General features: G+C 42.2%; 54 protein-coding genes, 1 pseudogene and 1 riboswitch (1 of these 56 running past the window's edge). Of the genes and pseudogenes, 44 read left to right on the forward strand and 11 right to left on the reverse strand.

Features of this window, described 5'->3' with window-relative positions; genetic code table 11:
- Positions 1–46: 46 nt before the first annotated feature.
- The 3 genes from V7D18_RS02605 to V7D18_RS02615 all read right to left on the reverse strand — a co-directional run bounded on the left by V7D18_RS02605 (position 47) and on the right by V7D18_RS02615 (position 3,167).
- A complete protein-coding gene (locus V7D18_RS02605) occupies positions 47–865 on the reverse strand; it encodes a DUF1189 domain-containing protein (RefSeq protein ID WP_426151173.1) in 819 nt (272 codons plus the stop codon).
- A gap of 10 nt (positions 866–875) precedes the next feature.
- Positions 876–1,349 (reverse strand): hypothetical protein, encoded by a 474-nt coding sequence (locus V7D18_RS02610; protein WP_426151175.1) that lies wholly within the window; start codon positions 1,347–1,349, stop codon positions 876–878.
- A 78-nt stretch (positions 1,350–1,427) separates the two neighbouring features.
- Positions 1,428–3,167 carry a GGDEF domain-containing protein gene (locus V7D18_RS02615; protein ID WP_426151177.1) on the reverse strand — a complete coding sequence of 580 codons (1,740 nt, stop codon included), beginning with the start codon at positions 3,165–3,167 and terminating at the stop codon, positions 1,428–1,430.
- A gap of 671 nt (positions 3,168–3,838) precedes the next feature.
- Here V7D18_RS02615 and V7D18_RS02620 point away from each other — a divergent pair.
- From V7D18_RS02620 to V7D18_RS02660, 9 genes are all read left to right on the forward strand, one after another.
- A complete protein-coding gene (locus tag V7D18_RS02620) occupies positions 3,839–4,534 on the forward strand; it encodes a F0F1 ATP synthase subunit A (RefSeq protein WP_426151179.1) in 696 nt (231 codons plus the stop codon).
- Positions 4,535–4,562: 28 nt separating this feature from the next.
- Positions 4,563–4,781, forward strand: coding sequence for an ATP synthase F0 subunit C (gene atpE, locus V7D18_RS02625; protein ID WP_097005478.1), 219 nt, complete (start codon positions 4,563–4,565; stop codon positions 4,779–4,781).
- Between the two features lie 54 nt (positions 4,782–4,835).
- Positions 4,836–5,336 carry a F0F1 ATP synthase subunit B gene (gene atpF, locus V7D18_RS02630; protein WP_288828282.1) on the forward strand — a complete coding sequence of 167 codons (501 nt, stop codon included), beginning with the start codon at positions 4,836–4,838 and terminating at the stop codon, positions 5,334–5,336.
- On the forward strand, positions 5,317–5,817 hold the full coding sequence (gene atpH, locus V7D18_RS02635; RefSeq protein ID WP_426151181.1) for an ATP synthase F1 subunit delta: 501 nt from the start codon (positions 5,317–5,319) through the stop codon (positions 5,815–5,817). Before atpF ends, atpH begins: the two co-directional genes overlap by 20 nt.
- 5 nt (positions 5,818–5,822) lie before the next feature.
- A complete protein-coding gene (gene atpA, locus V7D18_RS02640; RefSeq protein WP_426151183.1) occupies positions 5,823–7,331 on the forward strand; it encodes a F0F1 ATP synthase subunit alpha in 1,509 nt (502 codons plus the stop codon).
- A 3-nt stretch (positions 7,332–7,334) separates the two neighbouring features.
- Positions 7,335–8,231 carry an ATP synthase F1 subunit gamma gene (gene atpG / locus V7D18_RS02645; RefSeq protein ID WP_426151185.1) on the forward strand — a complete coding sequence of 299 codons (897 nt, stop codon included), beginning with the start codon at positions 7,335–7,337 and terminating at the stop codon, positions 8,229–8,231.
- A 62-nt stretch (positions 8,232–8,293) separates the two neighbouring features.
- Positions 8,294–9,688, forward strand: coding sequence for a F0F1 ATP synthase subunit beta (gene atpD / locus V7D18_RS02650; RefSeq protein WP_426151187.1), 1,395 nt, complete (start codon positions 8,294–8,296; stop codon positions 9,686–9,688).
- 16 nt (positions 9,689–9,704) lie between these two features.
- A complete protein-coding gene (atpC, locus tag V7D18_RS02655; RefSeq protein ID WP_426151189.1) occupies positions 9,705–10,121 on the forward strand; it encodes an ATP synthase F1 subunit epsilon in 417 nt (138 codons plus the stop codon).
- 196 nt (positions 10,122–10,317) lie between these two features.
- Complete coding sequence (locus V7D18_RS02660) at positions 10,318–12,045, forward strand: methyl-accepting chemotaxis protein (protein WP_426151191.1); 1,728 nt, start codon at positions 10,318–10,320, stop codon at positions 12,043–12,045.
- 52 nt (positions 12,046–12,097) lie between these two features.
- Here the strand turns inward: V7D18_RS02660 and V7D18_RS02665 are convergent, their stop codons facing one another.
- A complete protein-coding gene (locus tag V7D18_RS02665) occupies positions 12,098–12,904 on the reverse strand; it encodes a ZIP family metal transporter (RefSeq protein WP_426151193.1) in 807 nt (268 codons plus the stop codon).
- A 165-nt stretch (positions 12,905–13,069) separates the two neighbouring features.
- On the opposite strand from V7D18_RS02665, the gene V7D18_RS02670 reads away from it, so the two are divergent.
- Together V7D18_RS02670 and V7D18_RS02675 are read left to right on the forward strand one after the other, a co-directional pair.
- Entirely contained in the window at positions 13,070–14,599 is a 1,530-nt protein-coding gene (locus tag V7D18_RS02670; RefSeq protein WP_426151195.1) for a peptidoglycan-binding protein, read from the forward strand.
- Between the two features lie 15 nt (positions 14,600–14,614).
- Positions 14,615–15,976, forward strand: a complete 1,362-nt coding sequence (locus V7D18_RS02675) for an MATE family efflux transporter (protein ID WP_426151196.1) — start codon at positions 14,615–14,617, stop codon at positions 15,974–15,976.
- On the opposite strand, the gene V7D18_RS02680 is transcribed toward V7D18_RS02675, so the two are convergent.
- Positions 15,966–18,236 (reverse strand): histidine kinase dimerization/phospho-acceptor domain-containing protein, encoded by a 2,271-nt coding sequence (locus V7D18_RS02680; RefSeq protein ID WP_426151198.1) that lies wholly within the window; start codon positions 18,234–18,236, stop codon positions 15,966–15,968. The two genes, V7D18_RS02675 and V7D18_RS02680, sit on opposite strands and share 11 nt — an antisense overlap.
- An 8-nt stretch (positions 18,237–18,244) precedes the next feature.
- Complete coding sequence (locus tag V7D18_RS02685) at positions 18,245–18,940, reverse strand: response regulator transcription factor (RefSeq protein ID WP_117415983.1); 696 nt, start codon at positions 18,938–18,940, stop codon at positions 18,245–18,247.
- Positions 18,941–19,088: 148 nt separating this feature from the next.
- Between V7D18_RS02685 and V7D18_RS02690 the strand changes: the two genes are divergently transcribed.
- From V7D18_RS02690 to V7D18_RS02700, 3 genes are all read left to right on the forward strand, one after another.
- Positions 19,089–20,234 (forward strand): glycosyl hydrolase family 18 protein, encoded by a 1,146-nt coding sequence (locus V7D18_RS02690; RefSeq protein ID WP_426151200.1) that lies wholly within the window; start codon positions 19,089–19,091, stop codon positions 20,232–20,234.
- Positions 20,235–20,985: 751 nt separating this feature from the next.
- Complete coding sequence (locus tag V7D18_RS02695; RefSeq protein WP_426151202.1) at positions 20,986–22,257, forward strand: hypothetical protein; 1,272 nt, start codon at positions 20,986–20,988, stop codon at positions 22,255–22,257.
- A 517-nt stretch (positions 22,258–22,774) separates the two neighbouring features.
- A complete protein-coding gene (locus V7D18_RS02700) occupies positions 22,775–23,164 on the forward strand; it encodes a VOC family protein (protein ID WP_426151204.1) in 390 nt (129 codons plus the stop codon).
- Positions 23,165–23,251: 87 nt separating this feature from the next.
- Here the strand turns inward: V7D18_RS02700 and V7D18_RS02705 are convergent, their stop codons facing one another.
- Complete coding sequence (locus tag V7D18_RS02705; protein WP_426151206.1) at positions 23,252–23,860, reverse strand: DUF1847 domain-containing protein; 609 nt, start codon at positions 23,858–23,860, stop codon at positions 23,252–23,254.
- A gap of 546 nt (positions 23,861–24,406) precedes the next feature.
- On the opposite strand from V7D18_RS02705, the gene larE reads away from it, so the two are divergent.
- The 10 genes and pseudogenes from larE to V7D18_RS02755 all read left to right on the forward strand — a co-directional run bounded on the left by larE (position 24,407) and on the right by V7D18_RS02755 (position 34,467).
- Entirely contained in the window at positions 24,407–25,216 is an 810-nt protein-coding gene (gene larE / locus V7D18_RS02710; RefSeq protein ID WP_426151208.1) for an ATP-dependent sacrificial sulfur transferase LarE, read from the forward strand.
- Between the two features lie 154 nt (positions 25,217–25,370).
- On the forward strand, positions 25,371–26,342 hold the full coding sequence (locus V7D18_RS02715) for a leucine-rich repeat protein (RefSeq protein WP_426151210.1): 972 nt from the start codon (positions 25,371–25,373) through the stop codon (positions 26,340–26,342).
- Between the two features lie 353 nt (positions 26,343–26,695).
- Positions 26,696–28,015: a VWA-like domain-containing protein gene (locus tag V7D18_RS02720; RefSeq protein ID WP_426151212.1), complete on the forward strand. Its 1,320-nt coding sequence runs from the start codon at positions 26,696–26,698 to the stop codon at positions 28,013–28,015.
- Positions 28,016–28,032: 17 nt separating this feature from the next.
- Positions 28,033–29,547 carry an AAA family ATPase gene (locus tag V7D18_RS02725; RefSeq protein ID WP_426151214.1) on the forward strand — a complete coding sequence of 505 codons (1,515 nt, stop codon included), beginning with the start codon at positions 28,033–28,035 and terminating at the stop codon, positions 29,545–29,547.
- A 53-nt stretch (positions 29,548–29,600) separates the two neighbouring features.
- Positions 29,601–29,813, forward strand: a complete 213-nt coding sequence (locus V7D18_RS02730; protein ID WP_117418205.1) for a DUF378 domain-containing protein — start codon at positions 29,601–29,603, stop codon at positions 29,811–29,813.
- A 252-nt stretch (positions 29,814–30,065) separates the two neighbouring features.
- Positions 30,066–30,875: a tyrosine-type recombinase/integrase gene (locus tag V7D18_RS02735; RefSeq protein ID WP_426151216.1), complete on the forward strand. Its 810-nt coding sequence runs from the start codon at positions 30,066–30,068 to the stop codon at positions 30,873–30,875.
- Positions 30,876–31,232: 357 nt separating this feature from the next.
- Entirely contained in the window at positions 31,233–31,436 is a 204-nt protein-coding gene (locus V7D18_RS02740) for a carbon storage regulator (protein WP_426151218.1), read from the forward strand.
- 114 nt (positions 31,437–31,550) lie between these two features.
- A pseudogene (locus V7D18_RS02745) lies at positions 31,551–31,980 on the forward strand (flagellin); the annotation flags it as partial.
- A gap of 1,601 nt (positions 31,981–33,581) precedes the next feature.
- A complete protein-coding gene (locus V7D18_RS02750) occupies positions 33,582–33,911 on the forward strand; it encodes a flagellin (protein WP_426151373.1) in 330 nt (109 codons plus the stop codon).
- 175 nt (positions 33,912–34,086) lie between these two features.
- Entirely contained in the window at positions 34,087–34,467 is a 381-nt protein-coding gene (locus V7D18_RS02755) for a zinc ribbon domain-containing protein (protein ID WP_426151220.1), read from the forward strand.
- A 55-nt stretch (positions 34,468–34,522) separates the two neighbouring features.
- Here V7D18_RS02755 and V7D18_RS02760 read toward each other — a convergent pair whose 3' ends face one another.
- Complete coding sequence (locus V7D18_RS02760; RefSeq protein WP_426151222.1) at positions 34,523–35,092, reverse strand: nitroreductase family protein; 570 nt, start codon at positions 35,090–35,092, stop codon at positions 34,523–34,525.
- Between the two features lie 412 nt (positions 35,093–35,504).
- Between V7D18_RS02760 and V7D18_RS02765 the strand changes: the two genes are divergently transcribed.
- From V7D18_RS02765 to V7D18_RS02820, 12 genes are all read left to right on the forward strand, one after another.
- Positions 35,505–35,795: a hypothetical protein gene (locus V7D18_RS02765; protein ID WP_426151224.1), complete on the forward strand. Its 291-nt coding sequence runs from the start codon at positions 35,505–35,507 to the stop codon at positions 35,793–35,795.
- 146 nt (positions 35,796–35,941) lie between these two features.
- A complete protein-coding gene (locus tag V7D18_RS02770) occupies positions 35,942–36,682 on the forward strand; it encodes an MBL fold metallo-hydrolase (RefSeq protein ID WP_426151226.1) in 741 nt (246 codons plus the stop codon).
- Complete coding sequence (locus V7D18_RS02775) at positions 36,675–37,463, forward strand: threonine/serine ThrE exporter family protein (protein ID WP_426151228.1); 789 nt, start codon at positions 36,675–36,677, stop codon at positions 37,461–37,463. Before V7D18_RS02770 ends, V7D18_RS02775 begins: the two co-directional genes overlap by 8 nt.
- A 14-nt stretch (positions 37,464–37,477) precedes the next feature.
- Positions 37,478–37,933 (forward strand): threonine/serine exporter family protein, encoded by a 456-nt coding sequence (locus V7D18_RS02780; protein WP_426151375.1) that lies wholly within the window; start codon positions 37,478–37,480, stop codon positions 37,931–37,933.
- On the forward strand, positions 37,930–39,219 hold the full coding sequence (locus V7D18_RS02785; RefSeq protein ID WP_426151230.1) for a dihydroorotase: 1,290 nt from the start codon (positions 37,930–37,932) through the stop codon (positions 39,217–39,219). The genes V7D18_RS02780 and V7D18_RS02785 overlap by 4 nt, the downstream gene beginning before the upstream one ends.
- Positions 39,220–39,247: 28 nt before the next feature.
- Positions 39,248–40,855, forward strand: coding sequence for a hypothetical protein (locus V7D18_RS02790; protein ID WP_426151232.1), 1,608 nt, complete (start codon positions 39,248–39,250; stop codon positions 40,853–40,855).
- An 87-nt stretch (positions 40,856–40,942) separates the two neighbouring features.
- Positions 40,943–41,803, forward strand: coding sequence for an amino acid ABC transporter substrate-binding protein (locus V7D18_RS02795; protein ID WP_426151234.1), 861 nt, complete (start codon positions 40,943–40,945; stop codon positions 41,801–41,803).
- Between the two features lie 23 nt (positions 41,804–41,826).
- Entirely contained in the window at positions 41,827–42,477 is a 651-nt protein-coding gene (locus tag V7D18_RS02800; RefSeq protein ID WP_314460806.1) for an amino acid ABC transporter permease, read from the forward strand.
- 11 nt (positions 42,478–42,488) lie between these two features.
- The gene (locus V7D18_RS02805) at positions 42,489–43,253 is read left to right on the forward strand and encodes an amino acid ABC transporter ATP-binding protein (RefSeq protein WP_426151236.1); all 765 of its coding nucleotides are present in this window, start codon (positions 42,489–42,491) and stop codon (positions 43,251–43,253) included.
- 336 nt (positions 43,254–43,589) lie between these two features.
- On the forward strand, positions 43,590–43,949 hold the full coding sequence (locus V7D18_RS02810; protein ID WP_426151377.1) for a type II toxin-antitoxin system HicB family antitoxin: 360 nt from the start codon (positions 43,590–43,592) through the stop codon (positions 43,947–43,949).
- 105 nt (positions 43,950–44,054) lie between these two features.
- Positions 44,055–44,711, forward strand: a complete 657-nt coding sequence (locus V7D18_RS02815) for a hypothetical protein (protein WP_426151238.1) — start codon at positions 44,055–44,057, stop codon at positions 44,709–44,711.
- 198 nt (positions 44,712–44,909) lie between these two features.
- Positions 44,910–46,550 (forward strand): ABC-F family ATP-binding cassette domain-containing protein, encoded by a 1,641-nt coding sequence (locus tag V7D18_RS02820; protein WP_426151240.1) that lies wholly within the window; start codon positions 44,910–44,912, stop codon positions 46,548–46,550.
- Between the two features lie 66 nt (positions 46,551–46,616).
- On the opposite strand, the gene V7D18_RS02825 is transcribed toward V7D18_RS02820, so the two are convergent.
- On the reverse strand, positions 46,617–48,077 hold the full coding sequence (locus V7D18_RS02825; protein WP_426151242.1) for a glycosyl hydrolase family 18 protein: 1,461 nt from the start codon (positions 48,075–48,077) through the stop codon (positions 46,617–46,619).
- Between the two features lie 176 nt (positions 48,078–48,253).
- Here V7D18_RS02825 and cbiQ point away from each other — a divergent pair, with 176 nt between their 5' ends.
- The 4 genes from cbiQ to V7D18_RS02845 all read left to right on the forward strand — a co-directional run bounded on the left by cbiQ (position 48,254) and on the right by V7D18_RS02845 (position 51,308).
- A complete protein-coding gene (gene cbiQ, locus V7D18_RS02830) occupies positions 48,254–49,024 on the forward strand; it encodes a cobalt ECF transporter T component CbiQ (protein WP_426151244.1) in 771 nt (256 codons plus the stop codon).
- 13 nt (positions 49,025–49,037) lie between these two features.
- Entirely contained in the window at positions 49,038–49,877 is an 840-nt protein-coding gene (locus V7D18_RS02835) for an energy-coupling factor ABC transporter ATP-binding protein (protein WP_426151379.1), read from the forward strand.
- A 49-nt stretch (positions 49,878–49,926) separates the two neighbouring features.
- Positions 49,927–50,113: riboswitch (cobalamin riboswitch) on the forward strand.
- Positions 50,114–50,239: 126 nt separating this feature from the next.
- Positions 50,240–50,989 carry an energy-coupling factor ABC transporter permease gene (locus tag V7D18_RS02840; protein ID WP_426151246.1) on the forward strand — a complete coding sequence of 250 codons (750 nt, stop codon included), beginning with the start codon at positions 50,240–50,242 and terminating at the stop codon, positions 50,987–50,989.
- 1 nt (position 50,990) lies between these two features.
- Positions 50,991–51,308 carry an energy-coupling factor ABC transporter substrate-binding protein gene (locus tag V7D18_RS02845; RefSeq protein ID WP_426151248.1) on the forward strand — a complete coding sequence of 106 codons (318 nt, stop codon included), beginning with the start codon at positions 50,991–50,993 and terminating at the stop codon, positions 51,306–51,308.
- 100 nt (positions 51,309–51,408) lie between these two features.
- Here V7D18_RS02845 and yeiL read toward each other — a convergent pair whose 3' ends face one another.
- Positions 51,409–52,071 (reverse strand): transcriptional regulator YeiL, encoded by a 663-nt coding sequence (gene yeiL / locus V7D18_RS02850; RefSeq protein WP_426151250.1) that lies wholly within the window; start codon positions 52,069–52,071, stop codon positions 51,409–51,411.
- A 182-nt stretch (positions 52,072–52,253) separates the two neighbouring features.
- Here yeiL and V7D18_RS02855 point away from each other — a divergent pair, with 182 nt between their 5' ends.
- The 4 genes from V7D18_RS02855 (at position 52,254) to V7D18_RS02870 (ending at position 57,649) form a co-directional block, all read left to right on the forward strand.
- Positions 52,254–52,889 carry an HAD family hydrolase gene (locus V7D18_RS02855; protein ID WP_426151252.1) on the forward strand — a complete coding sequence of 212 codons (636 nt, stop codon included), beginning with the start codon at positions 52,254–52,256 and terminating at the stop codon, positions 52,887–52,889.
- Positions 52,890–53,162: 273 nt separating this feature from the next.
- Positions 53,163–53,918 carry an exodeoxyribonuclease III gene (locus V7D18_RS02860; RefSeq protein ID WP_426151254.1) on the forward strand — a complete coding sequence of 252 codons (756 nt, stop codon included), beginning with the start codon at positions 53,163–53,165 and terminating at the stop codon, positions 53,916–53,918.
- 42 nt (positions 53,919–53,960) lie between these two features.
- A complete protein-coding gene (locus V7D18_RS02865) occupies positions 53,961–55,775 on the forward strand; it encodes an ABC-F family ATP-binding cassette domain-containing protein (protein WP_426151256.1) in 1,815 nt (604 codons plus the stop codon).
- Positions 55,776–55,801: 26 nt separating this feature from the next.
- Positions 55,802–57,649: an alpha-amylase gene (locus V7D18_RS02870; RefSeq protein WP_426151258.1), complete on the forward strand. Its 1,848-nt coding sequence runs from the start codon at positions 55,802–55,804 to the stop codon at positions 57,647–57,649.
- Here the strand turns inward: V7D18_RS02870 and V7D18_RS02875 are convergent.
- Positions 57,627–57,671 carry the end of a hydroxyacid dehydrogenase gene (locus tag V7D18_RS02875; protein ID WP_426151260.1) on the reverse strand. Its footprint extends 918 nt past the window's final position, so 45 of the gene's 963 nt are visible here — the last part of the coding sequence; its start codon lies off the right edge, out of view; the stop codon is at positions 57,627–57,629. The genes V7D18_RS02870 and V7D18_RS02875 overlap by 23 nt on opposite strands.

Genomic DNA, 57,671 nt, shown 5'->3' on the forward strand with positions numbered 1-57,671 from the left:
TATCTACTTTTTCAGTGCCCTTATCTCAATACTTTCGCACCTGCTTTTATCTGAAATAATCACTCTGCTCTGAAACAAATTCTATAGGCTTTTCCAGATTAGATTCCTTCATCTTCTGTATGGCAAGTACAATATACAGAACTGAGATTCCAAAATTAATGATACCAAACATCGGTATGGAGAATGGTAGAAAGGATACGATTGCTTTAAGTAATAAAGGCAGCGTTCTGGCATAGACTCCCATCTGATATAGCTGTCCAAAGGTAAGGCGGTACTTCATACAGGAGGCGGCTATCATTCCGATAAGTGCAACAACCAGTACTCCAAAGAAAAACAGCGCCGTCATGAATAGAAACGCCAGAATCATGAAAGCTGTTACAATCAGATAGGCACTGGGTACCCATTGCTGAAGTTCATCCCTGCTGAAATCCATGTCAAAATCGGAAAAGTATCTTTCTGTAATTTCGCCTTTATTCTTTACAATAACCTTTTCCGAATCCATCAGAACTACCTGATAATAATCTGTAAGATATTCCCCGATCTCATCCGCATCATAAAAAGAGGTATCCGGGGAGGTATTTATATAAATATACGTACCGTCTTTTTCGTATTCGACTGGTTTCTCAACCCAAAGCGTCCCGCTGCTCAACTTAAAATCAGGAACATAATCCTCTATGATTTTTACAAATCCCCCCGTTTTAAACTGAAATTTTAGAAATGGAACAATCATGGTCAGCGAAAAATATAGGACCATAAGAACAACACCTGCTAAAAAAACTTTCCTGCGTTTATTTTTTATAAATTCTTTATAGCTTTTAAAATCATAAAGAGATAATATAAGTTCCTTAAATACATTCATTTTCATCTTTCCTCCTTTATAACTGTGCTATTGAAAGTCCAATTCCAAAAACTAAAGCATAAACCAAAATCAGCACTACAAAATCCAGGGCCACTCTTGCGGCTATATGCATTTTTTTGTTGGAAGAAATTGAAACGGTAGCAGAACAGCCAATTAAACCAATCGCCGCTCCCAAAAGACCATTTATAAGATTTATCATGTGTAATGCCATGAAAACATATGCCCATTTTGGAATATTAACCGGAACATATGTTTCTCCCGTTGCACAATCTTTCTCGTCAATCACCAGCTTAGTTCCCCCGATCAGGGAACTTACAATTAACAAAGCCTTTTTAGTTCCGATATTAAGGGCATAAGCAGCTTGAAACCACTCCCGTTTAACCAGGAAGTCTTTCAGTTTGTTTACTTCATTATTCACAAGAACCTTATTCCCCTTCAGCCTGATCTCATACTCCTTTTCATCAACCTTTACTTTCCATACTTTACCCATACTCATGTATCCTTTCTCTTAAGTGTTTTTATACATGATTATCTTATCATATGGTGAATGAAAGGAGAAGTCTTTCATTTATACTATTTCGTAATAGCTTCCAGTCTGTCTTTTACATTTCTTTTTAAGCTCAGCAATATCTGCTGAGAAGGAGTCTATATTTTTATAGGTCCTCGTCCGGTTTGAAATCCCTGCCACAGACAGGCTTGCAATTGGGAACTCTTCCGTAAGTCCCCGCCTGTTTTTGGAGATAATATACCCTCTGTCAATGTCGTCTTTGTGGTACAGGGAAGGAACGCGTTGGGAAAAGTGATCAATGACCTTCTCACAGTACATCTCCGCCTCGTGGTAATCACAGATAACGATAAAATCATCCCCACCGATATGGCCGATAAATTCACTTTTGACAGCTGCTTTATTCAAGGTATCGGCAAGAAGCATAAGCATCATATCTCCGGACTGAAAGCTATATGCATCATTATAGGATTTGAAGTTATCAATATCAAAATATATGATGCAATAGGGAGCATCACCGAGAACCCGGTATAAAATTTCCTGGTCGATCAAAAGGTTACCGGGCAGACCAGTCAGCGGATTGGAGTGCATGGCAGTATCCACTTCCACCTTTGTACAGGCTTCCAGCAGATCTTTAATCGTGACAATACCCCAGTAGTTTCCTTCCTTTTCCACAACAATGGGATTGTAAAGCTGTTCATATTGCCGCTGCATGGCCAGCTTGGAAACCTGATTGACGGGCATATCGTAATTCACGCTGAGAAAGTTTTTGCTGGTCAGCTGCTGTATGCTTTTCTTTGAGTTAAGACTAAAACCGTATCTGCCGCCGAATTTTTCGATCAGGGAAGTTCTTGTCATAAAACCAATGGCGGCTCCCTTTTCTGTTACTGTAAATTCAGTAATGGTGGGGTCATTCTGGAGTGTCTCGTATATTTTCAGAGCTTTTTCACAGGGGGAAAAGGTGTGGCCTGAACGTGATAAATATCCGGCCATGGGATAGATGGAGGTCTTGCTCTTTCTGATATAACTTTTTGCCTGACAACTTTTGATTAAATCTGCTTTTTCTTTAGAAATATCCTTGAAATCCTGGTCTGGAAAGCCCAGATAAAAGCCCTGGCCATAGCCAACGCCCAGACCGATTAATGTATCCAGCTCCGCTTCTGTTTCAATTCCTTCCGCAATTACAATAATTCCTGAATTTTTGCCGAATTCGGACAATGCTTTAATCAGCATCTGCTTCGTCTCATCTTTATGTACATCTCTGATCATGTTCATGTCAAGCTTTATTAAATCTGGTTTGGCATTGGCGATAATATTAAGGCCGGAATAACCGGCACCCACATCATCAATGGCGATTCCGTAATTCTGCTTCTGGTAGTGATCTACTGCTGAAGTAAATGCGTGGGTATCCAATATAGAGACGCGCTCTGTTATTTCAAAGATAATGTCATTGGAATTTAATCCGAATTTCTGTAAGTATGCTTTAGTAAAACCTTCCCTGAAGGTATTGTCATAAATAATATTGCAGTTTACATTGAGAAATAGTTTTTTCCCCCGCTCCATATATACGGACTGCTCAAGCGCTTTTCCCCTGCACAGGGTTTCCAGCTCCCAGGACTTATTATGCTTAAATGCTGTCTGAAACAATTCCTCAATATTCATTTCAAGTTCTTTTTCCGATATGCGGCTCAACGCTTCGTAGCCGTAGGTTTTTCCATCCACAAGCGAAACGATTGGCTGAAACACCGGCGTTAAATGCCGACCTTCTAAAATCCTGTCTAATAGCTGATGTTTGTCGTCCATGACAATGCTCCTTATTCCGTTCACATTGTGATGGAACAATTTTATAGTATGGATAAAAAGAAAACAAGCATATTACAGTAAAGAATATGTAATACTTGTTTAACGGTCTGATGCTCCTTGAAGGCAGACCGGATGGTCAGGTGATATTTTTCCTTAATCTTCCAGAATATAGATCATTTTAATAGGAAGAGAGACGTTTAAAATGTTATTTAAATACGCGGGAGCATTTGTGTGTTTTGATAGTAACGCTTTAGCATGATAAAATGGCAACTGGTTTTTTATCCATGTAAAATGCTATATTTAGACCTCTGTTAGTTACTTATGACGATGAATTAAAAAAACAAAAAAAAATACCTGGCAATTTACACAAAATATTAGAAAAAAATTCTACATATAACCTAGAAAAATCCGCTTAAAAAGGGTGACTTTACAATTTGTTTACATTTTAGGTTAAAAAATTAATAATAAATTCAGAATTAAGGCGGTTAAAATTGTTCCAAATGTTCAAACAATTGTGAGCATTAATAAGATGTTATGAATCAGTCAAAAAGTTGACAATTCTTTCAGATGAAAGTATGATACACGGTATACTCAAACAACATTGTATATTTACACGTACAATACGGTTGATTGGGAACCATAAAGGAGAAAAACAGTCTCTAAGAAAGGAAGTGAGCATTACGGAGGAGCTGGCAGAGAAGTTATTAGAGGAACTGAACTGCGAAACGGTCTTTACCATTCCGATATTCGGCGGCATTCCAATCGCTGAATCCGTAGTGGTGACATGGGTGATCATGCTGGCATTGACTGTCCTTTCCATCATCCTGGTTAGAAATCTGCAGGTTGAGAATCCTGGAAAGAAACAGCAGGTGCTTGAGTTGGCTATCGGCGGACTTTACAATTTTTTTGAAGGTCTGATCGGTGAGGAAGGGAAACGCTACATCCCTTATCTGATTTCTGTGGCAATTTATATCGGTGTAGCGAACTTAATCGGCATCATCGGCTTTAAGCCTCCCACCAAGGATTTAAATGCCACTGCTGCACTTGCGGTTATGAGCATTGTGCTGATAGAATATTCCGGTTTTCATAAAAAAGGGGGAAAAGGTTTTTTAAAGGCATTTGCAGAGCCTATGCCGCTGTTAACCCCAATGAATATCATGGAACTGTTTATCAGACCTTTGTCGCTGTGCATGCGGTTATTCGGTAATGTTTTGGGATCATTCGTAGTAATGGAACTGATTAAGCAGGTAGCGGGTTTCATTGTACCAATACCGTTTACCATGTATTTTGACATTTTTGACGGATTGATTCAGGCGTATGTATTTGTATTTTTAACAGGTTTATTTATGAAAGAAGCATTAGAATAAAATTTTTGATGAAAAAGGAGAAATAATTATGTTTGCAGCAATTGGAGCAGGAATCGCAGTATTTACAGGTTTAGGAGCAGGAATCGGTATTGGTATCGCAACATCAAAAGCAACAGACGCTATTGCAAGACAGCCGGAAGCAGAAGGCAAGATCAGCAAAATGCTGTTACTTGGCTGTGCGCTTGCAGAGGCAACAGCTATTTATGGTTTCGTTGTAGCCATTCTTATCATTTTATTCCTTAAATAATTTATACCGACAGGATGTACATGGAAAAAAATAATAGAAAGGCAGGCGATACAGATGCTTAGACTGGATATGAACTTTGTGTGGAATATCGTGAATCTCATCGTCCTGTATTTTCTGCTGAGGCATTTCCTGATTCAGCCGGTTATGAATGTTATAAATAAACGGCAATCGATGATTGAGCAGAGCATCGGCAATGCAAGGTCTTCTGAAGGGCAGGCAGCAGTTTTGAAAAAGCAGTATGAAGAGAAACTGGCCGCTTCGGCAGAAGAGGGTGCAAGGCTGATTGAGGAAGCGAAAATCCAGGCGAAAGCCCAGTATGACAGGATCTTAAAGGATGCGCAGGAGGATGCGGGACGCGTGATCAGCGAAGCCCAGAAGAAGACAGAAGCTGATCAGGAAAAAGCAATGCGTGAAGCAAAAGCCCAAATTGCAGGTCTGGTAATTGCGGCAGCAGCCAAGGTAGTTGGCCAGGAAACAAACGCGAAAGCAAATCAGGCGCTTTATGATTCATTTTTAGCAGAAGCAGGTGATTCCCATGACGCAGGCAGCAATTAATTACGGGCAGGTGCTGTATGAGCTCTCCCTTCCCGGGAAGGTGATAGAGGATGCGGCTCTGGCGCTTACAGTGCCGGAGCTTAAGCGTGTCTTAAACAGCCCTGTGGTTCCCAAAACCAGCAAACACCGGATTATTGAGCGGGTTTTTGACGAATCTGTCAGAATCTTTTTAAAGGTACTGGTGGATCGCCGTGATATAGATCTTGCAGATGAAATATTTGAGGCGTGGCGTTCCAGGGTATGTAAGGAAGCGGGGATTTTAGAAGCATCGCTTTATTATGTGACGGAACCGGATGAAGAACAGATCCGTGAGATTAAGGCCATGCTTTGCAGGAAATATGAGAAAAAGGAAGTAAGACTCTGCATGATCGAAGACCCCGGTTTAATCGGTGGCTTCATCCTCCGTGTGGGAGATGTGGAGACTGACTGGAGTTTAAAGGGACGTCTGAGACAATTAGAACAAAATATAATGCGGAGGTGAAAAACGTGGCTTCCATCAATTCAGATGAAATTATTTCTATATTGAGAAGTGAAATTAAGGATTATGACGCTCATGCCAGAGACCAGGAAGTGGGAACTGTCTTAAGCGTAGGCGACGGCATTGCAACGGTTTACGGAATTGACCATGCGATGTACGGTGAGATTGTTATATTTGATAACGGTGTCAAGGGAATGGTACAGGATATCAGAAGAGAAGATATCGGCTGTATTCTCTTTGGTTCAGACCGCGATATAAAGGAAGGCTGCAAGGTTACAAGGACAAAGAGACGAGCCGGAATTCCGGTTGGAGATCAGTTTGTCGGCAGAGTAGTGAATGCACTGGGAGCTCCCATTGATGGAAAAGGAGAGATTCCTTCTGATGATTTCCGCCCGATTGAAAATGAGGCCCCCGGTATCATCGACAGAAAGAGTGTATCTGTTCCCATGGAAACCGGTATTCTTGCAATAGACTCCATGTTTCCCATTGGACGTGGACAGAGAGAGTTGATTATCGGAGACCGCCAGACAGGTAAAACTTCGATTGCAGTTGATGCCATCTTAAACCAGAAAGGGAAAGATGTTATCTGTGTATACGTAGCAGTCGGCCAGAAAGCATCAACAGTTGCCAAACTTGTAAATACCCTGACTCATTACGGCGCCATGGATTACACCATTGTAGTGTCCTCCACAGCCAGTGAAACGGCTCCTCTGCAGTATATTGCACCTTACTCTGGAACGGCACTTGCTGAGCATTTCATGTATAAAGGCAAAGACGTACTGATCGTATATGATGATCTTTCCAAGCATGCAGTAGCATACCGTGCTTTATCTCTGCTTCTGGAGCGCTCTCCGGGACGTGAGGCATACCCAGGTGATGTTTTCTATCTCCATTCAAGGCTTCTGGAGCGTTCCAGCCGCTTAAAGGAGGAACTGGGAGGCGGATCCATTACAGCGCTTCCTATCATTGAGACCCAGGCTGGAGACGTATCTGCTTATATTCCGACAAACGTTATTTCTATTACAGATGGACAGATCTTTTTAGAGAGTGACCTCTTTTTCTCCGGTATGAGACCTGCAGTAAACGTTGGTTTATCCGTATCCCGTGTAGGCGGTGCGGCTCAGACAAAAGCGATGAAAAAAGCAGCAGGAAGTATTCGTATCGATCTGGCCCAGTGCCGTGAGATGGAGGTATTTACCCAGTTCAGTTCTGACCTTGATGCGGCAACCAAGGAGCAGATTCAGTTCGGCAGAGGTTTAACGGAACTGTTAAAGCAGCCTTTATGCCATCCATTAAGCCTTCATGAACAGGTGATCAGCCTGATTACAGCCAATAACCGCCTCCTGCTCGATGTGGAAGTTCCCAAAATGAAAGAATTTCAGAGAAATTTACTTGATTTCTTTGAGAGCGTTCATCCGGAAATTGTCAAAGAGATTGAGGAAACAAAGGTGTTGTCTGATGAACTGAAGCAGAAGATCCTCGATGGGGTAGCAGAATTTAAACAGAAACGGGTGTAAGATATGGCAAATGCGAGAGAGATACAAAGCAGGATGAACAGCATTAAAAGTACCATGAAAATAACCAATGCGATGTATACCATTTCCTCGTCAAAGTTAAAAAGGGCCAGAAAAGCACTGACTGATACGGAGCCTTATTTTTACGGGCTGCAGAGAACCATTGACAGAATCATAAGGCATACGCCCGACATTGATGACCCGTATTTAGATACCCGGCCGGAAATTAAAAAAGAGGACCGTAAAATCGGATATATCGTAGTAACAGCAGATAAAGGCCTTGCAGGTGCTTATAATCACAACGTTTTTAAGCTGGCTCAGGAACAGATTGATAAGGGAGGAAACCCCACTCTGTTTGTGGTAGGTGATTTGGGACAGCAGTATTTTTCTAAAAAAGGAATACCGGTGGAACAGGATTTCCGCTATACAGTACAGAAACCCAATATGAGCCGTGCAAGAATTATTGAAGAGAAAATCGTTGATTATTTTCTGTCAGGGAAGCTTGATGAAGTGTATATGATTTATACCAGAATGGTCAATGCGATGAAAATGGAAGCCGAAATACAGCAGCTTCTGCCTATTCCCAAGAATCGTCCCGGACAGAATGTTCCTTTGAACGTTCATTTAGAGGAAATCACCATGAAGCCATCTCCCCAGGCAGTGATTGACTCCATCGTGCCCAACTATATTGCAGGATTTATTTATGGAGGACTGGTGGAATCTTATTCCAGCGAGCAGAATTCCAGAATGATGGCAATGCAGGCGGCCACAAAGAGTGCCCAGGAAATGCTTGACGGCCTGGCAATCACTTATAACCGGGTGCGGCAGGCAGCAATTACCCAGGAAATTACTGAGGTAATCAGCGGAGCAAAGGCACAGAAGAAGAAACAAAAGAAGGCTTAGGCTATATCGTATTTTCCATAAATTGAGAGAGGAGGAGTCCTCACGACTGTGAGTAACAGATTATGAATAAAGGCAAAATTGTTCAGGTCTTAGGACCTGTAGTAGATGTGGAATTTTTAGAGGGCAGCGACCTTCCCTGCATCAAAGACGCCCTTGAGGTGGATAATGACGGGAAACGCTGCGTAATGGAAGTTGCCCAGCATATGGGCAACAGCACAGTCCGTTGTATTATGCTGGCTTCCAGTGAAGGTCTGTGTAAGGATATGGAAGTAACCGCTACGGGAGAAGGTATTAAAGTTCCTGTTGGGGAGCAGACTTTAGGACGTTTGTTTAATGTTCTTGGTGATACCATCGATAACGGAGAAGCGTTAAAGGAAGGACCTAAGTGGGTCATTCACAGAGATCCGCCTCCATTTGAAGAGCAGAGTCCGGTTGCAGAAATCCTGGAGACAGGTATTAAGGTAATTGACCTTCTTGCTCCTTATGCCAAGGGCGGTAAGGTTGGTTTGTTCGGAGGCGCCGGTGTTGGTAAGACCGTTTTAATTCAGGAGCTGATTCATAACATCGCAACGGAACATGGTGGATATTCCATTTTTACCGGTGTTGGAGAGCGTTCCCGAGAAGGAAATGACTTATGGACTGAAATGGGAGAATCCGGCGTAATTGCAAAGACAGCTCTGGTATTCGGACAGATGAACGAGCCGCCTGGCGCACGTATGCGTGTTGCTGAGACCGGACTTACCATGGCGGAATATTTCCGTGATGAGGAGCATAAAAACGTGCTTTTATTCATTGATAACATTTTCCGTTTTACACAGGCAGGTTCTGAGGTTTCTGCGCTTCTCGGACGTATGCCTTCTGCGGTAGGTTATCAGCCGACGCTGGCTACTGAGATGGGTGAGCTGCAGGAGAGAATCACATCAACAAGAAATGGTTCTGTTACTTCTGTACAGGCTGTTTATGTTCCAGCTGATGACCTTACAGATCCTGCTCCGGCAACTACGTTTGCCCACCTGGATGCAACTACGGTTTTATCCAGAAAGATTGTGGAACAGGGTATTTATCCGGCGGTTGATCCTCTGGAATCCAACTCCCGTATCTTAGAGCCTGATGTAGTTGGTGAAGAGCATTATGAAGTAGCACGAAAAGTACAGGAGCTACTTCAGAAATACAAAGAACTTCAGGATATTATTGCAATTCTTGGTATGGAAGAACTGGGTGATGACGATAAGACCACTGTTTATCGTGCAAGAAAAATTCAGAAATTCTTATCCCAGCCTTTCTCCGTTGCAGAAAACTTTACCGGAATCACAGGAAAGTATGTTCCTTTAAAGGAGACTGTACGTGGATTTAAAGCAATCGTCGACGGTGAAATGGATCAGTATCCGGAAGCTGCATTCTTTAATGTAGGAACTATTGACGAAGTAATAGAAAAGGCCCGGACATTACAGGCTTAACTTGGAGGTGCTGCCAGTGAGTACAAGTACATTTTTCCTTCAGGTGCTTGCAAGTGATAAGGTTTTTTACAAAGGACTGTGTCAGAAGTTAATCATTCCTCTGGAAGATGGTGAAAAGGCAGTTCTGCCCCATCATGAAGATATGGTAATTGCCGTTGCAATAGGAGAAATGAGGCTGATGAATGATAACGGAGAATGGATCCACGCTGTGGTAGGAAGGGGATTTGTTCAGATTGTCAACAACCGTGTGACTCTGCTGGTGGATACTGCAGAACTTCCTGAGGACATTGACGAACGTCGTGCTGAAGAAGCCAGGGAGAGAGCAGAGGAACAGTTAAGACAGGGTAAGAGCCTTCAGGAGCATTCTCATTTTGAGGCATCCTTAGCCAGATCTCTGGCGAGACTGCGCACCAAGCATAAATATGAGATCTGATAGGAAATGAACATTATAATAGAGATACCCGAAAAAAGCAGTATTCTGTTGATTGGGTATCTTTTTTTGTATAAAAAATCAATTGATTATATGGTTTTTATTGGAAATGCTGCGGTTGACGGTGTATTTGAATGGTGCTATAGTAAACAGTACAAAGCCTGTAAACAACAGGTAAATAGATTATGGAGGAGTTATTGTGTTTAAGCATCTAAAGATAAGAGCAAAGGTATTTGCTGCTTTTGGTATGATTATTGTATTTGGAATTATTGCTTTTTCAGGTCTTTTAATGGGTATGAAAAAGATTGCAGGAAATGCACAGGATTTATACGACAAGCCATATTCTGCCGCGCAGAGCACTTGGGAAATCCGCCGTGGAATTTTGGATAGTCAGATGGCACTTTACCGGCTGACCAGTGTGAAAAAAACGGAATTAAGTTCAGCTACTGAGGAAGCAAAGGCGGTTATGGACCAGGACAGCCAGGATATCCAAAAAGCATTGGCAGACTTAAACCTGAAGGTAAGAACTCAGGAAGAAAAGGATGTTCTGGGAAAGATTCAGACCGGTATCTCAGAGACAGCTCAGATAAGAGAAAATGTACTCAGCCTTACTTCAGACGAAAAGCTTGATGAAGCGAGGAATCTTGTAAAAAGCGCGTATGAGCCCAAGATTGAAGAGGTCAGAACCCAGGCAGTAAATCTGGGAGACCTTGTGGCGAAAGATGCCCAGGGATTTGTCCAGTCAGCGAATAAGTCAAGTAATCTGTATTTATTTGCAGGTGTGATAATTATGGTGCTGACCATTGTCTTATGTGCCGTTACGGCTGTTCTTTTCTCCAGGTCCATTTTAAAGCCTTTAAAGGAACTGGATCTGGCAGCAAAGGAGATGGCAAACGGAGATTTAAAGGCAGTCCGCTACATTACATATCAATCGGGTGATGAGCTTGGAGGTCTGGCAGAGAATCTCCGTCTTACCATGAAAACCCTTGATGCCTATATTTCAGAGATTTCTTCTGTACTTTTACGGCTTTCTAAGGGAGATTTAACGGTGCCAAGAGATCAGATTACTGATTTTGTAGGTGATTTTTCAGAAATAAAGAGCTCTTTTGTTACCATTTTAAAGAGTTTTAACAGTACACTTGGAGATATTCATGAAGCAAGTGCCCAGGTAGATGTCAGTTCCGATCAGGTTTCTGACGCAGCTCAGATGCTGTCACAGGGAGCCACTGAACAGGCAACGGCATTGGAGGATCTGACGGAGGCTATTTCCCATATTTCTGAACAGATCCGGGATAATGCAGATCATGCAAAGAAAGCCAATACTCTTACGGAACAGGCACAGGCAGAGGTAGAAGAAAGCAATCAGCATATGGTATCCATGAACGATGCCATGAGAGAGATCAGCCAGTCTTCCCAGGAGATTGGAAAGATTATGAAGGCAATCGAGGATATTGCATTTCAGACCAATATTCTTGCCCTGAATGCTGCTGTGGAAGCTGCGAGAGCAGGAGAAGCCGGAAAAGGGTTCGCTGTTGTTGCAGATGAGGTAAGAAACTTAGCAGGCAAGAGTGCGGAAGCAAGCAAGAATACGGCCATTTTAATTGAAAACTCCGTGAGCACAGTGGAAAAGGGAATGGGCATCGCAGAACAGACTTCTCGTTCTCTTAATGTGGTAAGAGAAACCATGGATCAGGTGGTAGATACCGTGAATCAGATTACCCATGCATCAGAAAAACAGGCAGAGTCGGTGGAGAATGTATCAGGCAGAGTCAACCAGATCGCGGCAGTCGTTCATACCAATTCCGCTACTGCGGAGGAAAGTGCAGCTGCCAGTGAAGAACTTTCCAGTCAGGCCGCATATTTAGAGCAGCTTGTGGAGCGGTTTCAGCTGTATAATGACAGAAAAGTAACAGAAGATGTAACCTAAAGTAAATAAGACGGGCCATGGCAGATGTTTTTCACTGTCCAGGGCCCGTTTTTCAGCCTAAAGAAACATCCAGTATCATCATGACAAGAAATCCTGCCATGACTCCCAGAGTTCCCACATTGGAATGCTCACCTAAGTGAGCCTCAGGGATCAGCTCCTCTACTACCACATACATCATGGCGCCCGCTGCAAAGGACAAAAGCCAGGGCATTAACGGTGCAATTCCTCCTGCGGCCATGACTGTCAGGATACCAAATACAGGTTCCACAATTCCGGATAAGCTTCCCTTTATAAATGCTTTGCGTGCAGTAAGGCCTTCCTGTCTGAGGGGAAGGGATATGGCAGCGCCTTCCGGAAAGTTCTGAATACCAATTCCGATGGCAAGAGCCATGGCTGAGGTATAAAGTGCAGGGTCACCTCCATGCTGTGCGGCAAGGGCAAAAGCCAGACCTACAGCCATACCTTCCGGTATGTTATGAAGTGTAACTGCCATGACTAACAATGTGGTGCGCTTCCAGGAAGACGAAATGCCTTCAGCTTTATTAAGTTCGGGACTGCTCATATCTGGATGAAGATGGGGCAGATAGGTGTCCAGTACAATTAAAAATAAAACTCCCAGTAAAAATCCTCCGGCAGCAGGAATCCAGCCAATTCCTCCCTTTGCTTCAGCTTCTTCTATGGCTGGTATCAGCAGTGACCAGACGGATGCTGCAATCATAACGCCTGCAGCAAATCCCAGAAAAACTCTCTGGACAGATTGGTTTACTTCCCTTCGGAAGAAAAATACAACCGAAGCTCCCAGCGTTGTCATCAAAAATGTAAAACCGGTTCCTCCGGCAGCCCATAATATTGGTGTCATAAGTTTCCTCCATTCTATAAGAGATGTTAGTAAATACTAACTCGCATTTCTCACTTTAACTATATCATATCCTGGAAAATGTGGCAATGAAATAAATTCCCTTTCCATTTCCGACAAAATTGTGTTAAAATAGACCTGATTTTACATAGGAAAGGAAATTGATTGATGAACATAGATAAAGACTGGAACAGACGTTTTGCAGGACCGGTTTTACTGGCCGCAGTGACTGCAGCCTGCCTGTCTGCATGCAATAGTGAAAGTGGACCTAAGGAAACAGGGGCTGCCACACCAGCCGTTGCTGTTGTTTCTGAGACAAAGAAAGATCAGCCTGTTAACATTTTGACACCTGGAGGATTTTTGCTGCCAGGCCTTGATGATGTTCCGGAACTGAAGGAAAATCCCATACCTGAGTTTCTGAGAAACGGTGTGGAGCATCCGGTAGTGGCAAGTCTTCAGGAACGGCTGATGAATCTCGGATTTATGGATAATGATGAACCTACCAATTATTTTGGAAATGTGACAGAGGCGGCAGTAAAGACTTATCAGAGGCAGAATGGACTGGTTCAGGATGGAATTGTTGGACCGGAGACTTTAAATTCCATTATGTCTCCATCCGCCAAATACTATGCGGTTGCCAAGGGCGTTCAGGGGGATGATATCACCAGGATTCAGAACCGTCTTTATGAATTGGGTTACCTTGCAAATGCAGGGCAGGTTTCAGGAACTTTTGGTGATGAAACGGAGATTGCGGTACAGAAGCTTCAGGAAGTCAATGGTCTGAATGTGGATGGAAAGGTAGGACGCCAGACAATCAACCTGCTTTACAGTGAGGAGATCCGTCCTAATTATCTTACCTATGGAGAAAAGAGTGACGTAGTGCTGGCCAGCCAGCAGCGTTTAAAAGCTCTGGGCTATCTGATCACAGAACCAGATGGGGCTTATGGAAATGATACCGTAACAGCTGTTAAACAGTTCCAGTCACGAAATGACCTTGTAGTAGACGGGTATCTGGGACCCTCAACAAGAATTGCATTAAACAGTACGGAAGCCCAGCCCAACGGTATGGGACTTGGTGAGCAGGGAGATTCTGTCACCAGAATCCAGCAGCTCTTAAATAAATACGGATATCTTGCAAAAGGAAATATAACCGGCTATTACGGAGAAGCAACAGAAAAGGCTGTAAAAGCATTCCAGAGCAGAAACGGTCTTTCATCAGATGGAGCCGTAGGTCAGATGACCATGAATAAATTAACTGGAAGCGGTGTAAAATCGGCCGGGGCTTCCGGTGGTTCGGGTAGTGACTCCGGCAAAAGCGGTACTGTAAAAGGCGGTTCCGGTGTCAGAGGACTCCTTTCCATCGCAAGATCCAAGCTTGGAAGTCCCTATGTATGGGGAGCAAAAGGATCTGGTTCCTTCGACTGCTCCGGCTTTATATACTGGTCCTTAAATCAGGCAGGTGTACGTCAGAGCTATCTGACCTCTTCCGGTTGGAGAAATGTTGGAAAATACACAAAGATTTCAAGCTTCGGCAGTCTGCAGGCGGGAGATATTATTGTTGTCAGCGGCCATGTGGGAATCGTGGCAGGCGGCGGGAAGGTAATTGATGCTTCCTCAAGTAACGGACGTGTGGTAGAACGTGCCTTAAGCTCCTGGTGGAGCAACAATTTTATCTGTGGCTGGCGTATATTTGGATAGGAACGGTTCAGAATAATGGGTATGAAAAAACAGAAAAAAGAAATTAACATGATCACGGATTCGCCGGGAAGGTCACTCCTTCTTTTTGCACTTCCCATGATCCTGGGTAATTTATTTCAGCAGTTTTATAATATTATTGATTCTGTTGTTGTGGGACGTTTTGTTGGGGAAGAAGCCCTTGCTTCAGTGGGGGCGTCTTTCTCTATTACCAATGTGTTTATCGCAATAGCTGTGGGAGGAGGAATCGGAAGCTCTGTGGTGGTCTCACAGTTTCTTGGAGCGAAGCAGACGGGTAATATGAAAACTGCCATTTCTACCACACTGTTAAATTTTCTGACCATAGGAGTGGTTCTGGGTGGATTTGGTCTTATTTTTAATGACCGGATTCTCCATCTTATGAATACGCCATCCAATGTCTTTGGAGAGGCATCAGTTTACTTAAGCATTTATTTTATGGGACTGCCTTTTCTGTTTATGTATAATGTTCAGGCAGCTGTGTTTCAGTCTCTTGGAGATTCCAAAACGCCATTGTATCTTCTTGTCTTCTCATCTCTGTTAAATATCGTGCTGGATCTCTTGTTTGTTACACAGTTTCACAAAGGAGTATCCGGTGTGGCGGTTGCTACTTTAATTGCCCAGGGGCTGTCAGCAGTTTTATCGTTTTTCATCCTGGTCAGGAGGCTTAAATTTTATGAAACCACAGAATTATTCCATATTTATGATTGGAAGATGACGGTTCACATGATGCGGGTAGCCATTCCCTCCACACTTCAGCAATCCATCGTACACATTGGAATGCTTTTGGTACAGTCAGTTGTCAACGGGTTTGGATCTGCTGTCATGGCAGGTTTTGCGGCAGGAACCAGGATTGAATCCATCTGCATTGTGCCAATGCTGGCGCTGGGAAATGCCATGTCAACGTACACTGCCCAGAATATGGGGGCTAAAAGAATGGATCGTGTCAGGAAGGGATATGGAGTCTGCTGTCTGATGGCAGCGGTGTTCGCAGTGACAATCTGCGTCATAATGGAGAGTCTTGGAGAGGTGTTTATAAGAAGCTTTTTAAATGAGAGCAGTGCACAGGAGGCGTTTGCGACAGGAATCAGCTATGTGAGGTTCATTTCCTTCTTCTATATCTTTATTGGACTAAAGGCAATTACCGACGGACTTTTACGAGGAGCAGGAGATGTTGTGGTGTTTACAGCAGCCAATCTGGTGAATCTGGCAATCCGTGTATCAGGAGCGGCTTTGCTTGCGCCTGTAATCGGGGTCCAGGCCGTCTGGTTTGCAGTACCAATCGGCTGGACCGCTAATTACATCATCTCTCTGACCCGTTATCTAACCGGTAAATGGGAAAAAATCCGTCTTATTTCCTGAGAGGAAACGCAAGAGTCGCCTTAAATAAATCTCCGTCAATGTAAAGCCGAAACTCCCCGCCCTGAAGCTCTGTCAGGCTCTTTGCAATAGAGATGCCCAAACCGCTTCCTTCAGTAGTTCTGGCTACATCTCCGCGGACGAACCGCTCTGTCAGTTCGTCCGCGCGGATATTTAACGGATTTTCTGAAATGTTCTTTATGGTAAATAATATCTTTTCATCTTCTTTTACAATATCTACATAGACACGGCTGTGTTCCATTGCATATTTAAACGCATTGTTGTAAAGGTTCTCAAGCACTCTCCACAAGTACCGCCCATCTGCTTCGATCAGCAGGGTTTCGTCTGGAAGCTCAGACACCAGCTCCAAATGACGGAGTGAAAACTTTTCTTCGAATTCACCGTTTGTCTGGTGGATGAGTTCAACAAAATCTATGCTTGCCATATCTAACTTTAAGTTACCGGAGCTGGCCTTGGAAGCTTCTACTAAGTCTTCTGTCAATGTCTTTAAACGCTGGGATTTCTGGTCCAGAACATCCAGATAACCCTGAATCCGTGGGTCCTGGATGTTCTCCCTTTTAATTAAATCCACATAGTTAATAATGGACGTAAGCGGGGTTTTAATGTCGTGAGATACGTTAGTAATAAGATCAGCCTTAAGCCGCTCACTGCGTACCTTTTCCTGAAGTGCAGTTTCAAGTCCTGAGCTTATATGATTGATATTATCTGCAAGTTCCCGTTCTTTTCCATAAAACTTTTTTGTATCGATCTTATATGTGGTATTTCCATTGGATATGTTTAATAGTGCATGGTTGATCTGGTCGGTCTGCCATGCATTTTTGTACATCTGGTGAAATACCCAAAGATCCAGGACGCAGAACAGAACAACCACCGCTCCCATAAGAATTCTGGACTCCAGATCGCTATAGGTGAACAGTAAAAATGCAAATGCCATAATCATTATGACATTAAAAACCAGAAACAGGGAATAGGCTATCATGATTCTTGTTGTAAAACGGTGATCTTTGAAATAGAGTCCGAGAGCCATTAAGCCTTTATGAAAAAGGCTGTTTTTCCATAGTCTGCCGGACTTATACTGTTTTAAAAGGTTTAAGGCGGCAACGACTCCTGCGGCATAAAAGATCAGGATTTTTAATACCAGTTCTCCATAATACCATTTCTCAGAAGCAAGGAACAGATGAATAATTTTATAAATAATCAGGTTTGAAAACAGCAGGGCAAAACCGGCAGCAGCCAGATACAGGACCAGACTGATCTCTGCGGGCAGCTGATCGATTTTCTGAACAATCAGAGAGTGGCTCTGTTCTTCCGGCAAACCGGTAAAAAGGACCAGCATATAAAGGGTTGCAGCACACCCTAAGATTCCAAGTGCAAGGCAGATCATTCCAAAGATGAAAAGAAGACGCATCTGATCAAAGGATTCAGCGGCCTGATAATAGGCATCATTATAGGGGTAGGAGGTATTGACTGCTACAGACATATGATAATTGCCATTATTATAGGGATTCATCTTCTCAAGCTCAGAGGACACGTTCTTTGGAACGGCTGTTAAGTTGGAGTCTACATAGAGAGCCTCACCCGTTACGTATAAATATTTCCCCATGGATTTAAACTCATCAATGGTTTTTCCTGGGAAATTGGTGTAGAGTTTATAATCATCTGCTGTATTCTGATACCGGATTTCGAACTTTAAGTTACCCGGATTCTGAATAAACCGGTAATAAAACCGGTAATAGTTGCCTAAATGAGAAAGGACCTCATAGGAGAGCTGATCAATGGTCTGAAAGGAGTCTCCCGGCTCAACCGCTTTGAAGTCAGGCTCGTATGCGCGGTAAAGCACCTGGTAATTCAGCTCTTCACTGTTGCTTTCCTTGGGATGTCCCCCGCTGACCTTAAACTGTTCGTTCAGATAATAGCCCTGGGACTTGGCGTGCCGGATCATCTCATCTAACGTGTAATCTTTTGTGGTTCCCGGACCGTCAGCTACCCGGATGATAAATTTGGAGTAATCCAGTTTTCCGTTTGTTTCAAATACTTCCTTATATTTAACATAATTAAATATGTCATCAATGTCAGATTTTAACTGACCTGCAAATTCGGGAGTGTCTTCATAGGTTTCGTGGGCAATCCAGCTGATTCCTTCCCCATAGTGGGTGTTGTTGTACATGATAGTGACGCCGATCACTACCAGAAGGGAGAACAGGAGATGGGCCAGGACGGCCTTTTCTTTTCTTTTTTTCATAATGGCTCCTATTGCTTTTCGATCTTATACCCGACACCCCAGACTACCTTTAAATACCGTGGCTCTCTGGGATTAATCTCAATTTTTTCCCGGATATGACGGATATGAACGGCAACGGTATTGTCAGCACCAATGGCCTCCTCGTTCCAGATCTGTTCATATATCTCATCGATGGAAAACACTTTTCCTGCATTTTTAACAAGAAGTAAAAGGATGTTGTATTCAATGGGAGTCAGCTTTATAATCTCCTCATCAACCGTAACTTCCTTATTATCATCATTGATGGCAAGTCCGCCGCATTTGTAGATCTGACCGGCAGGCTGCTGGTTCATGTTCCCAAGCTGGGTGTAACGGCGCATCTGTGATTTCACTCTGGCAACCAGCTCCAGCGGGTTAAATGGTTTGGTAATGTAGTCATCTGCCCCGATATTCAGACCCAGAATTTTATCTGTGTCTTCGGACTTGGCTGAAAGAATGATGATGGGAATGCTGCTGGTCTCCCTTACTTTTAATGTGGTGCGGATTCCATCCAGACCAGGCATCATTACATCCAGAATCATTAAGTCAACCTCATTTTCCTCCAGTAGTTCCAGAGCTTCAAAACCGTCATAGGCCTTAATTATATGAAATCCTTCTCCGGTTAGATATATATCAATCGCTTCAACAATTTGCTTATCATCGTCACATACTAAGATATTTTGCATTTGATAACCTCCTTTTTTCAATATTATACAACGAAGGCAGTAAAAAAGCATATTACTTTTTTATGAAGAAAAGGAAAATGAACCGTTTCTATCATGTTTCCACCTGCTTTTTCATATGCTTTACCAATTCAGGTAAAAGGGTGCTGCTATGAACATATATGTAGTACAGCCGGGAGACAGTGTAGATTCCATTGCCGCGTCCCAAAACGTTCCGGTAGAAGCTTTAACATATGACAATCAGATTTTTCCTCCATACCGCCTGGCTGTAGGTCAGGCACTTTATATCAGAGGAGACAGTCCTCCCGAAGACAGGATTCCACTATACGTATTTGGTTATGCATACCCCTTCATAGATCCGGATAATCTGGATCAGACACTTCCATTTCTCACAGATCTTTTTGTTTTTTCCTATGGATTTACGCTGGAGGGAGATCTGGTTCCGCCTCAGAGTCCAGATGACTGGATGATTGACCGGGCGCTGGAAGCGGGGGTGCGCCCCGTTCTGTCCTTAACGCCTTTTGGACCTGATGGGAGGTTTAACAATAGCCTGGTTACAAATCTGGTGCATAATCCTCAGATCCAGCAGCGTCTGATGTGGAATCTGGGAAGAATCATGCAGGAGAAGCGGTTTGGAGGTCTGGATATTGACTTTGAGTACATTATGGCAGATGACCGTCAGGCTTATGCAGATTTTGTGAAACGAACCACACAGATTATGAATCAGTTTGGCTATCAGGTAACGGTGGCTCTGGCTCCCAAGACATCGGCTGAACAGAGCGGGCTTTTGTATGAAGGTGTGGATTACAGGCTTCTTGGAGAAGCGGCAAACAGAGTTTTGCTTATGACTTATGAATGGGGGTATACATACGGCCCACCCATGGCAGTTGCACCAATCAATATGGTAAGGAAAGTGGTAGATTACGCTATAACCGAGATTCCATTATATAAGATTAGCCTAGGTATCCCTAATTATGGATATGACTGGCCTCTTCCATATGAGCGGGGAGTTACGAGAGCGGAAACCATAAGTAATCTGGAAGCGATACAGATAGCCATTGAAAATGGAGCTGAAATTCAGTTTGATGAAGAGGCAATGTCGCCATTTTTCCGTTATTGGAAGTTTGGAATTGAACATGAGGTATGGTTTGAAGATGTGAGGAGTTACAAAGCAAAGTTTGATTTAATTAAAGAATATGGATTAACGGGAGCCGGGTACTGGCAGATCATGCAATTCTTCCGGGCAAACTGGCTTGTACTGAGCCAGATGTTTGAAGCAAGGAAGGTTGGAGATTAGAGGTAGTAAATGCAGGGTGGGGAATTGTGAACATTCCTTTATCCTGCATTTTTAGAGTATACTTCAGAAGAACAGTCGTACCAGGTAAACGGTAAAACGGTTCTTTCCAGAGTTAGTTGATTTTGTAGTAAAACTCATTTAAAAGTAACTTTGCACGAAGTAACTGAAAACTATTTCTACCATACATAATACAAAATTTTATTGACGCTTCCTTCAGCAAGCACTTTTTACCGCATTGAGGTCCTAGCGTAAGCCGTTTAAATAGGTGTCAAGTTCATCAATCTTTAAGTTTGATGCGGTCTCAATCCACGCATCCAACTCAACACCTTTTTATGAAAATACAATTCTGTGGAATTCTTTCAACAAACCATAAAGTTTATCTCTTTACGACAATGGAGAGTATCGAAGGTTAGCGGATTATTTCGTTAAGGAGAATGAAAAGACTACCTGGACAAGGACGGTAAGATGGCTATGGAGCCGATAACGTTAATTCCGGGACAGGATACATTGCAGTATCCGGGATTAGTGAAATAATTACCAATTTGTGGAATTATATAGTTGAAGTGGTATTTTATTTATGATAACATACAAGGGTTCTAAATAATAAATTAAAACGGCTACCTATAATCGATTATATAAAAAAATTTAGTCATTTGTTCTTTCAGATGGCTTTCTTTTCTGCAATTTTATTTACTAATTTAGAATATTTAAACGACAAAAATTACAAAAGATAAATTTGGAGGTACATTGTATGAAGAGTAAATTGCTTAAAATAGCAATGGTTATTTGTTTTATGTTTAGTGTATTGTTTTTGGGGCAGATTTATGCTTTTGCTGATGAAGTTAAACCAGTGCATGAGTATACTTTTGATAATGATAGTGAAGATGCTGTTTTAGATTCAGCTAAAGAAAATGCAATAGATGGTACCACTACGAGCGAAACATTTGTTCTTGGTTATAATGGAAAAGGACGAGCGAAACATTTTGAAGGTTCCAATAAAGATATTATACAGTTTTCAGGAAGTATATTGCCTAAAGGCGCAAAATCAATTAGATTTAAAATTAGAAAAGAAGCTTCAACACTTTCCGAAGAAGATGAAATTATTTTTAGTAGCTACGATATAGAAAAAGGTAGTAATTTTTTTATTAGAATTTTAGGAAGCAAAAATATGAATGGTAAAGGGCTTCTTCAATTTAGTAGTGATGAATCTTTGGGCGCAACACCTGTTCATATTTGCGATGGAAGATGGCATGATATAATGTATACGTGGGATGGTACTTCTACTGCTAAAGTATACGTTGATGATATGACAACTCCTTATATTACTAAAACACAATTAGTTGATATTGTTCATAAAAATGTCACAGTGGGAGTGAGGTATGCGAATACTACCAATGCGTACTCATATTTAACTGCAGATTTAGATGATGTACAGATTTACGATTCAGTTATAATAGCATCATCAACAACTCCAGGAGGCACACCAGATTCTGGGGATTCAACAAACACCAATATACCAACAAAATTAGTAGCCGTCGGAGGAAATTCCAAGGTAGACTTAACCTGGCCAAAAGTAAAAGACGCAACAAGTTACTCAGTTAAGCGTTCTACAACAGCAGGTGGCTCATACACACCAATAGCGACAGGTATAACAAGCAATACTTACATAGACACGGCTGTAACCAATGGAACTACATATTACTACGTTGTAACTGTAATAAAAGATGGTAGTGAAAGCTGGAATTCCAATGAAGCCTCAGCAACGCCTACAGCTTCAACCGATTCAACGCAGACAGGTAAACGAGCTCTTCTTGTCATTACCATGCAAAATGGCGAGCGTAAGGAGTACGATCTTACTATGGAAAAGGTAAATGAGTTTATGACATGGTATAATAATAAACCTACATCAAGCCCAACTTATGCAATAGAAAAGAATTACAATAGGGCTTCATTCACAAGCAGAAAAGATTACATTTCATATGATCAAATAACAAGCGTTGAAGTAGATGAATATGGTGATTAATGAGATAGCCCTGGGAAACTGGGGCTTTTTCTTTAAGATAAATGAAAGTTATAAGTTTGATTTCATAATCCACGCTACAATAGTTTTAGTTAAATATTATTTAAAATATCTGTAAAGGACCCTCAAGGAGAGATGGCTCTATACGCTTGATCTGGAATCCATCACTTCACTTGCATAGTTCAACCAGTTCCTTATTGATTACATTCGGGAATACAACGTCACCTGGCACACTGGCATCCATAAAACACCTTTTGATAGTTTTCAAAGCACCAGTAAATGACGTTCTACCTTGCCTTTTCTGTTAATAGAGCATCGTGTAGAGTTATTGAAAAAACTGGTTTTAAATGTGAAGGGGTTTTAAGACACTTTAATAGATATAAAGATAAATATCGTGATGTTAACTATTATGGTATAATATCCTCAGATGTTAAAATAATTTGATTGATTTTTTATTATGACAGACAGCTGTCCTGTTTTATGTTGTACGATTGTTAAAAACAGGAGGTATGACTAAGAAATGAAATTAGATGGATTTGGAATTTTCGTAGAGGATATGGCAGTAATGGTACGATTTTATCGTGATGTACTGGGATTTGAAATAAAGGAAGATGAAAATGCAACGAATGTTTATCTGGAAAAAGATGGTACATTGTTTTTGCTGTATCGGAGAAGTGATTTTGAGAAGATGACAAACAGGGGATTTAATTATGCAAAGGCAATTAATGGGCATTACGAAATAGCGTTAAGCGTGGAAAATTTTGATGCTGTAGATTTGACATTCCAGGAGGTGGTTTCAAAAGGAGCAACCCCTGTTTTAGAACCGACAACGGAAACCTGGGGACAGCGCACCTGCTATATTGCAGATCCGGAAGGTAATTTGATTGAAATCGGCTCATTTAATCAATAGAAAGCAAGTAAGGAAGGCTGCTAACGACAAGAACAAATGTTAGCAGTCTTTTTCTGTAAAGCTGAAGGCTCAGTCAGACCAGTTTAATCATTTTGAGGGAAACAGTTTATCATGATAATAAGAATCAGCCTGATAAATGGCACCCAAAGGATTATGACACAGTACACGGTCTTTGACCGCGAATACGGTGACTGGAGCATCGGAATATTTTATAAACAGAGAATCGTGACCCACACAGAGATCTAGTATTATGTTTAAATCTGTTTTTGCTTCATTGAGAAAATGGGCCTGTGCAATAGGGTTGCACATAGCAACCGGATTATCGTGAATTCCAATGAGTTCTCTGGATAAATGGCCGGTTTTGCATAATATGGAATCGACCTTAAAACCATTGCTCACAAGTACATTTCGCAATACCTCCGCTTCATTTGTAAGTCCGATACAAAACGCCAGTCCCAGGTTTTCGTATTTGCATTCTCTGGCAAAATCCATGGTTTCTTCTAATCTGGTTTTGCTTCCATATCTGTCACTTACCACTATCGCAGAAGCTCTGGAGATTTTAAAATTTTCCTCATCCTGATACATAGATGACAGGTTCTCCATATCATTTGAGAGACTGGGACAGCCTTTGGGTGCGTTTGAAAAATTACCGGAACTGCAGGAATGAACCTTACATGAGGCACAAAAATACATCATTACCACCTCTTTTTTTATATTTGTTGTTTGATTTTAAGATGATTATAACACAGATCCATTAAAAAAGGTTCAACCAACCTGGCTGAACCCCATAAGAAACTGCTATTTGCAAAACTGTGAAATTAATTTTAATAAATCACTGAAATTACAGGAACTGAAATCAAAATACATAATCAATTACCTCCTCTTGGTCTGTTTTTTTGAACAACCTAATTGTAACACTAATAGTAATACGATGGAATATAGAAAGGATGGATCGAAAAGCAGTAATTGGCAAATAAGGTAAGGATTCCAGATATGTAAACAGGGGGGGGGAGGATAAAGGGAGGAGCCGGTAAGATTGGCGGGATCCTACCGGCTGAAGTATGAAAAAGTATTTATATGAAAAGGTTATTGACCTCTTTGTGATTATTAATATACCGGAAAAATGTGACCAGATAATGATGGTTCTGTGAAGACTTTGTGAAAATGGGTTGTTGACACCTGCTCCTTCAATTGCTATAATTCCTATAAACATATTAATAAAGTGTGATTTAAGGAGACTATATGAATATTCAAGAGAAAGATCAGAAACTGAGAGATTATATTTCCAATCTGGACAGCCTGGCAGTTGCTTTTTCTTCAGGGGTGGATTCAACATTTTTATTAAAAACAGCGCACGAAGTACTTGGCGACCGTGTGATTGCAGTGACGGCCAGGTCCTGCTCCTTTCCGGAGCGGGAGCTGAATGAGGCGATCCAGTTTTGCGTGAAAGAGGGAATTCCACATTTTGTTGTTGACAGTGAAGAACTGGATATAGAAGGCTTTAGCAGCAATCCGAAAAACAGGTGTTATTTATGTAAACATGAACTGTTTGAAAAGGTTACAGAGGTAGCAGCAGAATATGGAATAAAGCATATTGCCGAAGGCTCCAATTTAGATGATAACAGTGACTACCGCCCCGGACTGAAAGCGGTAGCAGAGCTGGGAGTACACAGTCCGCTGCGCTATGCAGAACTGAATAAGGATGAAATCAGGGAATTATCCAGGGGTCTGGGGTTAAAAACCTGGAACAAACAGTCTTTTGCCTGCCTTTCAAGCCGGTTTGTATATGGGGAGACTATTTCCAGGGAAAAGCTGTCTATGGTTGACAAAGCGGAGCAGCTTTTACTGGATCTGGGATTTCATCAGGTGAGAGTTCGGATCCATGGTACAATTGCCAGGATTGAAGTGCTTCCGGGTCAGATTCCACAGCTTATAACAGAACCTGATAAGAGTGTGATAACGGCTGAGTTTCATCGCATTGGTTTTTCATACGTAACGCTGGATTTAGACGGTTACCGTATGGGAAGCATGAATATGACGCTGAATAAATGATAAGATTATGGAGAATCTGCAGGAGAGATATATTTTTTCTTCAGATTCTCCTTTGCTTTGTGTATAAAATTATATAAATAGTATGAGCCAGTTGATTTTCTTTCTTTTTTCTGATATATTGATTTGTTAAACAACCTATTGGAGAGGTATTAAAATGTTTTTATATCAGACAATAAATGAACATATACGAATTCTGGCTTGCAGAGGATATGGGGGAACTGTTCGTATACCGGAGAAGATTGGAGATTTGCCCGTGACGGAGCTGGCCCAGTATGTATTTTCCGATGGCGTGGGGAGGAATGAGATGCTTTCCCTTGCCGGTAATGACTTTCAAATGTGTGATGAGGAGGGAAATCCGGCTTTCTACGAGGAAAAGGAGCTTCCGCCGGAAATTATCTGCGAACGCTTAGTGGATTTATATCTCCCCTCCTCCATTAGAAAAATTGGAAATTATGCTTTTTATAACTGTTATGGGCTTTGTCATCTGGAGTGCTTCAGCTCCATAATTGATTTGGGTTCCGGTTTGTTTACCGGCTGCCTGGGAATCAGAAAACTGGATATTCATATTGTAGAGGGAAGACATTCCTGTATGCAGGGAATTCTGTCAGAGCTGCGGCAGGAACTTTATGTAAACTACTATGTTAAGGATAAGACTGCAAGACTGATATTTCCTGAGATGTATGAAGAATCGGTTGAACATACACCCGCCCGGATCATATTTCGGGAAATGCATGGGTGCGGGCATATGTACAGATATTGCTTTGCCCAGTCAGAATTTCAGTTCCATAAATATGATGCATTATTTCCTCATGTCCGTGTTCAGGAATCAGACCGGCTGACTGCGGCTCTTGCCCTTGGAAGGCTGTATACCCCCCTTAATCTGCTCCCCAGAGACCGGAAGATTTATGAAGATTTTTTAAGGGAGCATCTAAAGGCGGCAGGGGAGGCCGCGCTAAGTGAGAGTGAACTGTTTCTCTGGCTGGTAAAAGAGTATTGCAGGGACCAGGCGGATTTTGACCGGATGATTGATCTGGCATCAGAAAATAATAATACGGAGCTGCTAAGTTCTTTAATGGATTTAAGACATTTGCGTTTTCCTGTTAAGAAACGTACATTTTCTCTTTAGCATAAAATATTCTTAGTATTATTGACATAGAAAGGTGTATGAAATGGGAAAATCCTCATTTCGTACACCTTTAATAAATAGAGATATATGGGTATTGACATAAATTATAAACTGGTATAGAATGTTAAACTGTTAGTTTACTTTGGTGCACTATAATGTAAAAACTATATAATTACTGTGCTTTCCTATACTTTTTCTGCTTTCAATAAAAGTAAAGCCAAAACAATAGAAAAAGAGTCTTAACTTTGTTAAAATAAAATTATTAACAATCGCAGCCAGAATGATGCGTTCAGCGGGTTATATAACATTTAGGCTTTGAAGTATTATGGAACGTATAGAAAGAAGGTATTGAAATGATTGATCCGGTGAGACAGCTCCAGCTTGATGAACTGAATGAGGTAGAACTTGGACATGAAATTCTGGGTAATGCAAGAAATGAGCTTTATTTAAACTTCAGATATCTGGATGTTGCATTAAGCAGTTTTGGTTTTGAAGCAGAGCGGTCTGGTTCTGGGATGAGCACGGACGGTTATGTGATTTATTATCAGCCGGATCTCCTGTTTTCCATGTTCCAGAGAAGCCGTATTTTAATCAACCGCGCGTACCTCCATATGCTTTTTCACTGTATATTCTGCCACCTTGGTTCTATGGGTAACCGTCAAAAGCACTACTGGGATCTGGCTTGTGACATAGCGGTTGAATCTGTTCTGGACGGATTTTATGTAAAATCTGTTTTCCGGCACCAGTCACCATACCGTCGTGAAATATATGGACAGATTAGAACGAAACTACCAGTATTTACAGCGGAAGGAATTTACCATATTCTTATGGAAATGAATCCGTCAGAGGAAGCGTTTTGTCGCATGGAGGCAGAATTCTATGTGGACAGCCATGATAAGTGGGAACAGGAAGAAGATCCCCATTTTAAAATGGAACGCCAGAACAAATGGCAGGATATCAGGGAGAAGATGGAAACCGAGATGGAATCCTTCGGAGAAAAGAATGACGAATCCTCCAGACAGCTTTTGGAACAGGTGAAAATAGAAAACCGGGAACGCTATGATTATAAACGGTTCTTAAGAAAATTTGCAGTTTTAAAAGAGGAGGCAGAGGTGGATCCTGATTCCTTTGATTCTATATTTTATACCTATGGATTAACACTCTATAAAAATATGCCTTTAATTGAGCCTCTTGAAACAAGAGAGGTTTTTAAAATAGAAGATTTTGTAATAGTAATTGATACTTCCATGTCAGTCTCTGGTGATCTGGTGCGGAGCTTTTTAGAGCAGACCTATGAGGTACTTGGAGAAACAGAAAGTTACTTTCGTAAAATAAACATTCATATCATACAGTGTGACGAACAGATCCGTTCCGATGCCACCATTACAAGCCGGGAAGAAATGGAAGATTATATGAAGCAGTTTACTCTTTCCGGGTTCGGGGGAACTGATTTTCGTCCTGCATTTGAATATGTGAACGGGCTTCTTAATAAGGGAGTCTTTAAAAAGCTTCGTGGGCTGTTGTATTTTACAGACGGAAAAGGAATCTATCCCGTAAAAATGCCTCCCTATGAAACTGCATTTGTGTTTATGGAAGATCAGTATGAGGACATTTCAGTGCCGGGCTGGGCAATGAAGGTAGTATTGACCAGAGAAGATCTGGAAGTAAAATAACAGGAGAACAAAAAGCGATGAATATAAAACGAGCAAAAGAAGAGATCAAGAATACGATAGAGGCTTATTTACTAAAAGATAACTACGGCACTTACGAGATTCCTGGTATGCGGCAGAGACCGGTATTCTTAATGGGACCGCCCGGAGTGGGTAAAACACAGATCATGGAGCAGATCGCAAGAGAATGCAGGATCGGATTGGTGGCTTATACCATTACCCACCATACAAGACAGAGTGCGGTAGGACTTCCATTTATAACAGATAAAGAATTTGGCGGGAAACAGTATCGTGTAACGGAATATACCATGAGTGAAATTGTGGCTTCTGTTTATAATAAGATAGAAAGCACAGGATTGCCGGAAGGAATTCTCTTTATCGATGAAATCAACTGCGTTTCAGAAACACTGGCACCCACCATGCTTCAGTTTCTTCAGTATAAGACTTTCGGAAATCACCGTATTCCCGAAGGCTGGATTATTGTAACTGCCGGAAACCCTCCGGAATACAACAAATCGGTCAGGGATTTTGATGTGGTTACCTTAGACAGAATTAAACTGATTCACGTAGAACCGGATTATGAGGTATGGAAGACATATGCCTATGAACATGAGATTCATCCCGCAGTTATTTCCTATCTTAACGCCAGAACTGATAATTTCTGCCGGATTGAGACTACGGTAGATGGAAAGTTTTTTGCTACACCAAGAGGTTGGGAGGATCTATCCAGCTTTATTAAGATTTACGAACGTCTGGGTAAGAAACCGGACAGGGATGTGGTGGGAGAGTACATTCAGTTTCCTAAGATTGCCAAAGACTTTGCCAATTATCTGGAATTGTATTATAAATACCGGGATGATTATCAGATTGACGAGATACTCTCAGGTACAATCCGTGAAAGCCTGTGTAACAAATTAGGTCGAGCTCCATTTGATGAAAAACTGAATGTAATGGGACTTCTCTTGTCCAGACTGGGGCAGTATTTTAAAGCAGTTGCTGATCAGGGAGACAGGACAGGTCTTTTAATGGAAGAATTAAAAAAGGCTGATCCGGAAAAGGATATTAACTCAAACGTTTCCATGGAGGGGCGGCTGTTTGAAATAAGAAGCCAGTGGAGTGAATCTTTAAAGCAAAAAAGGGAGGCAGGACTTCTAAACAGGCGGGAGGATTTTCTGTACCGGGATGTGGAGGCACTGCTGCTTAAAATAGAAGAAACTTTAAAGAAATCTGAAAAAAAAGATGTGAAAGAAGACTGGAACCAGATACGGAAGATGTTTCAGGAGGAAACAAACCGTTATGATATGCTCTTTGCAGAGAGTGGAAAAGCCCTGGAGCATGCCTTTGATTTTCTGGAAGCCGCATTTGTGACAGGGCAGGAGATGGTCCTGTTTATTACTGAATTAAATACCGGTTTTTACAGTGTAAAATTCTTAAAAGAGTATGAGTGTGAAAGATATTATCAATATAACAAAAGTCTTTTATTTAAAGACAGGGAGGATGAAATCAGGTCAAGAATCACGAGTTTGGGAAAATAATGTATAAAAACCAGAAAGCTACTCCATAATATAAGGGAAAAGGAGGTAGTGCCATGGGAAATAAAGCATTAAATTACACAGCTCTGACAATTGCCATCATCGGTGCAGTAAACTGGGGGCTGGTAGGTTTCTTCAATTTCAACCTGGTGTCATTTATTTTCGGCAGCATGACCTGGCTGTCAAGGATCGTGTATGCCGTGGTAGGGATCTGCGGATTATATCTGCTTACCTTTTATGGTCATTCAGAAACAAGTACGGAAAGATAGTTGATGATTTGAAGAGGGCATTGCGTCATGATTGGTATATATGGTCATGGAGCAGTGCCCTTCATCTATTTTCCAGTTAAGGAACTTTTCGCGGCATTAATTAAACAAGTCACACCATTTGCCTTATTTTAAAACTATTTTATAGTAATATAAAAAATTGTGTCATATAAATACAAATAAATATAAAAGTTTTGTAATCAGTTGTCGAGGTTATACAAAGCTATTTATTTATTCATGCATGGAGGCTTAAAAATGGCAGCTCAAAAGGAATTTGAAAACTATCTTCATAGGGAAAATTTGTCTGATAATACAATTTTAACTTATGTCTGGACGGTAAATAATTATTTTTTACATTATGATGAAATAAACAAAGAGAATTTGTTGGCTTTTAAAGGCTATTTAATGGAATTTTATAAGCCTAAAACAGTAAATTTACGGGTTCAGGCGATTAACAAATATTTGTTATTTCTGGATGAAGAACGTTTGCAGTTAAAAAATGTTAAAATACAGCAAAAAAACTTTTTAGAAAATGTTATAAGCAATGCTGACTATAATTATCTGAAAAAGAGACTGAAACAAGATGGTAATATGGAATGGTACTTTCTTGTATGGTATTTGGCTGCCACGGGTGCACGAGTCAGTGAATTGATACAGATTAAAGTAGAACATGTGGATATGGGATATTTGGATCTTTATTCAAAAGGAGGTAAGCTCCGGCGTCTCTATATTCCTGTAAAACTAAGAGAAGAAACTCTTGATTGGCTGAAGAAAAGAAATATCTCGTCAGGTTATTTATTTTTAAATCGTTTCGGAAAACTCATAACAACCAGAGGAATCAGACAGCAACTTAAAAATTTTGCCCTAAAGTATGGAATTGATCCAAAAGTTGTCTATCCTCATTCTTTCCGCCATCGTTATGCAAAGAATTTTCTTGATAGATACAATGATATTGCATTTCTTGCCGATTTGATGGGTCATGAAAGCATTGAAACCACTCGCATTTATTTAAGAAGAACTGCCACGGAACAGCAAACTTTAATTGATAAAATTGTAAATTGGTAAAAAAAGATTCAGTTTCATGAAAAAATATAATCATGATACTGAATCTTTTCTGCTATTGCTAAAAAGTTGATTTCTTCGTAATGAATTTTCTATGTTCCCATAATGTGTATTATAGGAACTTAATAAAACTTATCAGAACTAAGTTTTTACGATATTATCCTCGTTTTTACCATTCTAATCTGTTTATCGTCATTACCATTTAAAAAATAAGACATTCTTAAAAAATTTCTTTTATTTATCCGAACTAAACAGTTTTAAAAGGAAAAAAATAACATTGTTCTAATACACATTCTGGGAATATTTGTCAAATAGTTTAAGTTTTAACAAACTTGCAAGTTCAACAAGGAGGTGAAGCAAATGTTATCTTTAGGAAGGAATCCCGGTCAGTATCTTGTAATTGGCAAAGACATTGTTATTCAAGTGGTCTCCGTTGACGGAGATTTACGGCTTGCCATTGATGCGCCAAAAGAAATTTCTATCGAAAGAGGAGAAGTTTATGAAAAGCGTCATCCAATTCCCCAGTGTCTGAAACGGCTGAGGGAAAAGAGCATGAAATGGTGAGATAATCACGCTTTCAACTATTCAGCCAGGGCCCGGATGAATAGTTTGGAATAAAAATAATAAAGATACACGGGGGAAAAGGATGTCCCCGTCATAACTCAAGGAGGTAAATTTATGAGAATTCAACACAATATTGCAGCGTTAAACGCTTATGGACAATTAGGAAGCAATAATAATGCTACATCTAAGAACCTGGAAAAATTATCTTCCGGTTACCGAATCAACCGTGCAGGTGATGATGCTGCAGGTCTGGCGATTTCCGAGAAGATGAGAGCACAGATTACAGGACTTGAGACTGCTCAGAAGAATGCTAATGATGGTATCTCACTGGTTCAGACAGCAGAAGGTGCACTGACAGAAGTACATTCCATGCTGAACCGTATGACAGAACTTGCAACGCAGTCTGCTAATGGTACATATGATGATAATGTTGACCGTGCCAATCTTCAGAAAGAGGTAGATTCATTAAAGGATGAAATCAACCGGATTTCAGAGTCTACGAACTATAATGGCATCAAGGTATTAGATGGTTCTCTTGGAGCATCTGCTGCGAGTAAAACTGAAGCTGCAGCTAAGGCGACTGTTGCCGGAACAACAAAGGTAGAAGGTCTTGCAGATACTACTGTACATACTCAGAATGCTACTAAGGGTCAATTTTCGGTTTCTCTAGACTTAGATAGTAGTGAAACTAATGGAACTACCCCAGTATCAGCAACAGATCCGATGCAGTATGAATTTACATTAACGGATACTGCAGGCAACGATCATATCCTTAAATTTAAGTTTAAGAGCGTGGCTGATACCGGAACCCTGGCTACAAAATTAGATGATCTTCTGAAAAATGGACTTGACGGCAGTTTAGATGCTGATTTTGCAGCAGATAACTCGCAGACACTTGATGAGCTGAAAAAAATCTTTAGTGATGTAAAATTTGAAAAGGTCGGTGACGACGGTATTAAGATCAGCGCAACAAGTAAAGAAAGCGGGACAAGCGGTATAGGATTACAGTCTGTTACTGTTAAGCAAAGAAAGATAATTGATAAAGGTGCTGTAGATGCGCTTGCGGATTACACACAAAATACCGATTTATCAACCACACCATCAACAGCCGGTGTTACAACTGCTGCAACCGATGCATTTAAGTATTTAGCTCTGGCGAGTGGCGATCTTGCATCAGGAAACAAAATTACCATTGGTGATCATACGTTTGAGATGAGAGCAGCAGATGATTATAATGTCTCCAACGGAAATGTTCGTGTTGTTATCGGCGAAACAGCAGCAGATACAAAGAAAAATTTAGTGGCTGCAATGAAGAATGCAGGAATTAGCTCTGCCTCCTTAACACCAGATGGAAAGTTAAAAATCGGTGATGTAAATCAATTAAAAACCTCAGATAAAACAGTTTCATTTAATAATCCAATTGATATGAAGTCATCAACCATTGGAGTCACTGTGGGAACCGATGATGCTGTTAATTCCGAGTACAAATTTACACCTGCAGCCGGAACGGCAGGCGAACAAACATTGTCAGTTGGCTACGAGGATGCCGATGGAAACAGAAAAGCAGTTCAGGTTAAATACACAGCTGATGGAACGAATGCCGGAACAACTGCCCAGTCAATCGTAGATGCAATTAATAATAGTGAAGATACCAAGGGTCTATTTAAAGCAAAAGTGGATGCTTCTACACACGAGATAACCTTTGAAGCGCTTGGTGGTAAAGATGGAGCCAAGGTAAATAGTTTGGCTACCACTGATACAGCCAGTAGTGCAGTGGGGACGCTTTCAAATACTCAAACCTCTAAACGGGCCAGCAAAACCTTAACCTTTAATAATGCTGGAATCTCCGCGGGGGATACTGTCTCCGTAGGAGGGAAAAATTATCAGTTCATCAATGCTTCTGATTCTGGAGATCCTACTAAAATAAAAAAGGGTAATACGGCAGTTATTATTGGAAGTACGGATGCCGATACTGCACAGAATTTGCAGATGGCTCTCTCTAATGATGGCGTGAAAGCAGATATTACTGGTAATAAGCTGACCATTGAAGATGGTGAAAAACTGAAGAATAAAACCGGAGGTTTAACAATACAGGCTGGTGACACCAGTGACACCTACCAGCAGGTTGGTGTTACCATTGGCAACATGGATACTAAAAGCTTAGGGATCGCAGTTGTAGATGTAAGTACTCAGCAGGGAGCTAAGGCTGCTATAGGTCAGATAAAGAATGCAATCAATCAGGTTTCTTCTACACGTGGTGACCTTGGTGCTGTACAGAATCGTCTGGAGCATACGATTAATAACCTTAGTGTAACAAAAGAAAATATGTCAGCTGCTGAGTCACGTGTTCGTGATGTAGATATGGCTTCTGAAATGATGTCATTAACCAAGAACAAAATTCTTGTTCAGGCATCTCAGGCAATGCTGGCTCAGGCAAATCAGATACCTGAGGGTGTGCTTCAGTTATTAAAGTAATAGATATTTAATATATTTATTTTGAGGGGGCCGTTGCAAAATAAGTGAGATAACACTTATGGAGCAATGGCTCCTTCAAGAATACGCTATGATATATGCTCTTTTTATGTTATACTCTTAATCAAAAGTATTGCCAGCCAATTTTACTGCTGCTGGCTGCATTAGGAGGAATGTGATGTTTTTCATATGCGGAATGAGTCAGGGAAAAAAGCTGTTTGATTATACAAAGACAGTGATCTGTGCCTTATGCGGCGGCTATGGCAGATATCAGGTATTTATGACCTACAGCTATTTTAGTGTATTTTTTATTCCCATTATAAAATGGAACAGACATTATTATGTACAGATGTCCTGCTGTAATACTGTTTATGAGCTGGACGGAGAAAAGGGAAAGAAATTAAGCCGGAGAGAGCCGGTTGAGATTGAAGAACAGGATTTAACGCTGGTTCAATCCGGCCGGAGAAATGAGGAGTGGAATAAAAGGCAATGTTCCCACTGCGGATATGAAACAACTGAGGATTTTGAGTATTGTCCCAAATGCGGACAGAAATTTTAAACAGCCGGTACCGGAATATTCCGGGCCGGCTGTTTTTTGGGGGGTTTTAATAAAATCACATAATGATATCCTTTAATGCTCTTTTTGGAACATAGTGAATCTGGTTCTCGTCTCTGTAATAAGTGACGCTCCCGTCCTCCTTTACAGGTACGATGACCACTTCTTCCTTAGGCTTTCCAAGAGCCAGAACAAGATCAATTGAATAAAGAGAAGTATCTATACCAAGTGCTTCGGCCAGCTGGCTTCTACGCACATTTCCCAGCATACAGCCGCCGTAGCCCTTTTCTACCGCACCCAGCATAATGGTCTGAGCGGCGATACCATCATCGATGAGTTTATTCTTTCCAAGTGACAAATCGCAGAGAATCACGATGTAGGCAGAGGGACGCTCGCCTTCTTCTGGTCCATCCCAGTCCGGAAGTGCTCCAGCCCAGCCCAGGGTATCAAAAATCAGGGCATTTTCCTCCGTTGTATGACTGATCCTGAATTTCAGAGCCTGAGAGTTGGCGGTTGAAGCAGTAAGTCTGGCCAGATCAATGAGTTCCAGCAAATCCTCCTCAGGAATAGGGGTTTCCTGATAGAAGCGGCGGTAGGTACGGCACTTGGAGACGAGTTCTTTTAACATATTTGGTTCCTCCTGTTAATCATGATCAATAAGTAGTTATTTATAAAGTATAGCAGGTGTGGAAATCAACTGCAACGGAGAAAAAGAGAAATGGAATTGGTGAAAACATACAAAAATAAAACAATAATACTGTAAAAAACTGGTCTATTTTTCGAATGGACAAAATCCAAACAAATAGAATAAAAAAAACTCAAGAGTATAAATTAATAATTTATTATTTGACATATCATGGCTATTTGTAAATTTAATTAAGAATTTACCACTTTTAAATTAAGAAAAAAATCATAATGAATTCATTGACTTTATTTTCTGAAGGTGTTAAACTGTGTCTCGGCTTTAAAAATAAAAAAAAGAAGCCGCGGCATACATATTCAACAATAAAACATAGGTAGCCGCAAGGAGGAGAATAATTATGAAATTAACAACAAAGAAACTTGTACTTACAGGCGTAGCAGTATTAACAATGGCAGCAATTTCTGCATGTGGAAGCACAAAGACTGCTGAAACAACAGCAGCAACAGAAGCAGTTACAACAGAAGCAGTTACAACAGAAGCAGCTGCTAAAGAAGAAGTTACAACAGAGGAATCTTCTGAGTCTGTAGAAGAAACAAAAGAGGAAGCATCTGTAAAAGAGTCTACTGAAGAAGCTTCCAGCGAAGAAGTATCTTCTGAAGCTGCAGAGTCTACAAAGGCTGCTAACTAATTATATAGAAGTAACAGCTTAGAAGGAATGAAAATTTCCGCGGGCGGGGACGAATGTCTCCGCCTTTTTTGCGCGCATCTGCTATGCAGAACGGATCAGTATGTGATATAATTTTCCAAACAGTCATTAATAGGAGGCCGCTTTTCATGAAAATTACTTACGTTCATCACAGTGCATTTCTGGTAGAACTGAGTTCTGCCGCCCTGCTTTTTGATTATACCCAGGGTCCGCTCCCGGAACTGGACATGAATAAACCACTTATTATCTTCGCCAGCCACCGCCACGGAGATCATTTTTCGGAAAAGATCTTTGATTTGGGAACTGGATTAAGAGAAGTTCATTATGTTCTTTCTGACGATATTTCTAAGAAAAAGGTCAGGGAGGAACTGAGAGAACGCACTTTATTTGTAAAACCGGGGGAGACTTTCAGGCTTTCGTACAATGACGGCGGGAATACACAGCTGGAAGTTACGACCTTCGATTCTACAGATGAAGGGGTTGCTTTTCTGGTAAAAGGGGATGGGGCAGCTATATATCATGCGGGGGATTTAAACAACTGGAGATGGGAAGGCGAACCGGCGGATTGGAACCGTGATATGGCAAAGAAGTATTCATTGGAAGTGGATAAGCTGGCCGGAATGAAGATTGATGCGGCCTTTCTGCCTCTGGACCCCAGACAGGAGGGAGCTTTCTATCTTGGATTTGATGAATTTATGAGAAAGGCGGAGGTATTATATGCTTTTCCCATGCATTGCTGGGGGAACTTTTCCGTAATTGGTCAGTTAAAGGGGATGGAGGTTTCCGCACCTTACCGGGACAGGATTATTATGATTGAAAGAGACGGAGAATCCTTTATACTGGGACAGGAGTTTCAAATTCATGAATGAGCGGAAAGAGGAAGAGCGTGAGGTTTTAGATGCTGCCATGCTGGCAGGTCATATTCTCCTGGAGAATGGAGCTGAGATCTTCCGGGTGGAAGAAACCATGGACCGGATCTGCCGCCATTATGGAATCGAATCCTGCAGCTCTTTTGTGTTAAGTAATGGGATCTTTACTACTGCAGGAAACCAGAGAGAGGAAATATTTGCAAAGGTTCAGCATATTCCGGTGAGCGGAACACATTTAGACCGGGTGGCTGCAGTTAATCAGCTTTCCAGAGAAATTGAGAGAGGTTCCTTAACTTACGGTGAAGTCAGGGACAGGCTGGAACTGATTCAGCAGATGCCGGGCAAATCAAAGAGAATGCAGATTCTGGCATCAGGAGTGGGAAGTGCCTGTTTTTGTTATTTGTTTGGCGGCAATTTAAAGGATGCAGCAGCGGCGTTTTTTCCCGGAGTACTGCTTTATGTATATGTGATTTATCTGTTTGGTCCCCATCTTTCCAAGCTGGTAGGCAATATCGGAGGAGGTGCGCTTGTCACCGCGCTTTGCACCCTGCTATATATGCTTCACCTGGGAGATCATTTAAACTACATGATTATTGGTTCTATCATGCCCCTGATTCCAGGAGTTGCATTTACCAATGCCATACGTGACATTGCAGATGGAGATTATATCGCAGGTTCTGTCCGCATGCTGGATGCACTGCTGGTATTTTTCTGCATCGCCATGGGAGTGGGACTGGTATTTGGCCTGCTTCACCGGTTTACAGGAGGTGGATTTTTGTGACAGCTTTTTATGAGATGGCAGTTGCAGCCCTGGGTACGGTTGCATTTGCCCTGCTGTTTGGGGTGCCTGCCATATACTACCCTTATTGTGGTCTGATTGGCGGAACAGGCTGGTTTGTATACAGTATGCTGATACAGGGGTTCTCAGAGCCGGCATCTGCACTGTTTGCAACGATTGCAGTAATTTTTCTTTCCAGAATATTCGCGGTCAGAAAGCAGTGCCCGGTAACCATCTTTTTGATTTCCGGTATTTTTCCGTTGGTTCCGGGGGCGCTGGTATACTGGACTGCTTACTATATTGTGACTGATGACACGGCACTTGCTGCCCGCACCGGTTTCCTGGCACTGAAAGTGGCGGTAGCCATCGTGCTTGGTATTGTGTTTGTTTTTGAACTGCCTCAGGGATTCTTTCACTTTGCTGCAAAGAAGGACAAACGGGCATTAGAAGAGAAAGGGAGAAAGAAACGATGATATGGATTAAAAATGCTCATGTAATAGATCCTGCAACCAATACAGAACAGGACATGGATATCTGTATAGAAGATGGGATGATAGTGGGGATGGGAACAGGACAGATTCCTTCAGGTGCTGCAACGTCAAAGGAAGATGTGGTGATTGATGCCTCCGGTCTGATTGCCGCACCGGGACTTGTGGATGTACATGTTCATTTTCGGGACCCTGGTCTTACTTATAAAGAGGATATTCAGACCGGCGCAAGAGCAGCTGCCAAAGGCGGATTTACAACGGTTGTATGCATGGCCAATACCAGGCCGCCGGTGGATAATGCAGACACATTGGAATATGTGAAGAAGGAAGGAAAGAAAACAGGAATTAATGTCCTTCATGCAGCGGCTGTATCCAAAGGGCTGAAGGGGCGTGAACTGACTGATATGGAAGAGCTGGCAGCTCATGGAGCAGCAGGCTTTACAGATGACGGGATTCCGCTTATGGATTCCGAACTCGTGAAAAAGGCTATGGAAAAAGCAGCCAGTTTAAACCTTCCTTTAAGCTTTCATGAGGAGGATCCCGCATTAATTGAAAACAACGGCATCAATCATGGAGCAGTATCCGACCGGCTTGGTATTTACGGTTCTCCGGCAGAGGCAGAGGACAGCCTGGTGGCAAGAGACTGTATGCTTGCCCTCCACACAAAGGCTGCGGTGGACATTCAGCATATCAGTTCTGCCGCGTCGGTTCGTATGGTGCGGTTTGCAAAGGATTTAGGGGCAGATGTTTATGCAGAAGTGACGCCCCATCATTTCACTCTGACAGAAGAAGCTGTGCTTTCCCATGGAAGTCTGGCAAAGATGAATCCGCCTCTTCGGACAGAGGAAGACCGCCTGGCCGTCATAGAGGGCCTGAAAAATGGAAGTATTGATATTATTGCTACGGATCATGCACCTCACAGTACAGAAGAAAAAGCAAGGCCTCTGCTGGAGGCACCCAGCGGAATTATTGGTCTGGAAACTGCCCTTGGGCTGGGAGTGACCACTCTGGTCAGGCAGGGGCATTTAACGATGATGCAGCTGTTGGAAAAAATGAGCATAAATCCGGCAAAATTATACCGTCTGGACTGCGGAGTACTGAAAACAGGCGGAATGGCAGATCTGGTGCTTTTTGACCCGGAAGAGGAGTGGACGGCAGGCGAATACGTTTCCAAATCCTCTAATTCTCCGTTTACCGGGCAAAAGCTTTTTGGCAAAGTAAAATATACGATCTGTAAGGGAAAGATCGTATATCAGGATGAGAAAGATTAATCAGATATACTTCAGAAAAGGATAAAAGATGGAAATCAGGGTGCAGGACCCTGCGGTCCCCGGGGATTTAAAGGCAGAGGGAACAGCAGAGGGTAAAATGAGTGAGAAGGCAGGCCTGGAGCAGGCTGCTGAGGCTTTAAAAGTGAATGAGAAAATAATCTCAGGAGAAATTCTGCTTAATGAGGTCGTTGCTCAGACTCAGGCTTTGAAGGAAGAGGCAAAGAACAGTGATTCTGAAAAATCCGAGATATCAGAAAAGTCCAGACCGGCCAGAGACACTGCTTCCGTTAGTGATTCTCCGGATGTCTGGGATGAAGAGGAATGGAAAGAGGCCTTTCGTAAGTTAGCGGATTGGTGTCCTTCTGATAATCTTTCCGTTCCGGAGCAATTAGACCAGCTGTCAAGAATGTATAAGGAGCTTCTTCTGGCGGTTCTTACCCATGGAACACAGGAGGGAGGAGAAGCGGAGCGGCTGAATCAGGAATTATCTCTGCTGTTGCAAAAACTGATGATGACACGCTTTGGGGATCTTGAGCTTCTTTTAAAGAATTACGGATCTCCCATATCTATCACCGCATTGCGGGGGGCAGTCTGCCGCAGCGTTATGGGAAAAAATTTAACGGAGGCAGAGCTGAACCAGATTTTTGGACGCGGAGATTTGGCGGGAAAACCGGCAGGGGTTGTTAATGAAAGCGGAATCAGAACTCCGGTTTTGGATAAAGGAAATGAAACCGGCATGGGAATCATTTACCAGCCGGCAGGTTCGGGAACGATTAAAAATAATCCGGGATATGCGGAGAACCTGATGAAAGAAACCTCTATGATTATTCTGGAGAAAGGTGCTTCTTTAAAGGATAAAGCAGGGAAAACCCAGGGGGCAAGTTTAACAATATCTCCGCTGAAAACCGGAAGGGCTTATGAGATAAAAGATTTAGAGACTGCCCAGCGTTTTGCGGCATATATGATCAGAGAAGGAAATTTATTTAAGCTGGCAGGATTAACTGGAAAGAGTGAGGAACTCTGGGGATTTTTAGCGGCGCTTATGTCAATAAAATCACAGGTTTTTGTATCATATCTGGGAATGGAAAAAGGGCTTGCCATGGATTTAAGAGAAGCAGGTGACCGGATGACAGATGAGCTGATACAGGAGATGGTGAGCCAGTCGTCACTGAAATATTCAGGTGCATCAGTAAGAAACCATGTTTTTGAAGCAAAGGATGTATATAAGATCTTCTATTATATGATGAATATATATCTGGCGAAAGCGGATGTGAATGAGACTGCTAATAAAGGGATCCGCTATGCTTATCAGCAATTTTTAAAGAAAAAAGAGGTTTCAGAAAACAGGAGAGAACAGGAGCCATTTTTTACAAAAGAAAAAAAGACACCTGCAGAGGACTTTAAGGAAGGCAGAAAACTGATTGAACGGGACTGGAAGGAATTTTCAAATTTCCTAAGCAGCGGTAATTCTTCAGAAATGCCCCAGGGAATTCTGGTGCTTAGTCCATGGGGGATGCTGGCGGAACCGGAGACTGTCATGGATCGGGATAAAGGTAATATAAGGCCGGCTTTCATATTGGGAGGAGGAGCCGTACTTGTGATACTGATTATAATCTTTTCTTTTATATGGTTTTAACATAATTATACATAAATTTCTTCTTTACAGAAAAACTTTACTGTGCTACCATGGTAACACATGAAAATTAAGAGGAGGAATTATGTTATGAAAAAAATAGTGATTCTGGCAGCGGCAGTATTAGGAGCAGCAGCGTTATTAAGCGGCTGTGCAGGGAAAAAGGAAGCTCCCCAGACAGCAGAGACAACAAAAGCAGAGTCATCATCTGCAGAAACCCAAAAAGCACAGGAGACAACTTCCGCAGCTTCCGGCAAAGATACCTTTACCGTAGGATTTGATCAGGATTTCCCTCCCATGGGTTTTGTAGGAGATAATGGTGAGTATACAGGATTTGACTTAGATCTTGCAAAAGAGGTGGCAGACCGACTTGGTAAAAAGTTTGTAGCACAGCCAATCGCCTGGGATGCAAAGGATATGGAGCTGGAAAGCGGCAATATTGACTGTATCTGGAATGGATTTACCATCAACGGAAGAGAAGATGGTTATACATGGACAAAGCCTTATATGGCAAACAGACAGGTCTTCGTTGTGGCAAAGGATTCCGGAATCAGGACACTGGCCGATCTTTCCGGAAAGGTAGTGGAGGTGCAGGCCGATTCATCTGCGGAGGCTGCATTAAAGGATAATGATACCTTAGCCAAAACATTTCAGACGCTTCAGACAACACCGGATTACAATACTGCATTTATGGATCTGGAGATGGGAGCAGTGAACTGCGTGGCAATGGATGAGATTGTAGCTGCTTATCAGATTCAGCAGAGAAAGTCAGATTTTGTGATTCTTGATGAAGCACTTGCTGCTGAGGAGTATGGGGTAGGCTTTAAAAAAGGAAATGAAGCATTAAGAGACCAGGTGCAGGAACAGCTGGAGGCAATGGCAGCAGACGGAACCTTAAAGACCGTTTCTGAAAAATGGTTTGGTAAGGATGTTACAACAATAGGAAAATAATTGATACTGACGGAGGGGCAATCATGGCTTTTACAAAGATACTTACACAACTGGCAGGAGGAATGTGGGTCAGCATTCAGATCTTTCTGGTGACACTCATCTTTTCTCTTCCTCTGGGGCTTCTGGTCTCCTTTGGGAGGATGTCTAAAAACAGGGTCATAGAGGCAATTGTTAAATTCTATATTTCAGTCATGAGAGGAACCCCTCTGATGCTTCAGCTTATGGTGGTGTATTTCGGTCCCTATTACCTTTTTGGAGTGAAGGTATCAAACGGATACCGCCTTTGGGCTGCTTTTATCGGTTTTGTTATTAACTATGCAGCTTATTTTGCGGAAATATACAGAAGCGGCATCCAGTCCATGCCAGCCGGACAGTATGAGGCGGCAAAGCTTCTGGGATATTCAAAGAACCAGACCTTTTTTAGAATCATATTCCCGCAGGTGGTAAAACGGATTCTTCCGTCAGTCACCAACGAGGTAATCACTCTTGTAAAGGATACCTCCCTTGCGTTTACCATCAGCGTGCTGGAGATGTTTGCCGTAGCCAAGGCGCTGGCATCCTCACAGACAAGCCTGATCCCTTTTGTGGCAGCAGGTCTGTTCTATTATGTATTTAATCTGGTGGTGGCAATGCTGATGGAATACATAGAAAAACGGATGAATTATTACCAATAGGAGGAATCGGGATGCACGTACTGGAAATGAACCATGTGGAAAAATCATTTAACGGTCAGAGAGTTCTTCGGGATATCTCTCTGTCTGTGAAAGAAGGAGAGATTCTGTCTGTCATCGGACCTTCCGGCTCAGGAAAATCCACTCTCCTCCGGTGTGCCACCATGCTGGAGCAGATGGATGGCGGAGAGTTGTTTTATCTGGGAGAAAAGGCGGCTTGGAATGGGAGCGGTGGAGTTTCTGTCTATGCAAAGAAGGAGAAGCTGAAAGAGATCCAGAAAAATTACGGTCTGGTTTTTCAGAATTTTAATTTATTTCCTCACATGACCGTTTTAAACAATATTATTGATGCACCAATCCATGTTCAGAAGCGGAGTAAAGAGGAGGCGGTCAAAGAGGCCATGGAGCTTCTTCAGAAAATGGGGCTTACAGATAAAGCGGATGCCTATCCCTGTCAGCTGTCTGGCGGACAGTGCCAGAGGGTGGCGATAGCAAGAGCTCTTGCCTTAAATCCCAAGATTCTCTTTTTTGATGAGCCGACTTCTGCACTGGACCCAGAGCTGACCGGAGAGGTGCTTAAGGTTATTAAATCCCTTGCTGATCTGCATATTGCCATGGTAATCGTCACCCATGAGATGGCGTTTGCAAGGGATATTTCCGACCAGGTTATTTTTATGGCGGAGGGTGTGATTGTTGAGGAAGGTACTCCGGAGGAAGTGTTTGCGTCTAATAATGTGAGGACACAGAACTTTCTTGGGAGGTATGGAGATATTTTGTAGGAATTCAATAGTGATTTTAGTGAGACCCCTGGGACACATTGATTACGTGTGTTTCAGGGGGATTGTTTTATTCTTCTGTCATTACAGTAAAAGTCCAGATTGTCAGGCTGGTGATAAATTATTAAAATATTATTGACACCATAATATAATGTAAAGTAAAGAGAGGATTAAAGAATGTCACAATGGGATAAATTAATAAATAGAATATGCTCTTTATCTAAAGATCTGTGATTTAATGAATTGCTTGTATGCCAATAACTTTACCAAAGCATGAACCAATTAAAAAAGTTTATGTACAGATGGTTAGGGAGATTGTTGAAAGTGAGGTATCAGACGATGAGAACAATTGATGAATATATGAATCTGCACTATAGAATGGAAATTGTAGAAGATCCTGACGAGGGAGGATATGTTGTTTCATTTCCCGATTTAAAGGGCTGTATAACATGTGCTGAGACAATTGAAGAAGCGATTGTTAATGCGAAAGATGCCAAAAGAGCATGGTTGGAAGCAATGCTTGAAGATGGCAGTGAAATACCTGAGCCAGATGATCTGGATAAATATTCGGGACAGTTTAAACTGAGAATACCTAAGTCATTACACCGTCAGTTAGCGGAACATTCGAAGAAAGAGGGGATTAGCATGAATCAGTACTGTTTATATCTCCTCGCTCAAAATGACCGGGCACGTAATTAAATAGATTAAAGTAAATTAAGAAAAAAGAAAAAAACTTTTCACAATCGGATGGTATACTATATGCGATATAACAGGAAATGGCAAACAGAGAAAAGAGGATGCTTTATGAAAAGAACCCTAATGATCGCATTAGCTGTCTGTGCGGCAGTTTTATTACCGGCTTGCGGGAGATCCACAAAACAGGCGGAGAGCGTTGCTGGTACCGTTACAGAAACAGGGAAAGAGACTTCAGCCGGGAATGAAACCTCTCCGGCAGCAAGTACACAGGCACCTGGCAGTACAGCAGAATTTAAGATATTAACCGGTAAGGTTACGGAGGTAGCAGACAATATGGAATCCATAACTGTTGCAGATGGAGACACGAAAGCTGCCTTTCATCTGGATAATGCTGTGGTGGAAACCTCCTATTCACTGGAACCGGATGTGAAAGTTTCCATCATCTATAAAGGTGAGATTTCCGGCTCCGATACGACTAATGCAAAGGTCATTCTGGTGCTTGACGCTCAGGACAAGATGGAAGTAAAAGAAGTAACCGGAAGTGTAAAGGACCAGGCTATGAGTACCTTTACCATTGATACAGGTTCGGGAAAAGAGATGGGCTTTATCAAAGACAACTGTGAAGGGCTGGAGACGGGCGTGCTTGGTAATGCAACGGATGACAGCAATGGAAGCGGTGCTTTGGTAAAAGTTACCTATGTAACGGTTACCTATGATGCAGGCAGTGAATCCAACTTCCCATTAAAGGTGGAAGCGGCTAAGTAAAAACCAGGCAAAAATCCCGGATAGGCAGGGCTTTTTTGATAAAAGGCTTGCAAATTCGGGATTTTCATGTACAATAAGAGAGATGACAGATAAGGGGCCAAACGACCCCTATTTTGATGGTTTCGACGGTTTTTTTACTGAAACCAGAAGCAGAGCTTACCATATGGAATAAAACCAGATTTCAGAAAGGGAATTAAGATGATTAGTGCACATAACGTAACATTAAGACTTGGAAAAAAAGCATTGTTTGAAGATGTAAATATTAAGTTTACGGAAGGCAACTGTTATGGCTTAATCGGTGCCAATGGTGCCGGAAAATCCACGTTCTTAAAAATTCTTTCCGGGGAACTGGAGCCTACCGGCGGAGATATTGTAATCACACCGGGCCAGAGACTTTCTTTCTTAAAACAGGACCATTTTAAATATGATGAGTATCAGGTTCTTGATACCGTTATCATGGGAAATGTCAGATTATATGAAATTATGAAGGAAAAGGATGCCATCTACGCGAAGGAAGACTTCACAGATGAGGACGGCATTAAGGCTGCAGATCTGGAGGGAGAATTCGCTACCATGAATGGATGGGAAGCGGAATCCGATGCTGCTAACTTATTGAACGGTCTTGGAATTGAGACTGACTTACACTATAAACTGATGAAGGATTTAACCGGAGCCCAGAAGGTGAAAGTGCTTCTCGCACAGGCGCTCTTTGGCAATCCTGATATTCTTCTTTTAGATGAGCCGACTAACCATTTGGATCTGGACGCTATTGCATGGCTGGAAGAATTCTTAATTAATTTTGAAAATACGGTAATCGTGGTTTCCCATGACCGTTACTTTTTAAATAAGGTCTGTACTCATATTGCGGATATTGATTACAGCAAGATTCAGCTTTATGCCGGTAACTATGATTTCTGGTATGAGTCAAGCCAGCTTATGGTAAAGCAGATGAAGGAAGCCAACAGGAAGAAAGAAGAAAAGATCAAGGAGCTGCAGGATTTTATTCAGCGCTTCTCAGCCAATGCTTCCAAATCCAAGCAGGCTACTTCCAGAAAACGTGCTTTAGAAAAAATTGAACTGGATGATATCAAACCTTCCAGCCGTAAATACCCCTATATCGATTTCCGCCCGGCCCGTGAGATCGGTAATGAGGTTCTTACCGCAAACAATTTAACCAAGACCATTGATGGTGTGAAGATACTTGATCATATCTCCTTTACCTTAACCAGAGAGGATAAAGTGGCTTTTGTAGGACCGAACGAGCTTGCTAAAACGGTTCTGTTCAAAATCCTTTCCGGCGAAATGGAGCCGGATGAAGGTGATTACAAATGGGGCCTTACAACTACCCAGAGCTATTTCCCTAAGGATAATACCGCGGAGTTTGACAACGATGACACCATCGTGGACTGGCTGACCCAGTATTCTCCTGAAAAAGATGCGACTTATGTCCGCGGATTCCTTGGACGTATGCTGTTTGCCGGAGAAGACGGAGTAAAGAAAGTTCGGGTTTTATCCGGTGGAGAGAAAGTACGCTGTATGCTTTCAAAGCTGATGATTTCCGGAGCTAACGTGCTTCTTTTAGATGAGCCGACCGACCACCTTGATATGGAATCCATTACAGCATTAAACAATGGATTGGTTAAGTTTCAGGGAGCTCTTCTATTCTCCTCCCGTGACCATCAGATCGTAGAGACAACGGCTAACCGCATTATGGAGATTGTAGGCGGACAGCTGATCGATAAGATTACAACTTACGATGAGTACCTGGAAAATGATGAGATGGCTCGTAAGAGACAGGTATTTACTCTGACGGAAGAACAGGTAAACGAGAATCAGTAAAATAAAGACCGATGCAATGCAGATAGTTATTTACCTGCATTGCATCGGTCTTACAAATTCATGAAGTTATTTTAATCCGTTATACAATGTATTAAGAAGCTCTTCATTAGAATCCTGAGCCAGTTCCCATATCATGGCACCGCCTAAATTCTTCGATTTAATGTAATCTGTTTTATAACCGATGGACTGAGGATCTTCATAGCTGATGAAGATTGTACCGTTAAACAACCAAGGAACCATTGACTGAGAGTGAAAATATCTTGTATAGCCTGTTTGATTTAAGTAGTTTGCCTTGATATCCTTGTAGCTGATGGAGTTGGCGCCGCCGTATGTCTGGTATAAACCATTATTTGAATTATTCACAGAAGAGTACAGATATCCATAGAACGGAATACCCATAACCAGCTTTTCTGCAGGGAAGGCTGCATTTAACCAGGCATTGACTGCTGAATCCACACTTGTTTTATATTGGGGAGAGTAATCATTGTTATTATAAAGTGGTGCCAGTAAATCCGTATAGGGATCCCAGGTTCCGTGTAAATCATAAGTCATTATATTTGCGTAGTCCAGATATTGGGCCAGTTTAGCCAGCTCTACATTTTTTACATAAGAAGCGTCGGCTCCGCCAGCGATGGTGAGGAGGTAGTGCTTCTGATCGAGAGCACCCCGTACATCCAGCTTTTCCCGTATTTTCTGAAGAAGCAGAGTGAAGTTTTGTTTATCTTCCGGACGTTTGATGTTAGTTGTCAGACCACCGCTCACAGGATATTCCCAGTCCAGGTCGATTCCATCAAAACCATATCTGACGATAAAATCTACGCAGCTGTCAGCAAAGGCACTTCTGGAAGTGTCGGACAGGGCTGCATCTGAAAATCTTCCGGACCAGTTCCAGCCACCCACGGAAATCAGTGTTTTTAAATCTGGATTCTTTAATTTGAGTGAATTTAAAAGCCTTATGTTATTGGGATCCACATCCGGATATCCCAGTGTAAGTTTTAAATCAGGACCAATATTGGCAAAAGCGTAATTAATATGTGTCAGCTTTCCTGCGTCGATCTGGTCAGGATAGGAGCCGCTGTACGCTTCCCATGCGGCATAATAACCGACTATTCTGCCGGCTAATGGCTCAGTATCTGTCGGAGGCAAAGCGGGCTGTGACGTGGTAACGGATACTGTATTGCTGGCGGGTGAGATATTCCTTTTAGCGTCTTTTGCTTTTACATAAAACTGGTAAGTCGTTGCCGGGATTAATCCATTTACGGCATATGTAACGGAGGTGGTGGAACCCAGATAAGTATTGTTTTGGTAAATCTGGTATTCTTTCACTCCGAAGCTGCCTGCGGGAGGGGCCCAGCTGAGGGTGACTGAGGTACTGGTGATATCAGCCGCAGTTAAATTTTGGGGAGCAGTGGAAGTGCTTTTGCCAGGCTTTGCTGCAAATGAATTTTCAGTGCAGTAACTGCTGATTAGAAAAAGTAAAAAAACAGATATAGCCCACATGATTGCCTTTCTCGTACTTCTTTTCATCGTGTTCTCCTTTTCAACTTATTATGAAATAAAGTATAACATGATGGGTTTTCCTTGAATAGCGCGCAAAAACTGGTATATTTACATAAAAATGGAAATCAAACCGGATTGCCGCTTAAACCTTCACTTGCAGATGGTACATCAATCACTTATAATCAGCTTTAAAGGAGGTGAGAATGATTAGTACCATAGATACTTATGCTTATGAATCACGCATGAAAGGAATTAATCCAGGATTAAAAGCAGCAGTTGCAATCGTAACGCTGTTACTTTGTATTGGAACTGGAGATATTTTTATATCAGTTGCCGCATTTCTGTCCATGGGAGCTGTAACCATCTTTTTGGGAGGACTTTCCATAAAAAAGTATCTGGCTCTTTTAAAAATTCCAGCAGCCTTTCTGATTCTGGGAACTGCTGCTATTGTGGTGGGGGTATCTCCTGTACCGGCAGGGCACTTTTATGTATCACTTCCCGGATTTTATTTCTATCTGTCAGAGGAAGGCGCGGTTCTTTCCGCACGACTGATTTTAAAGGCCATGGCATCGGTAAGTGCCATGTACATGCTTGTACTTTCCACACCGGCAAGTGAGATAATTAATTTACTTGGAAAACTGCATGTGCCAAAGCTGATATCAGAGCTGATGAATCTCATATACCGGTTTATCTTTGTAATGATGGATGTACAGAGCAGTATGAAGCAGGCGGCAGAGTCCAGGCTGGGATATCATAATTTCCTGACGTCATGCAGGTCCTTTGGAGGGATCGGAGCGAATCTCTTTATCGTTTCGTTAAAGAAAGCAGGGACGTATTATGATGCCATGACTGCACGGTGCTATCAGGGAGAGCTTGTATTTCTGGAAGAGAAGAAGCCGGTGAAGGCAAAAGAGGCAGGAGCGGCAGCCGGCTATATTGCACTTCTTCTGCTTTTATGGCTGGTGCGAAAATGAGGAGGAACAGATGATGGAAGAAATACTTTTACAGGCAGAAAATCTTTCGTATTCCTATGGCACAGGAAATAAGGCACTTCATGATGTATCCCTGTCTGTGAGAAAGGGAGAGAAGATCGCAGTTCTTGGTTCTAATGGAGCGGGGAAATCCACCTGCTTTTTAAACCTCAATGGTGTTTTGATGCCTGATACAGGAACCATTCGGTATAAGGGAAAGGAAATTGGGAAAAAAGACTTAAATGAGCTTCGGAAGAAAGTGGGGATTGTGTTTCAGGACGCGGATAATCAGATCATTGCGTCTACTGTTTCAGCAGAGGTATCCTTTGGACCTATGAATTTAAGGCTTTCAAAAGAAGAAGTGAAGCAGCGGGTGGATATGGCCTTAGAGTCTATGAATTTAATGATGTTTCAGGACCGTCCTCCCCACTACTTAAGCGGAGGAGAGAAGAAACGGGTAAGCATAGCGGATATCATTGCAATGGAACCGGAGATGGTCATATTTGATGAACCAACCGCATCTTTAGATCCCGTTAATGTGGAAATGCTCACACAAGTTCTTGATGAAATGACAAAAATGGGGAAAACTCTTCTGATTTCAACCCATGATGTGGATTTTGCCTATAAGTGGGCGGACCGGGCAGTGGTATTTGCCGGTGGAACAATTATCGCGGATGGCCCGGCAGCGGATATTCTGGCGTCCGATTCCGTCCTGAATCAGGGTAATTTGAGGAAGCCGGTTTTGATGGAGGTTTATGACAGCCTGGTGAGAAGCCGGATCTTACCGGAAGAGAGTCCGCGCTTTAAGGATACACAAGAGTTGAATCAGTTGCTTAACATGCTGAGTGAGGTTTAGACACTCATCGTCTTTATATTGACAGAAATTGGTATTGCAGTTACAATACAAGCGTATTATCTAAAAAGGTGCCTGTGAAATTCTCCGCAGGATAATAGGGAAAAGGGTGAAAGTCCCTTACGGTCCCGCCGCTGTATATGCAGAGCAGGGCTCCATTAATCACTGGGAAACCGGGAAGAGGGAGCAGCTGTGTTTGATGCATGAGTCAGAAGACCTGCCTTTTTGTTTGGAGTATCCGGTTACGAGCGATGACCGGTGCCGGGAAGTCTTTTTGCTGTGCAAAGATTTACCCATAGGGCACCTGTCTGATGTGTGGGAACCATCGGATGTGAGGTGCTTATTTTATTGGAAGGAGAATGAAAATGAGTAAGAAAGAAAAAAGTATCATGAAACTTGCAGCCGCATTTGCACTGACATTTGGAATCGTTCCCAGTGCCTATGCCATGCACATTATGGAGGGCTATTTACCAGTGGGGTATTGTATCGCCTGGGGCGCAGTCTGTGTTCCCTTTCTCATAGCCGGCTTCTTTTCCATACAGAAGACGCTTCGGGAGAACAGGAAGGCGATTACAGTTCTTGCCATGTCTGGAGCATTTGTATTTGTGCTCTCCTCATTAAAGATTCCGTCGGTTACCGGAAGCTGTTCTCATATGACGGGAACCGGCCTGGGAGCGATTCTGTTCGGCCCGTCGGCAGTCAGTATTCTCGGCATTATCGTGTTGATCTTTCAGGCGGTGCTGCTTGCCCACGGAGGTCTTACCACACTGGGAGCAAATACCTTTTCCATGGCAATTGCAGGTCCTTTCGTGTCTTTTGGAATATACAGGCTTTGTAAGATGTTAAAAGTGAATAAAATGGCAGCGGTTTTTCTTGCTGCGACGTTAGGCGATTTATTTACATACTGTGTTACCAGTTTTCAGCTTGCTTTAGCCTATCCTTCTGAAATAGGAGGCGTTGGCGCTTCTGCTGTTAAATTCCTTGGAGTATTTGCACCGACCCAGCTGCCTCTTGCGGTGATTGAGGGAATTCTCACTACAGTCATCGTTATGACTCTTGAGACTTATGCTCTTCCGGAGTTAAAAGCCATAGGATTTACAAGGGAGGTAAAATAATATGAGCAGGAAAAGAAAACAGACCGTCGCGGTGCTGCTGGTTCTCGTATGTCTGATTGCTATCATTCCTTTGTTTGCATTAAAGGGAGCAGAGTTCGGGGGATCGGATGATGCAGGAAGCCAGATGATCACAGAAATTCGCGGTGCGGAATATGAACCATGGTTTACTCCCGTTATGGAAGCTGCCATAGACGGAGAGCTTCCGGGGGAAATAGAAAGCCTTTTGTTCTGCCTTCAGACAGGAATCGGAGTGGGAGTCATCGCATTTTTTATGGGTAGACTGGTAGAACGGAAAAAATGGCAGGATAAACAGTTATAATGATTAGAATGTAAAGGTAAACGTTACCCTGACAGTTAGATACAGAAAAAGAGCTGGTTCAGATATCATAATATATCTAAATCGGCTCTCTTTTTTATTGTCATAAACTATTCTCATTGACAGCCAGCGCCGCAAGGGATGAAAAATCCTTAATTCTGTATCTTTTTTTGTCTATATGCTGCAAAATATCCGCCTCACATAAAACCGCAAACACATGAAGAAGGTGACGGTAGCTGACACCGAGGTATTCCGCAACTTCCGTGTGTTTACTATTATAGATTTCTCCATCTGCAGATAATAGTATAAAATTAGCCAAACGGTTTACCAGAGGATAATTCTGGTTGGTCGCATAATTTGAGGTATTGCGAAGAGCCTTCCGGCATAAAAACAGGCACAGATAATTTAAAAATTTAGTATCATTTCTTAAAAGATGGCTGACTTCCCTTAGGGGCAGCAGGATACATAAGCACTGATCCAAAGCAATGACTCCATTGGTAAATTTCTGCGCACCCATAAATTCCATCTCCCCAAATAAGGCAGGAGATTTAAAAAAATCAATGATGGTAACTTTTCCGTTTTCATGAGTCAGGAAAAGCTTGGCATTTCCCTTTATGAGAAACACCAGATCAGATAAATCATCACCTTCTCTGCATATTAATTCATTTTTTCGAAATTCTTTCCATTTGGCATATGGAGTAATATCAAAAGAAAAGATATTAGTGACATATGAGGGAATTATATCGTTCGCCTTTTTCATGTTCATAGACAAATCTCTTTCAAACTTTTTTTATAATTTATCTTACTATAAAACTGCCCTAAATTCCAGATTTATGTGAGAAAACTCATATTTTTCACAAAAAGCAAATGATATAATATTGCGTATTAAAAGCAGCAGCAATAACTTAAAACAACAAACTTTTCCAGGGGTGTGCGAGGGTATGGATCATGAAGCTTATAATATTAGATTTTGATGGAACAATAGCAGATACAAAGAGCAGCATTGTAAATACAATTCAGGCCACAGGGAAGCAGCTGGGCTATGGAATTGCAAAGGAGAAGGACATACAGGAAAAAATAGGACTGCCGCTCAGGGATACCTTTTCCTCCGTATTAAAAATCCCAGACTGCGAGATAGATAATGCCATTGATATATACCGCAGAAAATACCAGGCAATCTGCATGGATAGTGTAACGCTGTTTCCAAATGTAAAGAGCACAATAGAGTACCTGTCACAAAAGGGAATCGTTATTACAGTTGCCTCAAGTAAGGGCAAAGAAGCTCTTCATCTGTTGCTGGATCATTTAAAGGTAAGTCCTTTTATTTCTCGTATTTACGGCGAACAGGACGTAGAAAATAAAAAGCCGGCTCCGGACATGGCACGACTAATATTGGAGCAGGAGAAATGTGAACCGGAAGAGGCATTGGTGGTAGGGGATACGGTATTTGACCTTCAGATGGGACAGGGCGCAGGCTGTCACACCTGTGGTGTAACCTATGGAAACAATTCTTATGAAGAACTGAAAGCTCAAGACCCCACCTTTATCATTAATAATTTCGGCGAATTGAAAAGCATCCTTTAAGCTGCAACAGTAGCTGATCCCCAACACCAAGGGGCTGATGCTCAACTAACATTAAGTTGGTTGAGCATCAGCTCCCTTTTTATGTCTTGATATCAAAAATGCGGATTCCGAAGAAGCCGCAAAAGTGTTATAATTAATAAAACATAAAAACAGATCACATATATTAAGAACGTGCAGCTAAAACCGTTTGTAATAACAGTTTTGCAACACGCCCTTTTCGAATGCTGTTTAAAATGGTATACTAACACTATCTTTTTAACGGAGGTGAATGCGATGAAAAAATTAATTTCATGGAATGTGAATGGACTTCGTGCCTGTGTGGAAAAAGGCTTTCTGGATTATTTTCATGAGGTAGATGCAGATGTGTTCTGCATTCAGGAAAGCAAATTGCAGGAAGGCCAGATTGACCTTTCTCTCCCAGGCTATTATCAATATTGGAATTACGCACAAAAGAAAGGATACTCAGGTACTGCCCTGTTCACCAAAGAAAAGCCGTTATCGGTCACTTATGGAATGGAAATAGAAGAACACGATAAAGAGGGCCGTATCATTACTGCTGAGTTTCCGGAGTATTACGTGGTGACCTGCTATACTCCCAATTCCCAGAATGAACTGGCACGCCTTCCCTACCGTATGACCTGGGAAGATGCATTTCGCGCTTATTTAAAGGGGCTGGAAGAGAATAAACCTGTCATTTTCTGCGGCGACTTAAATGTAGCCCACAAAGAAATTGATCTGAAAAATCCCAAATCCAACCGGAAAAATGCCGGGTTTACCGATGAGGAGAGAGAAAAGTTTACTGTTCTTGTAGAGAGTGGGTTTGTGGATACCTACCGGTATTTTTATCCCGATCAGGAGGAGATTTACTCCTGGTGGTCCTACCGATTCAGGGCACGAGAGAAGAATGCCGGGTGGCGTATTGATTATTTCTGTGTATCAGAAAGTCTGAAGGACAGGCTGGTAAGTGCAGACATTCATATTCAGGTGACAGGTTCTGATCACTGTCCGGTAGAGCTTGTAATTAAATAGTGACTGATCAGACAGAGTAATACACAGGAGAACAATAAAAACATGAATTTATTAACAATAGAGCATTTAACAAAATCATATACGGAACGGCTGCTTTTTGATGATACCAGTTTTAGCATAAATGAAGGTGAAAAAATCGGTCTGATCGGTATTAACGGTACTGGAAAATCCACACTGCTTAGAATTGTGGCAGGACTTGAAGAACCGGACGAGGGAAGTGTGGCAAAGGGAAGAAACTTAGATATCCGCTTCCTGTCCCAGAATCCAAGATTTGAGGCAGGAGAAACCATACTGGAAAGCATTATCCGGGAGAATGAAGGCCACGAGCATGTGTGGGATTTGGAAAGTCAGGCCAAGAATATGCTGACCAGACTTGGATTTACCGAATTTGATACCAGAGTGGATACCTTATCCGGCGGACAGAGAAAGAGAGTTGCTCTTGTGAGCGTTCTTCTTTCCACTGCGGACTTACTGGTTCTTGACGAGCCGACCAACCACTTGGACAGCAGCATGGCGGACTGGCTGGAGGATTATCTTCGCCGTTTTAGAGGTGCTCTTTTGATGGTTACCCATGACCGGTATTTTTTAGACAGTGTGACTAACCGGATTGTGGAGCTTGATAAGGGAAAGCTTTACAGCTATCAGGAGAACTATGAGGGTTATTTAAAGCTGAAGGCAGACCGGCTGGATATGGAGCAGGCCACCGAGCGGAAACGCCAGTCCATCCTCCGCATCGAGCTTCAGTGGATGCAAAGGGGGGCCCGGGCCCGCTCCACCAAGCAGAAGGCCCATATTGAGCGGTATGAAACGCTTCGTGACCAAAAGGCACCGGAGTTTGATAAAAACGTAGAACTTGATTCCATTGAGAGCCGTCTCGGGCGCACTACTGTAGAACTGGAAGGTATAACAAAGGCCTTTGGTGATAAGGTTCTGATGAAGGATTTTAACTATATTTTCCTAAAAAACGACCGTATAGGAATAATTGGTCCAAACGGGTCCGGTAAATCCACGCTTATGAAGATTATTGCTGGGTGGCTTCAGCCCGATGAGGGAACCTTAACGGTGGGACAGACCGTAAAGATGGGGTATTTCTCCCAGGAGAGCGAAGATATGGACGGCAGCTTAAAGGTGATCGATTATATCCGAAGCGCAGCTGAATACGTCAAAACAAAAGATGGCAGTGTCAGCGCCTCACAGATGCTGGAGCGGTTTTTATTTCCTTCCAGCGTTCAGTATACAACAGTTGAAAAGCTTTCCGGAGGGGAGAAACGGCGCCTGTATCTGCTGCGGATCCTGATGGAAGCACCCAATGTTCTGCTTCTTGATGAGCCGACGAACGATCTGGATATTCAGACACTTACCATCCTTGAGGATTACTTAGACAGTTTCCCCGGCATTGTCGTAACGGTATCTCATGACCGTTATTTCCTAGACCGGGTTGTGCGCAGAATTTTTGCTTTTGAAGGACAGGGAAAGGTCACTCAGTACGAGGGAGGTTTTACGGATTATCAGGCGGCTTTCGCTGCGAAATATCCGGACGGGCTTCCCGGGGAAGTACCCGGAACTGACAAAAAGGAAGAAACCGGAGAGAAGAAGGGAAAGGAAAAACCAAAACCAGAGCGGAAGCTTCGGTTTTCCTATAAAGAACAGCGGGAATGGGAAACGATTGAAGATGAAATTGCTGCATTGGAAGAAGCCATTGACACGCTTGATGGAAAGATAGAAGATGCCGCAAGTGACTATGGAAGACTGAACCAGCTGATGGAAGAAAAGGCAGAAAAAGAAGGGCTTTTAGAGGAGAAGATGGAACGCTGGATGTATTTAAATGATCTGGCGGAACAGATTCAGAACCAGTAACAGGACTGTTACAAAGGAGAAAAGGGATGAAACAGTACAGGATCGCCAGGAGAGAAACAGGATATTATCCCATGGGAATGACAAAGACTGCGGGAGGGATTCATTTTTCCGTTGCTGCACAGGGAGTAGAATTACGGCTTCTATTTTTCCGTGACAATGAAAAGGAGCCTGTCTGTACCTTTCTCTTTCCGGAGAAGGAGAAGAGGGGAGAGGTTTTTTCTGTGACCATCCTGGGCGATGACTTTACCGGGATCTCTTATTGCTATGAGATTGATGGAAAACGGTTCTCCGATCCGTATGGGAGAGCTTTTACAGATAAGGATAACTGGGGAGATTTGGAAGGAGCTGCTGTTATATCAAAAAGTCCGGTTACATTTGACTCATTTGAATGGGGGAAGGAGAAGCGTCCTCTGATTCCATATGAGAATTCTGTAATCTACCGGATTCATGTTCGTGGTTTTACCATGCATTCTTCTTCCGGGACCAGGTATAAAGGAACTTTTCGGGCGTTAGAGGAAAAAATCCCCTATTTAAAAGAACTGGGAATCACAACAGTTGAGCTGATGCCGGTCTATGAGTTTCAGGAAGTGATTCTTCCTGAAACTGTGCATGGAAACCCATATGGTGTGGATAAACCTACGGGAAAGTTAAATTATTGGGGATATACGTCCGGATATTATTTTGCGCCAAAAGCTTCCTATGCATCAGGTGATCAGAAAGATTCTGTCTTAGAATTAAAAAGCCTTGTGAAGGTTCTTCATAAGGAAGGAATGGAACTTATTACAGAGCTCTATTTCACAGGAAAGGAGTCTCCTTCCTTTGCTCTTGATGCGGTCAGGTTCTGGGCGGATGAGTTTCATCTGGACGGCATTCATCTGGTGGGATATCCGCCTCTTGACTTAATCGGGCGTGATCCCTATTTAAAAGGCTTAAAGCTCTGGGCCGATTCATGGGGGGATATTCCTCAAAAAGGATCAAAGTATCTGGCAGAATATAATGACAGCTTTCAGATGGATATGAGAAGAGTGCTCAAAGGGGACGAGGAGCAGATGAAGAATCTGGTTTTCCAGTCCAGAAACAATCCCTCTGACAGGGGCATGATTCAATTTATGGCAAATACCAATGGGTTTACCATGATGGATATGGTATCCTACGATACCAGGCACAATGAAGCCAATGGTGAATTCAATCAGGATGGTAATCTCTATAATTATTCCTGGAACTGTGGAACAGAAGGTCCTACGAGAAAGAAAAAGGTGGTTGAGCTTAGAAAAAAGCAGCTTCGCAATGCCTTCCTGTTGCTGCTTTTAAGTCAGGGAACGCCTCTTATAATGGCAGGGGATGAGTTTGGTAATACCCAGTCAGGCAATAACAATGCTTATTGTCAGGATAATGATATTTCATGGTTAAACTGGAACCTTTTAAAAACAAACAGGGATCTTTTTGAATTTGTTAAATCAGTCATAGCCTTTCGAAAGGCGCATCCGGTGTTTCACATGAAAGAAGAAGCAAAGAACATGGATTATCTTGCCTGTGGATTTCCTGATGTTTCTTATCATGGTGTGAAACCGTGGTATCCGGAATATGAGAATTTCAAGCGTCAGCTGGGAATTCTTTATTGGGGGGATTATGCCGGAAAATCAGATGGGACGGCAGATAATCATTTTTATGTGGCTTATAATATGCACTGGGAACCCCATACGTTCGACCTTCCCAATCTTCCTAAAAAACATCAGTGGCATGTGGTGTTTCATACGGATAAGATGGAAGAAAACGGCAGGTATGAGGAAGGAAAAGAGCCGGTGCTGGAAGGAAAGAGTATTCCCATTCCTCCCAGGACAATTGTGGTATTTATGGGGAAAAAGGATGATTGACCGGAAATTCCGGTCTTTCTCC

The sequence above is a fragment of the Lacrimispora sp. 38-1 genome (genome assembly GCF_049890855.1).
Taxonomy (GTDB): Bacteria; Bacillota; Clostridia; order Lachnospirales; family Lachnospiraceae; genus Lacrimispora.

Excerpts from the sequence above, each read along its gene's own strand:
- V7D18_RS02605 (WP_426151173.1), bottom strand. The coding sequence starts at position 865 with ATGAAAATGAATGTATTTAAGGAACTTATATTATCTCTTTATGATTTT.
- V7D18_RS02610 (WP_426151175.1), bottom strand. The coding sequence starts at position 1,349 with ATGGGTAAAGTATGGAAAGTAAAGGTTGATGAAAAGGAGTATGAGATC.
- V7D18_RS02615 (WP_426151177.1), bottom strand. The coding sequence starts at position 3,167 with ATGGACGACAAACATCAGCTATTAGACAGGATTTTAGAAGGTCGGCAT.
- atpE (WP_097005478.1), top strand. The coding sequence starts at position 4,563 with ATGTTTGCAGCAATTGGAGCAGGAATCGCAGTATTTACAGGTTTAGGA.
- atpF (WP_288828282.1), top strand. The coding sequence starts at position 4,836 with ATGCTTAGACTGGATATGAACTTTGTGTGGAATATCGTGAATCTCATC.
- atpH (WP_426151181.1), top strand. The coding sequence starts at position 5,317 with ATGACGCAGGCAGCAATTAATTACGGGCAGGTGCTGTATGAGCTCTCC.
- atpG (WP_426151185.1), top strand. The coding sequence starts at position 7,335 with ATGGCAAATGCGAGAGAGATACAAAGCAGGATGAACAGCATTAAAAGT.
- atpD (WP_426151187.1), top strand. The coding sequence starts at position 8,294 with ATGAATAAAGGCAAAATTGTTCAGGTCTTAGGACCTGTAGTAGATGTG.
- V7D18_RS02665 (WP_426151193.1), bottom strand. The coding sequence starts at position 12,904 with ATGACACCAATATTATGGGCTGCCGGAGGAACCGGTTTTACATTTTTG.
- V7D18_RS02670 (WP_426151195.1), top strand. The coding sequence starts at position 13,070 with ATGAACATAGATAAAGACTGGAACAGACGTTTTGCAGGACCGGTTTTA.
- V7D18_RS02675 (WP_426151196.1), top strand. The coding sequence starts at position 14,615 with ATGGGTATGAAAAAACAGAAAAAAGAAATTAACATGATCACGGATTCG.
- V7D18_RS02680 (WP_426151198.1), bottom strand. The coding sequence starts at position 18,236 with ATGAAAAAAAGAAAAGAAAAGGCCGTCCTGGCCCATCTCCTGTTCTCC.
- V7D18_RS02685 (WP_117415983.1), bottom strand. The coding sequence starts at position 18,940 with ATGCAAAATATCTTAGTATGTGACGATGATAAGCAAATTGTTGAAGCG.
- V7D18_RS02690 (WP_426151200.1), top strand. The coding sequence starts at position 19,089 with ATGAACATATATGTAGTACAGCCGGGAGACAGTGTAGATTCCATTGCC.
- V7D18_RS02695 (WP_426151202.1), top strand. The coding sequence starts at position 20,986 with ATGAAGAGTAAATTGCTTAAAATAGCAATGGTTATTTGTTTTATGTTT.
- V7D18_RS02700 (WP_426151204.1), top strand. The coding sequence starts at position 22,775 with ATGAAATTAGATGGATTTGGAATTTTCGTAGAGGATATGGCAGTAATG.
- V7D18_RS02705 (WP_426151206.1), bottom strand. The coding sequence starts at position 23,860 with ATGATGTATTTTTGTGCCTCATGTAAGGTTCATTCCTGCAGTTCCGGT.
- larE (WP_426151208.1), top strand. The coding sequence starts at position 24,407 with ATGAATATTCAAGAGAAAGATCAGAAACTGAGAGATTATATTTCCAAT.
- V7D18_RS02715 (WP_426151210.1), top strand. The coding sequence starts at position 25,371 with ATGTTTTTATATCAGACAATAAATGAACATATACGAATTCTGGCTTGC.
- V7D18_RS02720 (WP_426151212.1), top strand. The coding sequence starts at position 26,696 with ATGATTGATCCGGTGAGACAGCTCCAGCTTGATGAACTGAATGAGGTA.
- V7D18_RS02725 (WP_426151214.1), top strand. The coding sequence starts at position 28,033 with ATGAATATAAAACGAGCAAAAGAAGAGATCAAGAATACGATAGAGGCT.
- V7D18_RS02730 (WP_117418205.1), top strand. The coding sequence starts at position 29,601 with ATGGGAAATAAAGCATTAAATTACACAGCTCTGACAATTGCCATCATC.
- V7D18_RS02735 (WP_426151216.1), top strand. The coding sequence starts at position 30,066 with ATGGCAGCTCAAAAGGAATTTGAAAACTATCTTCATAGGGAAAATTTG.
- V7D18_RS02740 (WP_426151218.1), top strand. The coding sequence starts at position 31,233 with ATGTTATCTTTAGGAAGGAATCCCGGTCAGTATCTTGTAATTGGCAAA.
- V7D18_RS02750 (WP_426151373.1), top strand. The coding sequence starts at position 33,582 with ATGGATACTAAAAGCTTAGGGATCGCAGTTGTAGATGTAAGTACTCAG.
- V7D18_RS02755 (WP_426151220.1), top strand. The coding sequence starts at position 34,087 with ATGTTTTTCATATGCGGAATGAGTCAGGGAAAAAAGCTGTTTGATTAT.
- V7D18_RS02760 (WP_426151222.1), bottom strand. The coding sequence starts at position 35,092 with ATGTTAAAAGAACTCGTCTCCAAGTGCCGTACCTACCGCCGCTTCTAT.
- V7D18_RS02765 (WP_426151224.1), top strand. The coding sequence starts at position 35,505 with ATGAAATTAACAACAAAGAAACTTGTACTTACAGGCGTAGCAGTATTA.
- V7D18_RS02770 (WP_426151226.1), top strand. The coding sequence starts at position 35,942 with ATGAAAATTACTTACGTTCATCACAGTGCATTTCTGGTAGAACTGAGT.
- V7D18_RS02775 (WP_426151228.1), top strand. The coding sequence starts at position 36,675 with ATGAATGAGCGGAAAGAGGAAGAGCGTGAGGTTTTAGATGCTGCCATG.
- V7D18_RS02780 (WP_426151375.1), top strand. The coding sequence starts at position 37,478 with ATGGCAGTTGCAGCCCTGGGTACGGTTGCATTTGCCCTGCTGTTTGGG.
- V7D18_RS02785 (WP_426151230.1), top strand. The coding sequence starts at position 37,930 with ATGATATGGATTAAAAATGCTCATGTAATAGATCCTGCAACCAATACA.
- V7D18_RS02790 (WP_426151232.1), top strand. The coding sequence starts at position 39,248 with ATGGAAATCAGGGTGCAGGACCCTGCGGTCCCCGGGGATTTAAAGGCA.
- V7D18_RS02795 (WP_426151234.1), top strand. The coding sequence starts at position 40,943 with ATGAAAAAAATAGTGATTCTGGCAGCGGCAGTATTAGGAGCAGCAGCG.
- V7D18_RS02800 (WP_314460806.1), top strand. The coding sequence starts at position 41,827 with ATGGCTTTTACAAAGATACTTACACAACTGGCAGGAGGAATGTGGGTC.
- V7D18_RS02805 (WP_426151236.1), top strand. The coding sequence starts at position 42,489 with ATGCACGTACTGGAAATGAACCATGTGGAAAAATCATTTAACGGTCAG.
- V7D18_RS02810 (WP_426151377.1), top strand. The coding sequence starts at position 43,590 with ATGAGAACAATTGATGAATATATGAATCTGCACTATAGAATGGAAATT.
- V7D18_RS02815 (WP_426151238.1), top strand. The coding sequence starts at position 44,055 with ATGAAAAGAACCCTAATGATCGCATTAGCTGTCTGTGCGGCAGTTTTA.
- V7D18_RS02820 (WP_426151240.1), top strand. The coding sequence starts at position 44,910 with ATGATTAGTGCACATAACGTAACATTAAGACTTGGAAAAAAAGCATTG.
- V7D18_RS02825 (WP_426151242.1), bottom strand. The coding sequence starts at position 48,077 with ATGAAAAGAAGTACGAGAAAGGCAATCATGTGGGCTATATCTGTTTTT.
- cbiQ (WP_426151244.1), top strand. The coding sequence starts at position 48,254 with ATGATTAGTACCATAGATACTTATGCTTATGAATCACGCATGAAAGGA.
- V7D18_RS02835 (WP_426151379.1), top strand. The coding sequence starts at position 49,038 with ATGGAAGAAATACTTTTACAGGCAGAAAATCTTTCGTATTCCTATGGC.
- V7D18_RS02840 (WP_426151246.1), top strand. The coding sequence starts at position 50,240 with ATGAGTAAGAAAGAAAAAAGTATCATGAAACTTGCAGCCGCATTTGCA.
- V7D18_RS02845 (WP_426151248.1), top strand. The coding sequence starts at position 50,991 with ATGAGCAGGAAAAGAAAACAGACCGTCGCGGTGCTGCTGGTTCTCGTA.
- yeiL (WP_426151250.1), bottom strand. The coding sequence starts at position 52,071 with ATGAACATGAAAAAGGCGAACGATATAATTCCCTCATATGTCACTAAT.
- V7D18_RS02855 (WP_426151252.1), top strand. The coding sequence starts at position 52,254 with ATGAAGCTTATAATATTAGATTTTGATGGAACAATAGCAGATACAAAG.
- V7D18_RS02860 (WP_426151254.1), top strand. The coding sequence starts at position 53,163 with ATGAAAAAATTAATTTCATGGAATGTGAATGGACTTCGTGCCTGTGTG.
- V7D18_RS02865 (WP_426151256.1), top strand. The coding sequence starts at position 53,961 with ATGAATTTATTAACAATAGAGCATTTAACAAAATCATATACGGAACGG.
- V7D18_RS02870 (WP_426151258.1), top strand. The coding sequence starts at position 55,802 with ATGAAACAGTACAGGATCGCCAGGAGAGAAACAGGATATTATCCCATG.